At 71.1% G+C, this 56056-nt stretch carries 54 protein-coding genes and 1 riboswitch (1 of these 55 cut by a window edge); of the genes, 27 read left to right on the top strand and 27 right to left on the bottom strand.

Annotation, left to right across the window (positions count from 1 at the left end; genetic code table 11):
* Together AB0M88_RS31065 and AB0M88_RS31060 are read right to left on the bottom strand one after the other, a co-directional pair.
* Positions 1-334: the beginning of a hypothetical protein gene (locus tag AB0M88_RS31065; RefSeq protein ID WP_364108531.1), read on the bottom strand. 422 nt of this gene lie to the left of the window's left edge; the window shows 334 of its 756 coding nt (coding positions 1-334); the start codon lies at positions 332-334; the stop codon falls past the left edge of the window.
* A 550-nt stretch (positions 335-884) separates the two neighbouring features.
* Positions 885-1400, bottom strand: coding sequence for a hypothetical protein (locus AB0M88_RS31060; RefSeq protein ID WP_364108529.1), 516 nt, complete (start codon positions 1398-1400; stop codon positions 885-887).
* Between the two features lie 294 nt (positions 1401-1694).
* On the opposite strand from AB0M88_RS31060, the gene AB0M88_RS31055 reads away from it, so the two are divergent.
* Entirely contained in the window at positions 1695-2069 is a 375-nt protein-coding gene (locus AB0M88_RS31055) for a hypothetical protein (RefSeq protein ID WP_364108527.1), read from the top strand.
* A gap of 164 nt (positions 2070-2233) precedes the next feature.
* Here AB0M88_RS31055 and AB0M88_RS31050 read toward each other — a convergent pair whose 3' ends face one another.
* Entirely contained in the window at positions 2234-2890 is a 657-nt protein-coding gene (locus AB0M88_RS31050) for a response regulator transcription factor (protein WP_364108525.1), read from the bottom strand.
* Between the two features lie 219 nt (positions 2891-3109).
* On the opposite strand from AB0M88_RS31050, the gene AB0M88_RS31045 reads away from it, so the two are divergent.
* Genes AB0M88_RS31045 through AB0M88_RS31030 form a run of 4 tightly spaced genes read left to right on the top strand, consistent with a single transcriptional unit; the run spans position 3110 to position 6590 of the window.
* Entirely contained in the window at positions 3110-3595 is a 486-nt protein-coding gene (locus AB0M88_RS31045; RefSeq protein ID WP_364108523.1) for a hypothetical protein, read from the top strand.
* Between the two features lie 36 nt (positions 3596-3631).
* Complete coding sequence (locus AB0M88_RS31040) at positions 3632-4231, top strand: 50S ribosomal protein L11 methyltransferase (RefSeq protein ID WP_364108520.1); 600 nt, start codon at positions 3632-3634, stop codon at positions 4229-4231.
* Complete coding sequence (locus AB0M88_RS31035; protein WP_364108518.1) at positions 4228-4830, top strand: MarR family winged helix-turn-helix transcriptional regulator; 603 nt, start codon at positions 4228-4230, stop codon at positions 4828-4830. The genes AB0M88_RS31040 and AB0M88_RS31035 overlap by 4 nt, the downstream gene beginning before the upstream one ends.
* The gene (locus AB0M88_RS31030) at positions 4827-6590 is read left to right on the top strand and encodes an MDR family MFS transporter (RefSeq protein WP_364108516.1); all 1764 of its coding nucleotides are present in this window, start codon (positions 4827-4829) and stop codon (positions 6588-6590) included. The genes AB0M88_RS31035 and AB0M88_RS31030 overlap by 4 nt, the downstream gene beginning before the upstream one ends.
* 56 nt (positions 6591-6646) lie before the next feature.
* On the opposite strand, the gene AB0M88_RS31025 is transcribed toward AB0M88_RS31030, so the two are convergent.
* From AB0M88_RS31025 to AB0M88_RS31015, 3 genes are all read right to left on the bottom strand, one after another.
* Positions 6647-7429: a GAF and ANTAR domain-containing protein gene (locus AB0M88_RS31025; RefSeq protein ID WP_364108514.1), complete on the bottom strand. Its 783-nt coding sequence runs from the start codon at positions 7427-7429 to the stop codon at positions 6647-6649.
* A gap of 48 nt (positions 7430-7477) precedes the next feature.
* On the bottom strand, positions 7478-7648 hold the full coding sequence (locus AB0M88_RS31020) for a hypothetical protein (protein ID WP_364108512.1): 171 nt from the start codon (positions 7646-7648) through the stop codon (positions 7478-7480).
* A 328-nt stretch (positions 7649-7976) separates the two neighbouring features.
* A complete protein-coding gene (locus tag AB0M88_RS31015) occupies positions 7977-8216 on the bottom strand; it encodes a DUF6158 family protein (RefSeq protein WP_364108510.1) in 240 nt (79 codons plus the stop codon).
* 57 nt (positions 8217-8273) lie between these two features.
* Between AB0M88_RS31015 and AB0M88_RS31010 the strand changes: the two genes are divergently transcribed.
* The 3 genes from AB0M88_RS31010 to AB0M88_RS31000 all read left to right on the top strand — a co-directional run bounded on the left by AB0M88_RS31010 (position 8274) and on the right by AB0M88_RS31000 (position 10363).
* On the top strand, positions 8274-8699 hold the full coding sequence (locus AB0M88_RS31010; protein ID WP_364108508.1) for a hypothetical protein: 426 nt from the start codon (positions 8274-8276) through the stop codon (positions 8697-8699).
* 11 nt (positions 8700-8710) lie between these two features.
* The gene (locus tag AB0M88_RS31005) at positions 8711-9043 is read left to right on the top strand and encodes a DUF3817 domain-containing protein (protein WP_364108506.1); all 333 of its coding nucleotides are present in this window, start codon (positions 8711-8713) and stop codon (positions 9041-9043) included.
* Between the two features lie 219 nt (positions 9044-9262).
* Positions 9263-9382: riboswitch (cyclic di-AMP (ydaO/yuaA leader) on the top strand.
* Positions 9383-9439: 57 nt separating this feature from the next.
* Complete coding sequence (locus AB0M88_RS31000; protein ID WP_364108503.1) at positions 9440-10363, top strand: NlpC/P60 family protein; 924 nt, start codon at positions 9440-9442, stop codon at positions 10361-10363.
* A 73-nt stretch (positions 10364-10436) separates the two neighbouring features.
* Here AB0M88_RS31000 and AB0M88_RS30995 read toward each other — a convergent pair whose 3' ends face one another.
* A complete protein-coding gene (locus tag AB0M88_RS30995) occupies positions 10437-11438 on the bottom strand; it encodes a sigma-70 family RNA polymerase sigma factor (RefSeq protein ID WP_364108501.1) in 1002 nt (333 codons plus the stop codon).
* A gap of 561 nt (positions 11439-11999) precedes the next feature.
* On the opposite strand from AB0M88_RS30995, the gene AB0M88_RS30990 reads away from it, so the two are divergent.
* Entirely contained in the window at positions 12000-12689 is a 690-nt protein-coding gene (locus AB0M88_RS30990; RefSeq protein WP_364108499.1) for an SDR family NAD(P)-dependent oxidoreductase, read from the top strand.
* A 138-nt stretch (positions 12690-12827) separates the two neighbouring features.
* On the opposite strand, the gene AB0M88_RS30985 is transcribed toward AB0M88_RS30990, so the two are convergent.
* Positions 12828-13538: an AAA family ATPase gene (locus tag AB0M88_RS30985; RefSeq protein WP_364108497.1), complete on the bottom strand. Its 711-nt coding sequence runs from the start codon at positions 13536-13538 to the stop codon at positions 12828-12830.
* A 199-nt stretch (positions 13539-13737) separates the two neighbouring features.
* Here AB0M88_RS30985 and AB0M88_RS30980 point away from each other — a divergent pair, with 199 nt between their 5' ends.
* From AB0M88_RS30980 to AB0M88_RS30950, 7 genes are all read left to right on the top strand, one after another.
* The gene (locus tag AB0M88_RS30980) at positions 13738-14322 is read left to right on the top strand and encodes a nucleotidyltransferase (RefSeq protein WP_364108495.1); all 585 of its coding nucleotides are present in this window, start codon (positions 13738-13740) and stop codon (positions 14320-14322) included.
* A 1-nt stretch (position 14323) separates the two neighbouring features.
* Positions 14324-14572: a hypothetical protein gene (locus AB0M88_RS30975; protein WP_364108493.1), complete on the top strand. Its 249-nt coding sequence runs from the start codon at positions 14324-14326 to the stop codon at positions 14570-14572.
* A complete protein-coding gene (locus AB0M88_RS30970) occupies positions 14569-15321 on the top strand; it encodes a metallophosphoesterase (RefSeq protein WP_364108490.1) in 753 nt (250 codons plus the stop codon). Before AB0M88_RS30975 ends, AB0M88_RS30970 begins: the two co-directional genes overlap by 4 nt.
* A gap of 36 nt (positions 15322-15357) precedes the next feature.
* A complete protein-coding gene (locus AB0M88_RS30965; RefSeq protein WP_364108488.1) occupies positions 15358-15501 on the top strand; it encodes a GPGG-motif small membrane protein in 144 nt (47 codons plus the stop codon).
* Positions 15502-15659: 158 nt separating this feature from the next.
* Positions 15660-16568: an MHYT domain-containing protein gene (locus tag AB0M88_RS30960; RefSeq protein WP_364108486.1), complete on the top strand. Its 909-nt coding sequence runs from the start codon at positions 15660-15662 to the stop codon at positions 16566-16568.
* Between the two features lie 66 nt (positions 16569-16634).
* Complete coding sequence (locus AB0M88_RS30955) at positions 16635-17327, top strand: HD domain-containing protein (protein ID WP_364108484.1); 693 nt, start codon at positions 16635-16637, stop codon at positions 17325-17327.
* Between the two features lie 23 nt (positions 17328-17350).
* Positions 17351-18952 (top strand): alpha-amylase family glycosyl hydrolase, encoded by a 1602-nt coding sequence (locus AB0M88_RS30950; protein WP_364108482.1) that lies wholly within the window; start codon positions 17351-17353, stop codon positions 18950-18952.
* Here the strand turns inward: AB0M88_RS30950 and AB0M88_RS30945 are convergent.
* From AB0M88_RS30945 to xylA, 3 genes are read right to left on the bottom strand one after another with little or no spacing between them, the layout of a single operon-like run.
* Entirely contained in the window at positions 18863-20320 is a 1458-nt protein-coding gene (locus AB0M88_RS30945) for an MFS transporter (protein WP_364108480.1), read from the bottom strand. The genes AB0M88_RS30950 and AB0M88_RS30945 overlap by 90 nt on opposite strands.
* A 10-nt stretch (positions 20321-20330) precedes the next feature.
* The gene (xylB, locus tag AB0M88_RS30940; RefSeq protein WP_364108477.1) at positions 20331-21731 is read right to left on the bottom strand and encodes a xylulokinase; all 1401 of its coding nucleotides are present in this window, start codon (positions 21729-21731) and stop codon (positions 20331-20333) included.
* 10 nt (positions 21732-21741) lie between these two features.
* Positions 21742-22929 carry a xylose isomerase gene (gene xylA, locus AB0M88_RS30935; protein WP_364108475.1) on the bottom strand — a complete coding sequence of 396 codons (1188 nt, stop codon included), beginning with the start codon at positions 22927-22929 and terminating at the stop codon, positions 21742-21744.
* An 89-nt stretch (positions 22930-23018) separates the two neighbouring features.
* On the opposite strand from xylA, the gene AB0M88_RS30930 reads away from it, so the two are divergent.
* Positions 23019-24122 carry an ROK family protein gene (locus AB0M88_RS30930; RefSeq protein ID WP_364108554.1) on the top strand — a complete coding sequence of 368 codons (1104 nt, stop codon included), beginning with the start codon at positions 23019-23021 and terminating at the stop codon, positions 24120-24122.
* A gap of 2 nt (positions 24123-24124) precedes the next feature.
* Here AB0M88_RS30930 and AB0M88_RS30925 read toward each other — a convergent pair whose 3' ends face one another.
* The gene (locus AB0M88_RS30925) at positions 24125-24553 is read right to left on the bottom strand and encodes a MarR family transcriptional regulator (RefSeq protein ID WP_364108473.1); all 429 of its coding nucleotides are present in this window, start codon (positions 24551-24553) and stop codon (positions 24125-24127) included.
* Between the two features lie 99 nt (positions 24554-24652).
* Between AB0M88_RS30925 and AB0M88_RS30920 the strand changes: the two genes are divergently transcribed.
* Positions 24653-25783 (top strand): PP2C family protein-serine/threonine phosphatase, encoded by a 1131-nt coding sequence (locus tag AB0M88_RS30920; RefSeq protein WP_364108470.1) that lies wholly within the window; start codon positions 24653-24655, stop codon positions 25781-25783.
* 299 nt (positions 25784-26082) lie between these two features.
* Here AB0M88_RS30920 and AB0M88_RS30915 read toward each other — a convergent pair whose 3' ends face one another.
* From AB0M88_RS30915 to AB0M88_RS30900, 4 genes are all read right to left on the bottom strand, one after another.
* Positions 26083-27780 carry a VWA domain-containing protein gene (locus AB0M88_RS30915; RefSeq protein ID WP_364108468.1) on the bottom strand — a complete coding sequence of 566 codons (1698 nt, stop codon included), beginning with the start codon at positions 27778-27780 and terminating at the stop codon, positions 26083-26085.
* Positions 27781-28030: 250 nt separating this feature from the next.
* Entirely contained in the window at positions 28031-29083 is a 1053-nt protein-coding gene (locus AB0M88_RS30910) for a lactonase family protein (protein ID WP_364108465.1), read from the bottom strand.
* Positions 29084-29095: 12 nt separating this feature from the next.
* A complete protein-coding gene (locus AB0M88_RS30905) occupies positions 29096-29656 on the bottom strand; it encodes a hypothetical protein (RefSeq protein ID WP_364108463.1) in 561 nt (186 codons plus the stop codon).
* 101 nt (positions 29657-29757) lie between these two features.
* Positions 29758-30546 carry a hypothetical protein gene (locus tag AB0M88_RS30900; protein ID WP_364108461.1) on the bottom strand — a complete coding sequence of 263 codons (789 nt, stop codon included), beginning with the start codon at positions 30544-30546 and terminating at the stop codon, positions 29758-29760.
* Positions 30547-30687: 141 nt separating this feature from the next.
* Here AB0M88_RS30900 and AB0M88_RS30895 point away from each other — a divergent pair, with 141 nt between their 5' ends.
* The gene (locus AB0M88_RS30895) at positions 30688-32301 is read left to right on the top strand and encodes a BTAD domain-containing putative transcriptional regulator (RefSeq protein WP_364108459.1); all 1614 of its coding nucleotides are present in this window, start codon (positions 30688-30690) and stop codon (positions 32299-32301) included.
* 9 nt (positions 32302-32310) lie between these two features.
* On the opposite strand, the gene AB0M88_RS30890 is transcribed toward AB0M88_RS30895, so the two are convergent.
* The 4 genes from AB0M88_RS30890 to AB0M88_RS30875 are packed head-to-tail and all read right to left on the bottom strand — an operon-like array spanning position 32311 to position 37645.
* Positions 32311-32910, bottom strand: a complete 600-nt coding sequence (locus tag AB0M88_RS30890; RefSeq protein WP_364108457.1) for an ATP/GTP-binding protein — start codon at positions 32908-32910, stop codon at positions 32311-32313.
* The gene (locus AB0M88_RS30885) at positions 32891-33274 is read right to left on the bottom strand and encodes a DUF742 domain-containing protein (RefSeq protein WP_364108455.1); all 384 of its coding nucleotides are present in this window, start codon (positions 33272-33274) and stop codon (positions 32891-32893) included. The genes AB0M88_RS30890 and AB0M88_RS30885 overlap by 20 nt, the downstream gene beginning before the upstream one ends.
* Positions 33264-33686, bottom strand: a complete 423-nt coding sequence (locus AB0M88_RS30880) for a roadblock/LC7 domain-containing protein (protein ID WP_364108552.1) — start codon at positions 33684-33686, stop codon at positions 33264-33266. Before AB0M88_RS30880 ends, AB0M88_RS30885 begins: the two co-directional genes overlap by 11 nt.
* On the bottom strand, positions 33683-37645 hold the full coding sequence (locus AB0M88_RS30875; RefSeq protein ID WP_364108453.1) for a nitrate- and nitrite sensing domain-containing protein: 3963 nt from the start codon (positions 37643-37645) through the stop codon (positions 33683-33685). Before AB0M88_RS30875 ends, AB0M88_RS30880 begins: the two co-directional genes overlap by 4 nt.
* Before the next feature lie 316 nt (positions 37646-37961).
* Between AB0M88_RS30875 and AB0M88_RS30870 the strand changes: the two genes are divergently transcribed.
* The 3 genes from AB0M88_RS30870 (at position 37962) to AB0M88_RS30860 (ending at position 41377) form a co-directional block, all read left to right on the top strand.
* Positions 37962-38699 carry a hypothetical protein gene (locus tag AB0M88_RS30870; RefSeq protein ID WP_364108451.1) on the top strand — a complete coding sequence of 246 codons (738 nt, stop codon included), beginning with the start codon at positions 37962-37964 and terminating at the stop codon, positions 38697-38699.
* A gap of 11 nt (positions 38700-38710) precedes the next feature.
* Positions 38711-39826: a hypothetical protein gene (locus tag AB0M88_RS30865; RefSeq protein WP_364108448.1), complete on the top strand. Its 1116-nt coding sequence runs from the start codon at positions 38711-38713 to the stop codon at positions 39824-39826.
* A gap of 114 nt (positions 39827-39940) precedes the next feature.
* Positions 39941-41377: a nitroreductase/quinone reductase family protein gene (locus AB0M88_RS30860; RefSeq protein WP_364108446.1), complete on the top strand. Its 1437-nt coding sequence runs from the start codon at positions 39941-39943 to the stop codon at positions 41375-41377.
* Between the two features lie 250 nt (positions 41378-41627).
* Here AB0M88_RS30860 and AB0M88_RS30855 read toward each other — a convergent pair whose 3' ends face one another.
* Positions 41628-42146: a hypothetical protein gene (locus AB0M88_RS30855; RefSeq protein WP_364108444.1), complete on the bottom strand. Its 519-nt coding sequence runs from the start codon at positions 42144-42146 to the stop codon at positions 41628-41630.
* 491 nt (positions 42147-42637) lie between these two features.
* A complete protein-coding gene (locus AB0M88_RS30850) occupies positions 42638-45133 on the bottom strand; it encodes a peptidase (protein WP_364108442.1) in 2496 nt (831 codons plus the stop codon).
* A 154-nt stretch (positions 45134-45287) separates the two neighbouring features.
* On the opposite strand from AB0M88_RS30850, the gene AB0M88_RS30845 reads away from it, so the two are divergent.
* A complete protein-coding gene (locus tag AB0M88_RS30845) occupies positions 45288-46532 on the top strand; it encodes a cytochrome P450 (protein WP_364108440.1) in 1245 nt (414 codons plus the stop codon).
* Here the strand turns inward: AB0M88_RS30845 and AB0M88_RS30840 are convergent.
* Positions 46492-47976 carry a beta-N-acetylhexosaminidase gene (locus tag AB0M88_RS30840; RefSeq protein ID WP_364108438.1) on the bottom strand — a complete coding sequence of 495 codons (1485 nt, stop codon included), beginning with the start codon at positions 47974-47976 and terminating at the stop codon, positions 46492-46494. The genes AB0M88_RS30845 and AB0M88_RS30840 overlap by 41 nt on opposite strands.
* A gap of 25 nt (positions 47977-48001) precedes the next feature.
* Here AB0M88_RS30840 and AB0M88_RS30835 point away from each other — a divergent pair, with 25 nt between their 5' ends.
* Positions 48002-48553, top strand: coding sequence for a GNAT family N-acetyltransferase (locus AB0M88_RS30835; RefSeq protein ID WP_364108436.1), 552 nt, complete (start codon positions 48002-48004; stop codon positions 48551-48553).
* Here AB0M88_RS30835 and AB0M88_RS30830 read toward each other — a convergent pair.
* Entirely contained in the window at positions 48544-49020 is a 477-nt protein-coding gene (locus AB0M88_RS30830) for an NUDIX domain-containing protein (RefSeq protein WP_364108434.1), read from the bottom strand. The two genes, AB0M88_RS30835 and AB0M88_RS30830, sit on opposite strands and share 10 nt — an antisense overlap.
* Positions 49021-49054: 34 nt before the next feature.
* Positions 49055-49897, bottom strand: coding sequence for an LLM class flavin-dependent oxidoreductase (locus AB0M88_RS30825; protein WP_364108432.1), 843 nt, complete (start codon positions 49895-49897; stop codon positions 49055-49057).
* A 55-nt stretch (positions 49898-49952) separates the two neighbouring features.
* Between AB0M88_RS30825 and AB0M88_RS30820 the strand changes: the two genes are divergently transcribed.
* A complete protein-coding gene (locus tag AB0M88_RS30820; protein WP_364108430.1) occupies positions 49953-50513 on the top strand; it encodes a hypothetical protein in 561 nt (186 codons plus the stop codon).
* Here AB0M88_RS30820 and AB0M88_RS30815 read toward each other — a convergent pair.
* Positions 50500-51051, bottom strand: coding sequence for an NADAR family protein (locus AB0M88_RS30815; RefSeq protein WP_364108428.1), 552 nt, complete (start codon positions 51049-51051; stop codon positions 50500-50502). The two genes, AB0M88_RS30820 and AB0M88_RS30815, sit on opposite strands and share 14 nt — an antisense overlap.
* A gap of 129 nt (positions 51052-51180) precedes the next feature.
* The gene (locus AB0M88_RS30810) at positions 51181-52161 is read right to left on the bottom strand and encodes a YafY family protein (protein WP_364108426.1); all 981 of its coding nucleotides are present in this window, start codon (positions 52159-52161) and stop codon (positions 51181-51183) included.
* Positions 52162-52229: 68 nt separating this feature from the next.
* On the opposite strand from AB0M88_RS30810, the gene AB0M88_RS30805 reads away from it, so the two are divergent.
* Entirely contained in the window at positions 52230-53321 is a 1092-nt protein-coding gene (locus AB0M88_RS30805) for a magnesium and cobalt transport protein CorA (protein WP_364108424.1), read from the top strand.
* 136 nt (positions 53322-53457) lie between these two features.
* Entirely contained in the window at positions 53458-56019 is a 2562-nt protein-coding gene (locus AB0M88_RS30800) for a lipopolysaccharide biosynthesis protein (RefSeq protein WP_364108422.1), read from the top strand.
* Positions 56020-56056: the final 37 nt, after the last annotated feature.

The following is a 56056-nucleotide window of genomic DNA, read 5'->3' as shown; positions in this document are numbered from 1 at the left end:
GGTCCACCTGCAGTTGCACGTCGTCGCCCTTGATCGCCGGGCTGGGCTTGATGCCCGCGTCGGCCGGCGTGCTGATCCGGTAGAGGTCGCCGCCCAGGTCCTTCATGCTGACCTGCACGGTGCTGACCCCGGCCAGCAGCTCGAAGCTGGCGGCCTTCCGGTTGCCGATCGGCGCGCTGACCGTGCGCTGCGCGCTGTCGTCCGCGCCCGGGGCTCCGCCACCGCTGTCGAGGGCGCTGTCATCGTTGCGGTCGCCGCCCGAAAAATAGACGACACCGGCCACCGTGCCCGCCAGCAGCACGACAACCCCCATCAGGACCAGCCCCAAGGTCACCAGCTTCGCCTGCCGCGGCGCCGCGGCGCCGCCTTCGCCCTTTCCCGTACGCGCGAAGCCCGCACTGTGCTGCCCCGAGTCAACAGTCCGATGCCCGCCGGTCCGTCCACTGTCACCACGCCCGTCCGCCCGCCGCCCCGTTTCCCCGGCCGACGTCAGCGCAGCCCCGGAATCCCACGAATACGCCCCAGACCCCGACGACCTCGCCCCACTGCTTGGCAAAGCCTCCGACCCATCCCACCCAGTCGAAGCACCCCCAACCGCCCCCACCCGCCCCGAAGCCGCCACCCCAGCCCCGACCGACCCCAAACCGTCCGAACCACCCGAGCCGAATCCCCCCGACCCCGACTCTGTCCCAGCCAAGCCCGACCCAGCCGAACCCGCCCGAGCCGAACCCGCCCGAGCCGAACCCGACCCAGCCAAGCCCGACCCAGCCGAACCCGCCCGAGCCGAACCCGACCCAGCCGAACCCGACCCAACCGAACCCGCCCGAGTCGAACCCGACTCGGTCAAGCCCGACCCGGTCAAGGCCGAAGCCGCAGACCCGGTGTCAGCCCGGCCCGAGCCAGTCCAGCTCGAACTGTCCGAGCCCGAACCGCCCGGCGCGGAAGCCGCCGATCCCGTGCCAACCCAGCCCGAACCATCCGAATCCGCTGACACCCCACCCGAACCAGCCCAGCCCGAGCCGGTCGAGGAGGCCGCAACAGGCCCCGGCGGGGTCCAGCCCGAACTGTTCGAGGCCGAACCCGGCGATCCCGACGGTGCCGGGCCCGAGCCCGTCGAGGACGCGGAGGCTGCAGGCCCCAATCCGCTCCAACCCGAACCGTCCGGGCCTGAGCCGGACGACCCCCGCGGTGCCCAGCCCGAGCCCGTCGAGGACGAGGAAGCCGCAGGCCCCGGTCCGCTCCAACCCGAACCGTCCCGGACCGAACCCGGCGACCCCGACGAGGCCCAGCCCGAGCCCGTCGAAGTGGAGGGCGCCGTCCCCGAGGCGACCCAGCCCGAGCCGGTCGAGGTCGGCGAGGTTGGGGCGGCCGAGATGGAGGGCCCGGCGGGAAGCGCCCACCTCCCGTTGACCTGCTGGGCGTTTCGTGCGTTCTCGGTCGCGGACTGCCGGCTTACCGGAAGCTCATCGGCCGAAGCGGCCGTGCCCGCCGCACCGGACCGGACCGCGTCACCGCCTACCGAGCCGGGCCGCGGAGCGTCACGACCCGTCGCACCAGACCGCGAAGCGTTACCACCCGTCGCACCAGACCGCGAAGCGTTACCACCCGTCGCACCAGACCGCGGAGCGTCACCGCCGACCGCGCCGGAGCGTGACGGCCTGCCACCGACCGCGACCGACCGCGAGGAGCCCGGTGTGCCGCCGCGTGAAGTGCCGTCGCCGGGCGCCGAGCCCGGCGCGCCGCTCCATGGGCCGCCGCGGGACGCTCCACCCTCGACGGCCGGCGGGTTCGGCGCCGAGCGGCCCGGTGAGATCGGCCCGGCGGTGACGCCGAAGGAGGTCCGGCCGCCGCCCACCGGCGTCGCGGGTCCGAACTGGGGCGGGCTCTGCGCCCGGGCGCCGTCGTCGTGGCCGGCCGGGGTCGCCGGCCGGGATTCCTCGGCCGGGGTCTCGGGCCGGGCGGCGCCGTCCTGGGCCGCCGCCACCCGCGGGCCGAACCAGGTCGACGCGGTCGTGCCGGGTGTCGGGCTGGCCTCGGGGACCGGCAGCTGCACCGGCGGGCGGCGGTAGGGCGGTTTCGCGCCCCGCCCGGACGCGGACACATCGGACATTGCGCCGTCGGCGGTTGTGCGGTCCACGGCAGGCCTCCCCTGATCACGCCGCCTTAGCGGCGCCCGTGATCAGGTACGGATTCCGTGGCGTTCCGGATGAGTGCAGGCAATAACTACTTGGAGTCACGGCCGATTGGGACGGATCAGCCCACGACGGCTCGCAATCGCCACCGCTTCCAACTGACTGTGCGCGCCGAGCTTGGCGAGGACCGCTTTCACGTATCCCCGGCACGTGTGGAGGCTGATGCCGAGCCGCCGGGCGATGGCGCGGGCGTCGAGCCCGGCCGCCATCAGCTGGAGCACCTCGTCCTCACGCACCGTGAGGCCACCGCCGCGCGGGCCGACCACGGGCGTCGTGCTGCGCAGCAGCCGGGCGAGGATGTCGGTGGACACCGTCATGCCGCCGCCGTGGGCCGTACGCAACGCGTTCAGCACGTCGCCGAGCGCACCGTTCTTGGACAGGAACCCGGCCGCGCCGGCCGCCGTCGCGCGTCCGACCAGGGCGGATTCGTCGCTCGCGGTGAGGATCACCACACGGGTGTCCGGTTGGCGGACACGGAGCAGCTCCGCGATGGCAATGCCGTCCGCATCGGACAGTTCGGGATCAAGCAGGATCACATTGGGTTTCAGTTCCGCGGCGAGCCGCAGTGCCTCCGCACCCGTGAGCGCATGTCCCACGTACCTCAGGTCGGGCTGGCCTGCCAGCGCGTGTCCGAGCAGCTCGGCAAACGTCTGGTGGCCGTCGACGACGAGGACGCTGATCGCTTCGCCGTTGTTCATGCGCCACCTTTCCTCTGACCGACCCCGGGAAGTCTAAGGAGTACCGGTATTGATTCCCGACCTACCAACAGCCTGGTGGTCCGACGGGCCGTCTCCGTTCCGTCGGTACGCCCGATGACGGGTTGAAGCCAAGCGGCCGCCATTACCTATCTTTCGGGTGAGGGCCCCCCTCGCATTGGGGCTTGCCGCTCAACTCTCTCAGACGCAGAGTTCCGTTTCATGTTCGACATCCAGCTCTTCGGTCGGCTCGAGGTCCGGACCCGCGGCGAGTGCCTCGCGGGCGACGACTTCGGCGGCGATCGACCGCGCCACCTGTTCGCCCTGCTCGCGTTGCGCGGCGAGGCGTCCATCTCGGAGCTGGCCGAGTTGTTCCGTACGAACAAGAAGGCCATTGAGTCCGATTTGGCCGTCTTGCGGCAGCACCTCGAGCCCGGCGTGACCGCGCGCGAATCCGTTGTCGTCACTCACCGCAACCACGTGGCTCTCGATCAGGATCGGGTGCGGGTCGACGCGGCCCGGTTCGACGAGTTGGTCGCGGCCGCTGCCGGCCGCCCGGCCAACCGCGCGATCAAGCCGCTGACCGCGGCCGCGTTCCTGGCCACCCGCCCGCTGCTGGAGGACGTCGACGAGCCGTGGGCCGCCGAGGCCCGGGCCGAATACCGGGCGAAGCTGGTGCTGGCCAGCGATGTGACGCAGCTTAAATAGGGCGCGATCACCGGGGGCCGGGCGGAGAATCGCCCGATGCCCGAGCCGACCCTGATCCTGCTGCCGGTCCCGCTGGCGCCCGAGATCTCGCTGCATCTGATCGGCGAGCCGGTCGGCCTGTTCGATCTGGCCGGCGGCGAGTTCCGCAGTGACGAGCCGCCGCCGTTCTGGGCGTTCGTCTGGGCGGGCGGACAGGCCCTCGCCCGTTACGTGCTCGATCATCCCGAGGTGGTGGCCGGGAAGCGGGTTCACGACCTGGCGACCGGTTCCGGTGTCGTGGCGATCGCGGCCGCCAAGGCCGGCGCCGCCGAGGTCAGTGTCAGCGACATCGATCCGGCCGCGGTCGCCGCCGCGATGCGCAACGCCGCGGCGAACGGCGTCGAGATCGTCGCGGGTGAGCCGGCGGCCGATGTGGTTCTGGCCGGCGACGTCTTCTACAGCCCCGCCGTCGCCCCTCGGATGACCGAGCGCCTGCGTAAAGCCCGGCGGGATTCTGCCGATGTGCTGGTTGGGGACCCCGGCCGGGGGTACTTCCCGGAACGCCTCTTCCAGCAGCTCACGGCGTACGTCGTGCCGGTGCCCGCGGCGCTGGAGGAGACCGGGTCGCTGGCGACCGGCGTGTGGCGGATGCGATGAGCGTCACGCTGCGGACAGCGGTCGCGAATTGGTTTCATCAAGCAAATACTTGTACGCTACAACCAACAATCCGCCGCCGACCGCGGCAGGCAAGAACGGCATTCAAAGTGCGCGAACCGGACGTCACCTACGGCACCGAGCGCCTGGCCGACGAAGTCATTCGATTCATCCGGCTGAGCCAGCGTGCCAAGAGCATGCTCAACACCGGAGACCTCGGTGCGGAGTTCTCCGCGCTGATGTTGCTGTTCCCGCTGCACGTGATGGGGCCCATGCGGGTCACCGACCTGGCCGATCTCAAGCAGGCCGACCCCTCCACGATCAGCCGGCAGGTCGCCCAGCTGGTCAAGGCGGGCCTGGCCCGCCGGGAGGCCGACCCCGTCGACGGACGGGCGTCCCGGCTGGCGGTGACCGAAACCGGCCTCGCCGCCTGCGAGAAGCTCCAGCACCTGCGCCTCGGCATGCTCAACGAGGCCCTCAGCCACTGGCCGGACGAGCGGATCGCCGCGTTCGCCGACCTCTTCGAACAATTCAACAGCTCGGTCGAGGCGCTGATACGCCATGAACCGGCCGCAACACCACCAGCACGGGAGATCGCGTGAGTAACCCCAAGACCACCGCACCGGCCACGGCCGGACCGCCCGCCGCCGGCCGGCCTTCCGCGGAGTTCACCCACCGCCAGATCCTCACCATCCTCGCCGGCCTGATGATGGGCATGTTCCTCGCCGCCCTCGACCAGACGATCATGGCGACGGCGACCCGGACGATCGCCGACGACCTGCACGGCTTCAACCTGCAGGCGTGGGCGACGACCGCCTTCCTCATCACCTCGACGATCTCCACGCCGCTCTACGGCAAGCTTTCCGACATCTACGGCCGCCGCGGCTTCTTCCTCTTCGCGATCACCATCTTCGTGGTCGGCTCGATGCTCTGCGGTCTCTCGCAGAACATGTACGAGCTGGCCGCCTTCCGCGCGATCCAGGGCATCGGCGCCGGCGGACTGATGTCGATGGCGCTGGCCATCATCGGCGACATCGTCCCGCCTCGTGAGCGGGCCAAATACCAGGGCCTCTTCCTCGCCGTGTTCGGCACCGCGAGCGTCATCGGCCCGCTGCTCGGCGGCTTCTTCGCCGGCCAGGACTCGATCATCGGCATCACCGGCTGGCGCTGGATCTTCTACCTGAACGTGCCGATCGGCGTCGCCGCCCTGGCGGTCGTGGCCAAGGTGCTGCACCTCCCGCACACCCGCACCGACCACCGCATCGACTGGCCGGGCGCGCTCGCCCTGATCGTCGGCCTGGTGCCGCTGCTGACCGTCGCCGAGCAGGGCCGCGAATGGGGCTGGGACTCGCCTCGCGCGTTCGCCTGCTACATCATCGGCGCGCTCGGCATCGTCGCGTTCGTCCTCGCCGAGCGGGCGTACGGCGACGAGGCGCTGCTGCCGCTGCGGCTCTTCAAGAACAAGACCGTCGCGGTCGGCTCGATCTCCAGCACGATCATCGGTATGGCCATGTTCGGCGGCCTGTTGACCGTCCCGCTGTACCTGCAGATCGTCAAGGGCTCGTCGGCCACCCAGGCCGGCCTGCAGATGATCCCGTTCGTGATCGGCATCATGGCCGGCTCGATCACCGCCGGCCAGCTGATCGCCCGCACCGGCCGCTACCGGATCTTCCCGATCATCGGCAGCGTGCTCATGGTCGCGGCGCTCGTGCTGTTCGCGACGATCGGCGCCGACACCCCGCTCTGGAAGACCATGCTGATCATGGTCGTGATGGGTCTCGGCCTGGGCGGCAACATGCAGCCGATGATCACGGCGGTGCAGAACGCGGTCTCCCCGCGGGAGATCGGCGTGGCCACCAGCTCGGTGACGTTCTTCCGCTCGATGGGCGGCACGCTCGGCACGGCGATCTTCCTGTCCGTGCTGTTCAACGTCGTCGGCGGCAAGGTCCTCTCGGCCTACACGAAGGCGGGGAGCGACCCGGCCTTCGTCAAGGCGTTCACCCCGGACCAGCAGCAGATCCTCGCGCAGGGGCAGAGCAGCGGCGGGCTGAACGACACCTCGTTCCTCGGCAAGCTCTCCGCGGTGGTCGCCCACCCGTTCAAGGTCGGCTTCTCCGACGGCATCCAGGTGGTCTTCATCCTGGCCGCCGCCGTCATGGTCGTCGGCCTGATCGTCGTGCTCTTCCTGCCCGAGATCCCGCTCTCGCAGCGCTCGGCCCAGCAGCAGCGGGCCGACGACGTGCTGGCCGCCGAAAACAGCATGGGCGTGCCGGGTGAGGTCGGCGCCGGCCCGCTCCCGGCCGGCGACCTCGACGAGGACGCCCCGGGCGATCCGGTTCCGGCCGGCAAGGACAACGGCTGAAAATCAAAAGTCAAAACCCGTGAGGGGTACGCGCGTCCGCCGGGCGCACGTGCCCCTCACGGCTTGCGCGCGACCGCGGCGATCAGCCGGTCGGCGACCGTGCGGCGGTCGAGGCCCAGCCGCTGGGCGGTGTCCTGCAGAAACGCGTACGCCTCCTGGACCCCGCAGTTGCGCTGGGCGATGATCACGCCGGCCGCGCGATCGACGGCGGCGCCCTCGACCAGCGCGTCCCGGCGGCGGATCTCGCCCAGCAGCACCTCGGCCTGGGTGGCCATCGCCATCGCGGTCAGCAGCATCGACGGCGAGATGGCGTCCGGCGCCTCGGCGTAGAGGCTCAGCGCGCCGACCGAGACCCGCTGCACGTCGATCGGGACCGCCACCACCGAGCGCACGCCGCTCTGCACGGCGGCCGGCACGAGGTCGGGCCAGCGCTCGTCGCCGGTCAGGTCGGGCGACGTGACGAGGGCCCGGGTGCGGGCGGCGTCGAACCCGGGGCCGCTGCCCACCGCGTACGCGATCTCGTCGACCTGTCGCCCCGCCGGGCCGTGCCCGGTGATCGTGGCCGGGCCACCCTCGCCGATCAGCGTGACCGAGCATCGGACCGCGCCCGGCACCGCGCCCACGCCGAAGGCCGCGAGCCGCTCGACCGCCTGAGCGAAGCTGTCCGAGCCGAGCAGGCGCGCCGTGAGTTCGTGCAGCAGTCCCGCGATCTCGACCGTGTGCGGGCCGCTCAGCTCGTCGGAACGCCCTCGCCCGTGACCGGGTGCGGGCGCGCGACGGAGCAGGCGCCGGGCGAGGCCGCGCTTGGGTGCCGAAATGCGGCGATTCTGGGCAGGCACGGGCTGGATCCTGCCATGCGGATCGACCGGCACGGAAGCCGCGTGCCCCTACTGGGCGGTCTGGTCCGAGGAGCGCTCCTCGTCGGGTTCCGGATGCTCCTCCCGCCGGTCGGAGTCGGCGAGGATCGCTTCCGCCTGCGCGTGCGGGTCGTCGCTGCCGACCACCTGCTCCTCGGGCAGCATCTCGGCGGCGCGCTGGTCGGTCCGGTCGTCAGTCATGGTGATCGACTACCCGGCGCGGGCCCCAGCCGAAACTCACCGAGCCCGAAACGGAGCCGGGCCCCGAAACGGAGCCGGGCCCCGAAAACCGAACCGGGCCCGGAAACCAGAGCAGGGCCCCCGGATTGCTCCGGAGGCCCTGCCTCACGAGGTGTCGGTGTGCATGTCGCCTCGCGGCGAAAGGCTCAACACGGCTCCAGCCGAACGGTAGTCCGTGAAGGCAAAATGGTGAGGCCCGGGGACACTGAACACACCGACATCTGCTCTCAACGGTCGGCCCTCGCCCACGATTCCGTTAGAGGTTGTGACGCCGGTCACTCACCCGGGGTCAGAAATCCTGGGTGAGGCGGTCCTGGTCGACCTCGCGGCCGGGGTGCCGGGCCATGTACTCGGTCTCCAGCTCGGCCGTGCGTTTGAAGTGGTTGGCCAGCGCGGCGTCGGGACCGTGCCGCAAAGTGCTCAGCCGGGTCCGATAGAGGCTGGACAGCTCGCGGAAGAGGTCCTCCTCGGCGAGCTCGGCCGGATCGATGCCGATCTCGAAGACATCGGCCTGCGTCGGATCAGTCATGGTCCTGCGGGTGCCCGCTCAGACGATCAGCAAACCCCCGCTTGTACGCTCAGAGGCATGAAAGGGCTGTGGACCCCCGCGTGGCTCGCGCGCCACCTCCTGGCCCTCGCCCTGGTCGCCGGTTTCCTCGCGCTGGGCTGGTGGCAGTTCGACCGCGCGGCCGGTGGCAACACCTTGAGCTGGGGCTACACGTTCGAGTGGCCGGTGTTCGCGGGTTTCGTGGTCTTCCTCTGGTTCCGCGAGGTTCAGGTGGCCCGCAAGCGACCTGAGGAGACGCCGGTCAAACCGGAAGCACCAGCCGAGAAGCTCCCAGGCGCGCCTGTTACGGTCGGCCGGCCGGTGCGGGTCCCGGTCCGGGCCGCCGCAGCCGAGGACGACCCCGAGCTCGACGCCTACAACGACTACCTGGCCTGGCTGGCGGCGCATCCCGGCGCCCGGCCGGGCGACTATCCCGGCCCGCGACGGGCCGAGCAAGCACAGTGAGGACCGGAAAAGTGCACGGAGCCCTCGTTCGTTACCGGATCATCGCCTGGATCGTCGGCACCGGCCTGCTCGTGCTGGTGCTCGTCGGCATGCCCTTGAAGTACGCCGGAGGCAACGAGACGGTCGTCGCGATCGTCGGCCCGGCCCACGGCTTCCTTTTCATGGTCTACCTGGCCCTCACCTTCGATCTCGCGCGCCGGCTTCACTGGCCGTTCCTGCGGATGATTCTGGTGATGGCGGCCGGCACCATTCCGTTCCTCTCGTTCTGGACCGAGCGGAAGGTGACGCGTGATTGGGCGCGTACTGAGAATGACGACGCCGGTCTGGCAAAAAGTCCGGTTTGAGCCTACAGTTCTACGGGTTGCTCATGTCGAATGACAATGTGTTATCGGGATCATCGACACATACCGGTCTATTGACATAATTCACTCGGATAGCACTTGATTTTGAATTTCCCATCGATAGGTTGGTGCGGTTGGTTCGGTCCGCAGCCACACCCTCCGGTGGCGCCGGCCAACGCTGCCGAATCATCACGGCGTGTTTGGCGCTCTCCCCCGGGCGTTGCAGTGAACGCGTCGTGGCGAGCCGGGGAACCGTGTTCGTTGGGGTGAATCCGCGTCAGCGGTAGGGCCTTCTTCCCGCCCGAATCCGTCAGCTAACCCGGTAGGCGGCCGAGCGGAAGAAAGGCCACTACACCAGTGCCACACCCCCGCACGAGGCTGAGAGCGCTCGTGGTCGCGGTGACGGCATTCGCGGTCACCCTGACCGGTGCCCAAGCCGCACACGCGAGCCCCTCGACAAGCGATCTGACCAAGCAGATCGACGCGCAGTCCAAGCAGCTCGAGGTTGTCGTCGAGTCGTACAACGCGATGAACATCAGCCTCCAGAAGACGCAGTCCGATCTGAAGAAGCTCGAAGCCTCGCTGGCCCCGGCGAAGGCGACCCTGCAGACCGCGAGCGCGCAGGTCGGCACGATCGCCACCACTGCATACGTGCAGGGCCGCGTCGGACCGATGAGCGCGCTGATCGACGGCAACAGCGGCGATCTCATGGCGAAGATGGGCTTCCTCGATCAGATCCAGCAGTCCAACCAGCGCGACATCGACAACTTCACCCTGACGACCCAGACCTTCGCCCAGCGTCAGTCCGAGTTGAAGTCGACTCAGGCCAAGCAGGCGGCGCAGCTGTCCGAGATCAAGGCCCGCAAGGCCAAGATCGAAAAGGACATCAAGTCGCTCAAGGCGAAGCGCACCCAGGCGTACGGCAGCCCGACGCAGGCGGGCCACGCGTACACCGGCAAGATCCCGAGCATCTCGGGTGACGCCGGCGTCGCGGTCCGGTACGCGTTCAACGCCATCGGTTCCTCGTACGTGTTCGGTGCCGACGGCCCCGGGTCGTACGACTGTTCCGGTCTGACCATGGCCTCGTGGAAGGCGGCGGGGCACTCGCTGCCGCACAACGCGGCCGCCCAGTGGGGTCAGGTGGCGCACATCAGCCGCAGCGACCTCAAGGCCGGCGACCTGGTCTTCTACAACAGCCTCGCGCACGTCGGCATCTACGTCGGCAACAACCAGATCATCGACGCGCCACGCGAGGGTGAACCGGTCGACGAACGCTCGATCAACCGTGGCATGCCGATCTACGGCTACGGTCGCGTGACCTGATCAGATCCGCACAGCACGAAGGCCGGTACCCCTCGGGGTACCGGCCTTTTACGTCGGGGGATGAGCGAATTTCTTAAGCGGCCTGCAGGCCCTCGGCCCGGGCGAGCTCACGCAGCCGGCCCAGCGCCTGGATCTCCAGCTGGCGGATGCGCTCGCGGCTGAGCGAGAAGCGCGAGGCCACCTCGGTCAGCGAGTGCTCCCGGCCGTCCTCGAGGCCGTAGCGGGCCCGCATGATGCCGGCCGAACGGTCGTCGAGGTGGTTGAGCAGGCCCTCGATGCGCTGCCGCTCCAGTGCGGTCAGCACGATCTCTTCCGGCGACGGCGCGTCGCTGTCGGCCACCAGGTCGCCCAGGTTGGTGTCGCCGTCGTCGCCGACCGGCGTGTCCAGGGAAACGGTGTCCTGCGCCCAGCGGGTGAGCTCGTTGACCCGCTCGACGGTCACGCCGAGCGCCGTCGCGATCTGCTCCGGCTCCGGGTCGCCGCCCAGCTCGCGGACGAGCTGACGGGTCACGTTGCGCATCCGGTTGACGTCCTCGACCAGGTGCACGGGCAGCCGGACGGTGCGCTCCTGCTGGGCGATCGCGCGGCTGATGGCCTGGCGAACCCACCAGGTCGCGTACGTCGAGAACTTGTAGCCGCGCTCGTAGTCGAACTTCTCGACCGCGCGGACCAGACCGGTGTTGCCCTCCTGGATCAGGTCGAGCATCGGCATGCCCGAGCGCACGTAGCGCCGGGCGATGGAGACGACCAGCCGCAGGTTGGCCCGGATGAACAGGTCCTTGGCCTTGGAGCCCTCGGTGACCAGGCGCTCCAGCTCTTCCCGGCTCACACCACGCCGGACCTCACCAGAGTCGAGAAGAAACTCGGCATAGAGGCCCGCCTCGATTGCCTTGGAGAGCTCGACCTCCCTGGCAGCGTCCAACAGTGGCGTCCGGGAGATCTCGTGCAGGTAGACTCCGACGAGGTCGCGCTCCTCGGCGACCTGGTCGGTCCGCATCACGGTGTTCTTCTCCACGTTGCCCACGGTCCCCTCATTGCCTTCACGAATCCCGTTACGGGTGATACCTGCGTCCATCAGCCCTCCCCGTAACGTCCGCGGTTCGTGCATTGCGGTTGCTGACATCTACAGAACAATTAGTGACGTGCACTTGATTCCGGCTGGTGGGTCGAAAGTGTCACGAATGTCTGGGCGATAGCTGAGAGCCGAGTGCAGACTTGCTGTGGAGGCTCCCAGGTATGACGCGTCTCGGCTCAGTTGTGCGCGCATAGACGCATACCCGTCGTGCGCTCCATGACACCATCGGCCTCTCATCCGTCGCAGCGACGGGCATCACCGGGGGCTTGGGATGCTCGTCACTACCCTGTACGGCCAGTCGGCTCTCCAGGTTCACGTGCTGCATCGACCGGTTGCTGACCGGCCTGAACAAAAGGCCCCAGCAAAACGTCCCGCCACCCAGGCGAACGGGACCACCTGCCACAATGCGGCACGCGGCGCCGCAGTTCACTCGCCCGTCCGGGTGACTCCCGATCAGGTGACCACCCTTTCGTCAACGATTCGGAGCCGTTCCGCCATCCGGACGGGCCAGTGACGAAAACCACAGGCGTATGGGCCGGGCCGCGTGCTCGGATGATCGGCATGAGCAACGCGCGAACCGTACTGGTCACCGGCGGGACGGGCGGCCTCGGCGCCGCCACGGTCTCCGCCTTTCTCGCCGACGGGTGGCGCGTGGTCGCGCCGGTGCGGCCGGGCTCGGCGGGCCGCCTTCCCGAGGGCGCGACCGCCGTCGAGGGCGATCTGGGTGATGCGGCGGACGTCAATGCCGCGGTCGGCGTCGCGGCCGGGCAGGGTGACGCGCCCTTGCGGGCCGTGGTCAACGTCGCCGGAGGGTACGCGGGGGGCGCGCTGGTCGGCGAGACCCCGGTCGAGGAGTTCGAGGCCATGCTGACCCGGAACCTGCGGCCGACCTATCTGGTGACCTCGGCCGCGCTGCCGCACCTGGTGGAGGCGGGCGGCGGGTCGATCGTGTGCGTGTCGTCGCGGGCCGCGGTGGCGCCGTTCGCCGGGGCGGCCGGCTATGTGACGTCCAAGGCGGCGGTGCTGGCGTTCGCGGCGGCGGTCGCGGTCGAATACCGCAAGCACGGCGTGCGCTGCAACACCGTGCTGCCGAGCGTGATCGACACTCCGGCCAACCGGCGCGACCAGCCGGAGGCCGACCACAGCCGCTGGGTCTCCCCCGACGAGATCGCGCGGGTCATCCTGTTCCTGGCCTCGGACGCCTCCGGCCCGACCAGCGGTGCTCAGATCCCGGTCTACGGCCGCGCCTGAATCGGCGCGGCCTGGTGGCGGCGCCGAAAAAATCGCGGCGTCACGGTCGGCTATCGGGCCGGGCGCCGACCGTGACGCCGCGGTCGAACGCCTGGTCGACAACGTCATCGCGGTCCGCGACCACCGCCAGGGCCAGGGCTAGAAGGCCTCGGCCAGCTGGTGGCCCAGGGCGGCGGCGCCGGCCAGGATCGGGCCGCCGGTCAGGATCGTGGTGCGGATCCGGGCGCGGCCGGGGGTCTCCGGCATGACCGACGGCAGCGAGGCCCGGATCGCGGCCGCGACCTCGTCCGGGGTGCCGTTGCCGTCGACGACCCGGAAGCCGGCGAACTCGGGCAGCGAGCGGTAGGCGGCGGACGAGGCGACCAGGTAGTCGAGGGTCTCGTGGTCGTAGCCCCGGGCGTCGATGCGGTGCTGGGCGGTGTGCGGGTCGACGGTCAGCAGAACGGTCACGTCGGGGGCCGGGAACAGGCGGTAGGCCCGGCGGGCGCGGCGCTCGGCGGCCGGGGTGGCGGAGCGGGCGCGCAGGCTCGCGTACTGGCAGGCGGCGTATCGGTCCATGACCGCGACCTCGCCGGTCAGGGCGCGGCGCAGCAGCGTGCGCAGGATCGCCAGCCAGCGCAGCAGCGCCTCGACGAACAGCATCCGGCGCGGGCCCAGCAGGGCGTCGGCGTCGGGGCGGCCCAGGCGGGCGGCGAGGCGGCCGAACCAGCGGCGGCCCCCGGCGTGGCGGAAGTAGGTGGCGGGCAGTCCGACGGCGGCGAGCTCGGCAGCCAGGCGGCGGGCCTGCGTGGTCTTGCCGGAACCGTCGGGACCGATCAGGGCGATCGTGCGTACCGGGCGGGGCTGCATGCTGACCAACGGTATCCGGGCACGTCGGTCGCGCGGCCGCAGCCCGCGTGACCGGCGGGACCCGCCCTCGTCACGCTGGGTTCTCCGGCGACGGTGCTTCGGGGCGTACAGAATGGGGTTGGAGCAGTTGATTTTGACCTTGGCCCCGGGTGGGTAGTCCTCATCGGCACAGACCGCGCATCACCACAGGGGGAAATTCATGCCGCACCGGGTTGACGAGGGACTGGCCGGAACGCTGAAGTGGGTCGCCGCGACGCTGAAGGCGGCCGACATCCCGTTCGCGCTCGGCGGCAGCTTCGCCGTGTACGCGCACGGCGGCCATTCCAGTGACCACGACGTCGATTTCCTGATCCGCGAACAGGACAAGGAGCAGGCGCTCGCCGAGCTGGCCAAGGTCGGCTTCCGGGTCGAGCAGCCGCCCGAGGACTGGCTGGTCAAGGTCTACGACGAGGACCGGATGGTCGACCTGATCTACCGGCCGGTGGAATCGCCGGTGACCGACGAGACGCTGGCCGACAGTTCGCGGATCTCGGTCGAGGCGATCTATATGCCGGTGATCTCGGCGAGTCGGCTGATGGTGCACAAGCTGCTCAGCTACAGCCAGCACTACTGCGACTTCGCGACCGGGCTGCCGATCGCCCGCTCGCTGCGCGAGCAGATCGACTGGGCGCGGGTGCGCCGGGAAACGGCCAAGTCACCGTACGCCGAGGCGTTCCTGATCCTGCTCGATCGGCTGGATGTCGTGCCTCTTCCCGACGGAGAGGAAATCAAGGTAGGGGGTTGAGATGACCAACCAGATCGATCTGGAGGCCGAGATCCAGCGGCTGCTCACCGAGGACGACCGCATCGCCGAACAGGGCATCACGGTCCAGCGCCGGGATCACCTGGTGGTGCTCGGCGGCGAGGTGGAGAGCACTCACCGGCGCGACGAGATCTGCCGGCAGATCACCGAACACTTCCCCGACGTCGAGATCGCGTGCGACATCGGCATCACCCGGGCCCACGCGCCCAGCGAGGTGGAGGAGATTTCATGATCCGGATCGCCGCCGTCGGCGACGTCCACGTGGACAAGGACGTGGTGGGCCGCTACCGGCCCGCCCTGGAGGAGCTGCCCGACCGGGCCGACGCGCTGCTGATCGCGGGCGATCTGACCCGGCACGGCACGGTCCAGGAGGCGAAGTGCTTCGCGACCGAGTTCGGCGGGCTCGGGGTGCCGGTCGTGGTCGTGCTCGGCAACCACGACCACCAGAGCGACCAGCCGGACGCGGTCACCAAGGCGATCGAGGACGCCGGGATCACGGTGCTGGAAAGCGCGGCGACTGTGCTCGAGCTGCGCGGGCACCGGCTCGGCATCGCCGGCACCAAGGGCTTCGGCGGCGGGTTCGCCGGGGCGTGCGCGAGCAACTTCGGTGAGCGCGAGATGAAGGACTTCGTCGGCACCACCGAGAGATACGCCGCCGGCCTCGGTGAGGCCCTGCGTTCGGTACGGTGCGACGCACTGGTCGCGCTCACCCACTACGCCCCGGTGCCCGAGACGCTGGTCGGCGAGCCACTGGAGATCTACCCGTTCCTCGGGTGCTATCAGCTCGGCCAGGCGATCGACTCGGCGCCGACCGCGCTCGCCCTGCACGGGCACGCGCACCACGGTTCGGAGCGGGGGCGTACCCCGGGCGGGGTACCCGTGCGCAACGTCGCCCACCCGGTCATCAAGCAGGCGTACAACGTCTACCAGCTGCTCTCCGACTCGGACGATGTCGACAGTGAACTGGCCGCGGTTTCCTAGGTTTTCGATTTCGGGCCTTCGGGTACCTGCGATGCCATGGACACACTCCTCTGGATCCTCGCAGTCATCCTGGTGGTCGCCGGAATCTTCGCGCTGTTCCGTCGGCAGCTCCTCTGGGGCATCGTGCTGATCATCGTCGGTCTCCTCGTCGGCCCGGGCGGCGTCAGCATCTTCACCTGACCGGCCCGTGCATCTCGTCTCCCCGGCCGGGGTCACCTGATCAGGTGGCCCCGGTTTCCTGTGTCTGGCCACATGCGCACTTCGCGTCCGATGTCTGGACGGAAAAACCTGACTAAATCGCTCGCGAACGATTCTTCGATCTTCGCGAGGTGCGGTCTGTGGCCCATGTCCATCACTTCACGTACGGAGCATTCAACCCGGTCGCCGCGTTCCTGCTGGCGTTCCTGGGATCCTTCTTCGGGTTGCTGTGCACGAGACGGGCGCGGGACGCGCGTACACGGAGCCGGCGCAACCGCTGGCTGACGATCGCGGCCTTCGCGATCGGCGGCGGCGCGATCTGGCTGATGCACTTCGCGGCCATGCTCGGCTTCGACGTGCCGGACAGCCCGGTCCGCTACTCGATACCGATGACCGTCGTGAGCTTCGCGTTCGCGGTGGTCACGGTCGGCATCGGCCTGCTGGTCGTCGGCAACGGGCGGCGCAGCCTCCCCAAGGTCGCGGCGGCCGGGCTGCTGACCGGGATCGGCGTGCTGGCCATGCACTACAGCGGCATGGAGGGCCTGCACGTCGCCGGCGTCGTCCACTACAACGTGATGCTGGTCGCCGCGTCCGCGGTGATCGCGGTGGTGGCGTCCACGGTCGCCCTCTGGTTCGCCGTCTCGGTGCGCGGCTACGGCCCGACCGCCGCGGCCGCCGGGATCATGGCGGTGGCGGTGTGCGGCATGCACTACACCGGAATGGCCGCGATGTCGGTGCAGCTGCGCCCGATCACCGAGGGCGACGTCAAGGGCCTCGCCCCGCTCGCGATGATCATCCCGATCACGCTGATCACGGCGGCCTGCGTCATCGGGGTGGCGCTCGCCGCGCTCCAGGCCATGACCGAAGAGGAGTTCACCGACGGCGCGGCACTCCCCCGCGGTGGCGTGCACGCCGAGTCGGTCAACGCCTGGTCGCTCAAACAGGCGTCGATCAACGCCAACCGGCGACCGGCAACCGGGGCCCGGCCCTCGCCCCGGCCGGTGCCGCTGCGGTCCACCCCAGGTGGCAACGGCCCAGTTGGTAGCTGATCGCGACCTAATCGGGCGGACGGTCCGGTATATCTGTTCGGCATGGCGCCCAGGATGCTTCTGTCGATGCCCCTGCACGCGATCACCGAGGTCTACGGCGAGGACGGACTGCGCGAGCGTTTTCTGATGGAGGTCGAGCCGTTCCCCGCCGCCGAGCGCGCGACCCTGGTCGAGGCGCTCGACCTGGCGGCCCGGCTGCACGCCGGCGACCGCCGGGTCCGCGAGCCCTACCTCAACCACCTGCTGCGGGTCGCCATCCGCATCATCCGCTACTACGGGGTGCACGACGTCGACGTGCTGACCGCGGCCCTGCTGCACGACGCGGTCGAGGACCACCCGGCCGAACTGGGCGGGCTGCCCCACGGCACCCACACCGAGCTGACCGAGGCGGCGCTGGCCGAGCTGGCCCGTCGCTTCAACCCCCGGGTGGCCGAGCTGGTCCGCTCGGTCACCAACCCGGAGTACGACCCGGACCGCGACCGCCACGAGCAATATCGCAGCCACGTGGCCGAGAGCCTGGAGCGCGACCCGTGGGCCCGGGTCATCAAGGTGTCCGACTTCACCGACAACGGGGTGGGTGTCGTGCACACCACCTTCGACAAGGCCACGTCGGCCGCCACGAAATACCGCCCGCTCGTGCCGAAGCTGCGTGAGCTGGTCGGACGCCCCGACACCCCGCTGTCGGTCGAGGCCAAAGATCACATCCTCGACCAGCTCGACCTGGCCGAGGAGAGGTTCGCGGCGATCCTGGATGACTGAGCCTGGACGACTAACGTCGGGGTATGCCTCCCACTGATCACTGGTGGCGCGATGCCGTCATCTACCAGGTCTATCCACGATCGTTCGCGGACAGCGACGGCGACGGGATGGGCGACCTGCCCGGCATCACCGCGCGTCTCCCCCAGCTGCGCGACCTCGGCGTCGACGCGGTCTGGCTCTCACCCTTCTATCCCTCGCCGCAGCACGACGCCGGTTACGACGTGGCCGACTACCGGTCGGTCGACCCGCGCTTCGGCGACCTCGGCGCGGCCGACAAACTCCTCGCCGAGGCGCACGACCTCGGACTGAAGGTGATCATCGACCTGGTGCCCAACCACACGTCGACCGAGCACGAGTGGTTCCGGGCGGCGCTGGCGGCCGGGCCGGGCAGTCCGGAGCGGGCCCGCTACATCTTCCGCGAGGAGCCGGCCAACACGTGGCAGAGCGTCTTCGGCGGCAGCGCGTGGGAGCAGGTCGCGGACGGCCAGTGGTACCTGCACCTGTTCGACGTGTCCCAGCCCGACCTCGACTGGGGCAACCCGGCGGTGCGCGCGGAGTTCGTCTCCATCCTGCGGTTCTGGCTCGACCGCGGCGTCGACGGCTTCCGCGTCGACGTGGCGCACGGCCTGGTCAAGGAGGAGAGCCTGGCCGAGTGGACCGGGCCGGCCCAGATGCAGGAGGATCCCGACCCGGACGCTCCCCGGCCGCCGATGTGGGACCAGGAGGGCGTGCACGACATCTACCGGGAGTGGCGGGCGGTGCTCGACGAGTACCCCGGCCCGCGGATCCTGGTCGCCGAGGCGTGGGTGACCCCGGAGGAGCGGCTGGCGCGGTACGTACGCCCGGACGAGATGCACCAGGCGTTCAACTTCCCGTTCCTGGTCGAGTCGTGGCAGGCGGCGCCCCGGCGGGCGGTGATCGACTCCTCGCTGGCCGCCACCTCGGCGGTCGGCGCGCCCACCACCTGGGTGCTGTCCAACCACGATGTGGTGCGGCACGCGACCCGCTTCGGCTACCCGCCGGTCGAGGGCCGGATGCTCGGAATCGGCGCCGACGACCCGCAGCCCGACGTCGGCCTGGGCCTGCGGCGGGCCCGCGCGGCCAGCCTCCAGATGCTGGCGCTGCCCGGCTCGGCCTACCTCTACCAGGGCGAGGAGCTGGGGCTGCCGGAGCACACCACGTTGCCCGACGAGAGCCGGGAGGACCCGACCTGGGAGCGCTCGGGGCACACCGAACGCGGGCGGGACGGGTGCCGGGTGCCGATCCCGTGGGAGGCCGACGCGCCCTCGTACGGCTTCGGGCCGTCCGACTCCAGCTGGCTTCCGCAGCCGGCGTCGTGGGCCGAGTACGCACTGGACCGGCAGCGCGACGTGCCCGGGTCGACGTGGGAGCTCTACCGGGCGGCGCTTTCGCTGCGGCGGGACCACCAGCTCGGCACTTCCACGCTGGCCTGGCAGGAGTCGTCGGCGGACGTGCTCGCGTTCCGGGTCGGCGACGTGCTGGTGGTGACCAACTTCGGGACCGCGGCGGTCGATCTACCGGCCGGGGCTCGGGTCCTGCTCAGCAGCGAGCCGCTCGTCGACGGGCAGGTCCCCACGGACGTCACCGTCTGGGCCCAGGTCTGAGGCGGCGGCCAGCAGCGCCGTGTGGGTGTCGGCCATGTCCTTGGCCACGGTCTTGCTGGCCAGCCAGTACATGACGCCGGTCGGCACGAAGAAGAACTGGAAGCCGGCCAGCCCGACCGCGTAGTTGAGGGGCGGCGGGAACGCACCGGACAGGCCGCGGAACACCACCGCGACCACCGCGTTCCCGCCCGCCCGGCCGAAACCGTTGACCAGGTTGCCGAGGCTGTAGACGGTGCCGCGGTGCTCGGGCGGGTTGACGTCGGCCAGCAGCGCGAACCAGTTCGGCGAGTTGGCCGAGGTCAGCATCAGCGCGAAGACCGCGGTGGCGAGACAGAACCCGACCGTCGGCTCGGTGAAGACGTCGTGCAGAACGGCCTTGATCACCTGCCCGGAACTGCCGCCGTCGGGCACCTCGATCCTCATCGGGACGAAGAACAGAATCACGTAGAAGGGCACGGCGGCGAGGACACCGACGGCCGCGACCAGGGCGCGGCCTCGTGCCGTACGCCGTTGCAGCCGGTCACCCGCGAGCCCGCCGAGGATGCTGAGTGCCCCGCCGAGCTGGAAGAGCGTGGCGAAGACGCTGCCGACGATCACCGCGGTGCCGGACGAGTAGCCCTGGTGCTCGGCCCGCGACCGGAACAGCACCGGCAGCCAGACCAGCGAGCCGAACGCGATCTGCGCGGTGCCGCCCTGCAGGATCAGCCAGATGTTGGTGCGCCGGTTGAAGATCACCGGCAGGTCGCTGGGGTGGATGCGCTCGTCGTAGTCGACGCCGGCCAACTCGGGCTGGCTGTCGCCGCGGGGCACGTTGTAGGTGAAGACGTAGGCCAGCGTGGCCACGACCCCGGCCACCGCGGTGACCAGGAACGGCTCGCGCCAGTCGGCGTGCCCGAGCAGGCCGCCGACCAGGGTGCCGGCCAGCGTGCCGACGCCCTGCGAGAGGCCCCAGAAGCTCATCACCAGGCCCCGGCGCCGAGGCGAGATGAGGTCGCTGACCACGGCGAAGCTGACCGACGCGACCGCGCCGAGCCCGAACGCGGCCACCACCTGCGAGGCCAGGAACGACGGGTAGCCGCCGGACAGGCCCGACCAGGCGGTGCCGGCCACCCAGATCACGGTGCCGGCGATCAGGACCGGCTTGCGGTCGGTGCGGTCGCCCGCGTACGCCCAGGCGATCGCGGCCACGGCGCTGATCAGGAACATCACCGTGGTCGCCAGCGCGATGTGGCCCTCGCCGACCCCGAACGTGTCGCCGATGCTGCCGTAGAGGGGCGGCACCAGCCCGATCGCGACGTTGTCGAGCGACGCGAGGATCACGAAGACCACGATGCTGTAGACGCGATGGGCGGTGCCGCCTCTGTTCACGCAGGAGAGGTTAGCGGGGACGATCGAGAACGGCCTGCTGGGCGGCGGCGTACTGCTCGCGGATCAGCGGGACGGGCTTGTCCTCGTACGTCTCGGGGGCCTCGGCCGACCAGGTCGGCGCGGCGTCGCCGCCCAGGGTGACCCACGCGGCCTGCCGCGCGGCGCCGTCGGCGACGTATTCGCCCGGCGGCGGCACCAGGACCGGCTTGCCGAACAGGGCCGGCGCGATCCGCCGGACCGCCTCGCTGCGGGCGCCGCCGCCGACCAGCACGATGCGGTTGGCCTGGGCACCGCGCGCGACCAGCGCGTCGAGGCCGTCGGCCAGCGCGCACAGCATGCCCTCGACCGCGGCCCGGGCCAGGTGCGCCGGGTCGGAGGTCTTGAGCGTGAGACCGTGGATCGCACCGGTCGCGTCGGGCCGGTTGGGGGTGCGCTCGCCCTGAAGATAGGGCACCAGGACCAGGCCGTCGGCGCCGGCCGGGGCGGAGAGCGCGAGCCGGGACAACTCGTCGTGGTCGACGCTGAGCAGCTTGGCCGCGGCGTCGAGCACCCGGGCCGCGTTGAGCGTGACCACGATCGGCAAGAACCGGCCGGTCGTGTCGGCGAACCCGGCCACCGCGCCGCTCGGGTCGTTGGGCGCCACGTCGGAGCTGACGAAGACGGTGCCCGAGGTGCCGATCGAGACGATCACGTCGCCGGGCAGCGCGCCGGTGCCGAGCGCGGCCGCCGCGTTGTCGCCCGCGCCCGGGCCGAGCGGAATTTTCTCCTTGATATGCCCGGCGATGCCCGTGGGACCGAGCACCTCCGGCGTCCCGATCGCCCGGCCGAACCCGAGTTCGAGCAGGTCGGGCCGGTATTGGTTGGTCGCCGCCGACCAGTACATCGTGCCGCTGGCGTCGGAGCGGTCGGTCTTGATGTCGTCGAGGCTGGTCGACCCGGAAAGCTTCCAGGTCAGCCAGTCGTGCGGCAGGCAGACCGCGGCGACCCGGGCCGCGTTTTCCGGCTCGTTGCGGGCGAGCCAGCGCAGCTTGGTCAGGGTGAAGCTGGCGACCGGCACGATGCCGACCGCCTCGACCCACTTCTCCGGACCGCCCAGCTCGGCGGTCAGGTCGGCGGCCGCGCCGGCGCTGCGGGTGTCGTTCCACAGCAGCGCCGGGCGGACCACCTCGCCGTTCTCGTCCAGCACCACCATGCCGTGCTGCTGCCCGGCGACCGAGACGGCGGCGACGTCGTCGAGCCCGCCGGCCTCGGCGATCGCCGACTGCAGGGCCGTCCACCAGGCGTCCGGATGCACCTCGGTGCCGTCCGGATGGCTCGCCCGGCCCTGGCGGACCAGCTTGCCGGTCTCCGCGTCGCGGATGACCACCTTGCAGGACTGGGTGGAGCTGTCGATCCCGGCTACGAGCGTCATCTCTTGATCCTCAGCTGGCCTTCATGACGTGGTCAATGGCGAGCTGGTGCAGCTTGACGAAACCGTAGCCGGGCTGCCCGGCCGCGTCGGCGTCGAAGTCCTCGAACGCGCTGCGGTCGTTGAGCAGGTCCTGGTAGGTCTCGCCCTCGTTGAGGGTCGGCTTGCGCAGCTCGGCGACCTTGCTGGCGGCCAGCGCCTCCTGCACCGCCGGGTCGGCGCGGAACGCCTGCGCCCGCTCCTTGAGCAACAGGTACATCCGGATGTTGGCCTTGGCCGACTCCCAGACGCCGTCGAAGTCTTCCGTGCGGGACGGCTTGTAGTCGAAGTGGCGGGGGCCGTCGTAGGCCTGGCCGCCCTCGGGGTTGCCGTGCTCGAGCAGGTCGACCAGGGCGAACGCGTTGAGCAGGTCGCCGTGGCCGAAGACCAGGTCCTGGTCGAACTTGGGGCCGTGCTGCCCGTTGAGGTCGATGTGGAACAGCTTGCCGTGCCACAGCGCCTGGGCGATGCCCTGGGCGAAGTTGAGGTTGGACATCTGCTCGTGGCCGACCTCGGGGTTGATGCCGAACAGCTCCGGCCGCTCGAGGTCGTTGACGAACGCGATGGCGTGGCCGGCGGTCGGCAGCAGGATGTCGCCGCGGGGCTCGTTGGGCTTGGGCTCGATGGCGAAGCGCAGGCCGTAGTTCTTGTCCTCGGAGTACTGCGCGAGCAGGTTGAGGGCCTCGGCGTAGCGGTCGAGGGCGGCCTGGATGTCCTTGGCGACGTCGTATTCGGCACCCTCGCGGCCACCCCAGAGCACCAGGGTCTTGGCGCCCAGTTCGGCGCCGAGGTCCATCTGGCGCATGACCTTGCGGATCGCGTAGCGCCGGACGTTGCGGTCGTTGCTGGTGAAGCCGCCGTCCTTGAACACCGGGTGGGTGAACAGGTTGGTGGTCACCATCGGCACGATCATGCCGGTCTCGTCGAGCGCCTTCTTGAAGTTGGCGATGATGCCGTCGCGGGTGTGCGCGTCGGCGCCGAACGGGACCAGGTCGTCGTCGTGGAACGTGATGCCGTAGGCACCGATCTCGGAGAGCTTGTGCACCGCTTCGATCGGGTCGAGGGCGGGACGGGTCGCGTCGCCGAACGGGTCACGCGCCTGCCATCCGACGGTCCACATGCCGAAGGAGAACTTGTCATCGCGTGTGGGTTGGACCGGCACGGTTACCTCCACGTAACAGATGGGATTTGTTTATTGGTTGAATTATTTGAGGACGGTGTGGCATTGTCAAGGGCGTGACGGGCCGAATGATGACTGCATCCAGTGCCCCCGTCCGGCAGTCGAGCGTGCGCGCTCATAATCTCGCGCTGGTGCTGCAGACTGTGGCAAACCGGGCAGATCAGCCATCACGTGCGGCCATCGCCACGTTCACCGGGCTCACCCGGGCCACAGTCTCCGCGCTGGTCGACGACCTGATCGCCGGGGGGCTGCTGGTGGAGCTCGACCCGCCGCCGCGTACGGGAGCAGGCCGGCCCGCGGCCGGCCTGGCCCTCTCCCCCGATGGCCCGGCGGGGTTGGGTTTGGAGATCAACGTCGACTATCTGGCGGCGTGCGTCGTCGACCTGGCCGGCACCGTGCGGCATCGGGCCGTGCGTCCGACATCACCGGCGGCCGCGCTTCACGATCTCGGCCTGCTGGCCGGCGAGGTCGCGGCGGCCGCGTCCCGGGACGGATTGACACTGGCCGGGGCCGCGCTCGCCGTGCCCGGCCTGGTGACGCCGTCGGGCATCGTGCGGGTGGCGCCCAACCTGGGCTGGCAGGACCTCGACGCACCGGCCGTGCTCGGGGCCATGCCCGGCCTGACCGGCCTGCCGATCTCGGTCGACAACGAGGCGAATCTGGCGGCGCTGGGCGAGTTGCTTTCACGTTCGGACACGCCGACGTTCCTGTACGTCTCGGGTGAGGTCGGCATCGGGGCCGGGATCGTGCTCGACGGGGCGCTGTACCGCGGCGGGCGCGGGTGGAGCGGCGAGATCGGGCACGTCACGGTCTATCCGGACGGGAGGCCGTGCCGGTGCGGGGCCAACGGATGCCTCGAGCAGTACGCGGGGCAGTCGCAGGTGGCTTCGGATCCGGCGCTGGCGGCGTCGGCGCTGGGGATCGCCCTGTCGGCGGTGGTGAACCTGCTCGACATCGGGGTGATCGTGCTCGGCGGGGCCTACGCGCCGGTCTTCGACCAGCTGCGGGACGGAATCGAGGCCGAGTTGCGGCTCCGGGTGCTGACGGCCGGGCTATCACCGGTCGTGCTGCGGCCGGCGGTGCTGGGCGCGGACGCGGCCATGCGGGGTGCCGCCGACACGGTGGTGCGCGAGGTTCGCGAAAACCCGGCCGCCTGGCTGGCCCCGGCAAGCTGACATCAAGCAGATTTGGCCGAGGACTCGCCCGTGTCGGCGGCCGCGGCGGCGAACTCGGTCAGGCCCCGCAGCAAGGCGGCCCGGCCGGAGGCCGACATGCGCTCCAAGACGCCGCCGAGCGCGTCCCGGCGGATCGAGCGGAGCTCGCCCAGCAGGATTCGCGACGACGGGGTCAGGTAGAGAGCGATCTCGCGCCGGTCGGCCTGCCCCGGCACCCGTTCGACCAGGCCGGAGGCGACCAGGCGGTCGCAGAGGCGGCTGGCCGAGGAGAGCAGCATCTTGAGCTCGGCGGCAAGTCCACCGAGATTTATGCCTTCTGCCCGCTCGACGGCGAGCAATGCGTTGAGCTGGGGCCAGGAGAGTCGGGGCGTGACCTGCTCGCGAGCGATGTCGAACGCGACCAGCAGCGTTTGCGCGGCGTCATCGATCACCGCGGCATGCATCGGGTCCGGCCCATCCGGCCCATGGTGAACGGCCATGGTGCAGCAGACACTACCGGTACGGCGGGGCGTGTTCGAGGAGGTTGGCCAGTGATCGAGCGGCTTCTGGCGGTTCGGCGGACGCTGACCGGCTCAGCGGCCGACACGCTGCCCGAACGGCTGGCCGAGGCACTGCACAAGGAGTACGCGCTCACCCGGGCCGAGTTGCTGCTGGTGGACTACCGTCTGGCCACCCTGCTGCCGGTGACCGGAGGCGAGCCGGTGACCGGGGCCGGGGAGCCGCCGTGGCACTGCTTCGACCATCAGTCCGAGGTGATCGAGGGAACCGACCTCTTTCTTCCAGTGACCTCCCGGGGCGAGCGCATCGGCGTGCTGTGCTGCTCACCCGCGCCCGACGACATCGACGTACGGGGAGAACTGGCCGAAGTCGCGACGCTGGTGGCCCACGAACTCCAGGCGGCCGCCGCCGGAACCGACCGCTACCGGGTCGCCGCCCGCACCCGGCGGCTCACACTGGCGGCTGAGATGCAGTGGGAACTGCTGCCCGGGCGCAGCCGCAGCGGACCGGCGTACAGCCTGGCCGGGCAACTCGAGCCGAGCTATTCGGTCAACGGTGACAGCTTCGACTGGGCCGAACACGACGGCCGGCTGTACCTGTCCGTGCTCAACGGCATGGGCGAAGGCGTCTCGGCGTCCCTGCTGACGGCGCTGGCCACACAGGCGCTGCGCAACGCCCGCCGGGCCGGGATCCCGCTCGCCGACCAGGTCGCCCTCGCCGACCAGGCGTTGTTCGCCGAACACCGGGGCGAGCAGCACGTCTCGGCGCTGCTGCTCGAACTCGACCTGGCCTCGGGTTCCCTGACGGTGATCGACGCGGGGTCGCCCCGGATGCTGCTGCTGCGGGACGGCTCGGTCGAGGACCTGCCGCTCGAGGCCCAGTTTCCGCTCGGCATGTTCGAGGGGTCCGACTATGTGGCCCAGAAGTTTCCGCTCCGCACGGCCGACCGGCTGTTCATCGTCAGCGACGGGGTGGCCGAGGCGGCGGCGGCCGCTGGACGCTACGGGAATGCGGCGCTGACCCGCTTCGTGCGGCGGACGCGGGTGATGGCGCCGCTGCAGGCGGTCCGGTCACTGCTGGGCGACCTGCGAAGCTTCCTCGGCAGCGGCGAACTCGAAGATGACGCCGTCGCCGTCTGCCTCGACTGGACCGGGATCGTCTGAACGAGTGGCACTGTCAGCCCCACGGTCGATCAAAGCTGTAGCGCCAAAAGCTCTCGATATCCCACAACAACATTGCGGATTACCGCTCCGCCGTTTTACGGGCGAGGTGCGTACGTATCAAAATTCGTATAGCTCCCAGGGAAAGAAGCCGGGAACAAACCGGCCCACGCGGCGCCGTCCCCCGCTCTGTCCCGCGGGAGTCCGAGGGCAGCGCCGTAGCGATGCACCTGAACTGGACCGGGGCCGTCTGAAATGCAGACGACCCCGGTGATGCCCGTTCTGAAATCAGCGCCGGATGATCAGCCCTGGGCGCCGGTGCGGTTGGCGATCGCCTCGAGGAAGATCTCACCGATCTTGGCCGGGTCTTCCGCGATGAACACGCCGCCGGCCGGCGTCGCGCTCGTGATCGTCTGGAGCTCGTTGCGGTCGACCTCGTTGCCGATGCCGATGATCACCAGGCGGACGGGCCGCTTGGGGTTGTTCAACTTCTTCAGCTGGGCGATCAGCGTGGCCTGCTTGATGCCCTCGGGGTTGTCGTTCTTGCCGTCGGTGAACAGGAGCACCGTATTGATCTTGCCCGGCTGCCAGGTGTCTTCCACGTTCTTGTAGGCCGCGAGCACCGTGTCGTAGAGGCCGGTGTTGCCGTCCTTCTTCGGCACGATCTTGGCGATCGCGTTCTGCAGGTCGGTGCGCCGGCTGGCCAGCGGGCTGATCGGCACGATCTCCTTGTACGGCTTGGTGCCGTCCATGTCGGTCGAGAACAGCCAGGTGCCGACCGCCCACTTGTCATCGAACAGGGCGAGGCCCTGTGTCGCGGCCCCCTGGGTCACCTTGGCCCGGGTCGCGCCGCCCGCGGTCGGCACCGGCTCGGCCATCGAACCGGAGACGTCGAAGACGGCGAGCACCCGGCCCGGCAGCGTGATCGCGGCCCAGCTGCCGAGAGCCTGGCTGAGCGTACTGGCGTCGAGACCCGCCGCGGCCGAACCGGCCGAGTTGGCCGCCGCGGTGACCGCCGGCGAGGCCGCCGGAGCGCCGACCGGCTTGGCGAAGCCCGTGCCGACCGAACCGTCGGCCGCCCGCAGGCCGGCCGTGGCCAGCGCGTCCTTGAACGAGCTGGACTGCAGCTGGGACCGTAGGGCCTCGGCCGCGCTCGACTTGGTGATCTCGATCTCGGGCATGACCGCGTAGGGGTAGTCCAGCGGCGGCGGGCTGGGCTCCATGTACAGCGCGACGAGCGGCACCGGCGGCTTCTGCGCGTTGTACGAGACCACGTCGGCCTCCGACAGCGGCGCCGCACTCAGGCTGGTCGCGATGTCGTTGGGATCGGCCGACTGCGGGAACTTCTGCAGCAGGTCGGGCTTGAGGTTGGAGGCACCCTGGGCGAGCGCCCGCAGGGCACCGACCTTGAGCGCCTGGGCCTTGTCGCCGGCCCCGGCCGCCTGGCCGAGCGCGAGCAGGCCGGACAGGCCGGTGGCGTCGCGGATCGGGTCGGTGGTGCCGGTGCGGATCTGGGTGTTGGTGGTCAGCAGACCGAGAAGGTCCTTCCACCCGAGCTTCTTGTCCGGCCAGCCGATGGTCTGCGCGACCGGCTCGGGCATGCCGACGACGATCGGGCTCTGCGCGAGCGGCTTGAGGTCGGTCGGGGTGAAGCCGGGCGCCTCCGACTTGAGGCGGAGCAGCCACGTCGACGAGTCGGCGATCCAGACGTCGGGCACCGCCGCGTCGGCGGGCGCGGCGGGAAGGCCGGTCAACGTGACCTTGTGCTCGCGGGCCACGGCGGACGCGACCGTCGCCGGAAGCATCGCCTGGACGTTGACCGCCACACACGTTCCGTTAACGTTCGCGCCGTCCTGGACCCAGCGCTGTGCGGCCGAGCTGACGGCCGGAGCGATCTCGGTGGCGGCGGCGACGTTCAGTTGGATGGAGCCGGTGCATTTGTGGTCGGACAGCTGCTGATAGCCGTAGTAAGAACCGGCGAGAACGACGACGATCGCCATTGCTGCTCCGACGACGCCCGCTCCTCTTACGTTGAAGTTTCGACGATGGCGACCTGACACGCGCTCCATACTGCGCATGACCGAACCTGAATGCCATATACGTTCGGCGGAAAGTTACTCGGATTGGCACGTCTTGCCGCCATGAATCACAAACAGTGATGAGGCCATTTCGATCAGTGCGGGAATCTGTCCGCTTTCGTGGATCCGGTCGTTTTTGTATAAATTTGTCAGGTCTCGCGCATGATCTGGTTCACTCGGCAACCAATGGAGTCCAGCGCAGCAGACATGTCGGGCTCGGCTCAGCACTCGGCTCACCCCGGAGCGCGGGCACCCCGGTCTGCGGATCGACCCGAAAGGTGCTCACGCTCTGTGACATCTGATTGGCTACGTAGAGGTAATCCCCGAGCAGGGTCATGTGCCGCGGCCACTCCCCGCCCGTCGGCACCTCGGCCACCAGCGTGGCCTGGTCACCGTCCCAACTGAAGGCGGAGACCGTGTTGGGCCCCCGGTTGGCCACGTAGACGAACCGGCCATCGCGGCCGGTGACGATCTCGGACGGGTAGTTGACGCCGGCCGCGCCCGAGGCGGTCACCTCGCCCTCCAGCACCAGCGAGCCGTCCGGGCCCGGCCGATACCACCCGAGAGTCCCGGACAGCTCTCCGACCAGCAGCAACGCGCCGTCGGCCGAGTGCCGCAGGTGGCGCGGGCCGGTGCCCGGCTTGGCCACCACGGCCGGCGGCAGCATCGTCAGCCGGCCCGAGAACGGGTCGAGACGGCACCGCCACACCCGGTCGGACCCGAGATCGGCGACCAGCCACTCACCCCGGTCGGGACGGACCATGTGCGCGTGCGGCCCGGCCTGCCGATCCGGATCCGGACCGCCTCCGACCAGGTCGAGCAGGTCGGTGCGCTCCCCCGGGGTGCCATCCTCGGCCAGCGGGTGTACGGCCACCGACCCGCTCGTGTAGTTGGCGACCAGCAGATGCCGGCCGTCCGGGGAGACCGCCAGGTGAGCCGGGTCGTCGCCGCCGGTCGGCCGCACCGCCAGCGGGGTCAGCGCGTGATCGTCGCCGACCGCGAACGCGCTGACCGTGCCGCCGTCGGCGAGCTCGTTCACCGCGTAGAGCACCGGACGGCGCGGGTGCTGAGCCAGGAAGGACGGCGACGGTGTGGGCGCGGCCAGGCCGAGCCGGGTCAGGACACCGGTCGCCGGATCGCGGCGGAGCAGCGAAATGCCCTCGCCGGCACCACCCTTGTCGCCGGTATAGCTGCCGACGAAGACGTACTCAGCGTTCGCGCCCATGCCCTGATCCCATCACACCGCGCCGAGGATCAAGGCGCGGGCCGCGTCCCGGCACGGCGCGTCGAGGGCCACCCGGTAGCGGGCGACGATGACGTCCCGTACGTCCGGCCGGCGGCCGCTGAGCCGGCGGGCCACCACGCCCTCGGCGGCCGGATAGCGGTCGGTCAGGCCCAGGGCGGCGACGACCTCGGGCAACGGCACCGGTACGCCGCTCTCGGTGGTGCCCATCGCGTCGAGCAACACGTCGGCGTAGCCGGTGCCGACCTCGGCGATCTCGGTGGTGAGCTCCGGACTGCCCGCTCCGGCGGTCAGGGCGGCGTACGGAAAAGAGCTCAGCCGCCCATCGGCCCGCCAGAGATAAAAGCGCCGGGCCTGGCGGCTGCCGTGCAGCCGCCAGCGCACGCCGGCGCTGCGCCCGGTTCGCCATCGCGGCCAGCGGAGGCAGTAGTACTCCTCGACCGCCTCGGCCCAGAGCCGGGCCACCCCGAGATCGCGCAGGCAGCGGACGTGACAGGCGCCGGGCCGGATCTCGTCGTCGGTCACCTCGGCGGCGAGCATCCAGGGCAGCACCACCCAGTCCTGCCCCTCCAGGCCGAGAACCAGCCGGGCGCAGAGCGAGCAGCGGCCGTGCGGACCCCCGTCCGACCCGCACGACCGCCGCTCCCCCGGCTCGCTCAGCTGTTCAACATGTCGTAGACGGCGGAGACCGCCTTCTGCTGCTCACCGGCGGCCGGCGCGGCCGGTGTCGTGGTGCTGTCGTAGCCGTCGTAGACCGCCGAGTAGGTGTGCGCCTTGACCTTGCCGGCCGCCGGGACCTTGAGGTCGAGCCGGGTGAGGCGGCCCCTGGCGTCGGTCGTCGCGGTGAACGGAACCGACTTCGCCTTGGCGCCCATCGCCTTGAGCGTGGCGTTGTCGACGATGTCCTCGACCCCGGTCTGGCCCAGGTCGGTGACTCCGCTGAAGTGACCGGCCGACGTCCGCTCGATCCGGCCGGCGCTGGCGAACACCTCGTGGGCGTAGCCCGGGTCGCTCTCCTGGCCGTACGCCAGCGGGCTGTTGTCCTTGTCCTTGATCTTGCTGGGGTCGATCAGCTGCCACTTGGCCGGGATGCGGGGCAGGCCGGGAGTGTTGGCCGGAGTGAACTTGATCTTCACCCAGGACCTGGTGTCGAGGATCAGGAACTTCATGTCGAGCGTGACCGGGACGCCGTCTTCCTTCTGGGTGATGCCGATCGAGATGGCCTTGTCGGGGGCGTCGACGATCCCGGCCAGCTTCCCGTCCGAGTTGGTGACGGCGAAGTGGTAGGGGCTGGACTTCTCGTCCGGCACCGCGGCCAGCAGGACCTCCGAGGGGGTCTTGGCCTTCGGGCTGTCGGTCTTGGCCGGCGCGTCGGTGCCGGCCGCGCTGCAGCCCGCGATGGAGACGAGTACGAGGGCACCGAGGCCGGCGATGCGAGCAGTCATGGCAATGGGTCCTTCTGCGAGGTGTCCGAAGTGACGGCCATCAGGCTGCTGGGCACGGCTGCTGGACCGCTGCCGCTATGCTGCTGCCGGCTGCCGTACTGCTGCCGTTCGATGTCTGCGCTGGTCAAGAGGGGGTCGGCAGTGCGCTTCGAGATCTTGGGCGAGGTGCGCGCGCTCCGCGAAGCCGACGTGATCGATCTTGGCCCGGCCAAGCAGCGGGCCGTGCTGGCCGTCCTGTTGCTGCAGCCCGGCCGCCCGGTCCCCACCCACCAGATCGTCGACGCGGTCTGGGGCGACGACCCGCCGGAAAACGGGGCCAACGTCGTCCAGAAATACGTGGCCGGCCTCCGGCGGGTGCTCGACCCCGACCGGGCGCCGCGCACCCCGGGCGAACTCCTCGCGCTGACCGGCAGCGGCTACGTGCTGCGCACCGACGAGGCGAGCGTCGATGCCGAGGAGTTCCAGGCCGCCTTGGCCCTAGCCGACACCCATCGGCGGGCCGGGCGCCCGGCCGAAGCCGCGCACGCGCTGCGAGGCGCTCTCGCGCTGTGGCACGGCGACGCGCTGGCCGGGCTCACCGGGCCGGTCTTCGACGCCGCCCGCACCCGGCTCACCGAGGCCCGGGCGAACGCGTGGGAAAAATGGTTCGAGATCGAGGTGTCGCTCGGCCACCACACCGCGGTCATCCCCGACCTCGCCCGGCTGGTCGAGGAGTTCCCGCTGCGCGAAGGGCTGCGGTCCCAGCTGATGATCGCGCTGCATCAGGCCGGGCGGCAGGCCGAGGCGCTGGCCGCGTTCCGCGACGCGCGGGCCTACTTCCTGGAGGAGTTCGGCGCCGAGCCGGGCGAGCGCATGCAGGAGGCCCACCGCAAGATCCTGCGCGGCGAGCCCTTCTACACCGAGCCCGTCGACCCCTGGGCCGGCTCCGCCGAACCCATCCCTACCGTCACCCCGAGCTCATCGGGCCCGACCGGGCCGCCGGTGCAGGCGGCCCAGATGTACGCGCCCCCGCAGCCCTACATGCCCTTCGCCGCGCCGACCTCGCCGCCCGCGCCGGTCCCGTCGGCCGACCCCTTCCTGTCGATGCTGGCCTCGGCTCAGAAAGCGGGCGGCCGGTTCCCGCTCGGCGAACTGTTCTTCGCGATCCTCGCGCCGCTCGTCTCGTTCGGCTTCGGCACCTGGTTCTACTTCGTCTATGCCGGCACCAAGCACCACGACCGGCGGCAATACTTCGTCGCCGGGTTCTATGCGGTGCTCCTGCTGGTCGGGTTCACGCTCGCGTTCGTGGTCGACCCCAGCCCGGTCGACAGCGACGTCTACACCACAGCCGAAAACGTCGGCTTCCCGCTGTTCCTGATCCCGCCGCTGATCTCGGCCGCGCACGGGGCGCTGGTCGCGGTGCACCTGGGCGCCGGCCGGGGCGACTGGGCGCGGCGCGAATCGGCCCGGCAACTGGCCGCGTTCGACCCGGCGCGGGCCCAGCAGATCGGCATCGGGCGGCCCGGCCAACTGCGCAGCTTCTCCGACGGCGGGCTGGTCGACGTCAACCACGCGTCGGCGGACGATCTGACGACGCTGCCCGGAATCGGGCCCGAACTGGCGTACCGGATCGTGCAGGACCGGCACCAGCGAGGCCCGTTCCGCACGGTCGACGACCTGGTCGCGCGGGGCGTGGTCAACGCGCGCCAGATGGGGCGGATCGCGCCGCGGCTGCTTTGCATCGCGCCGGAGGGCGTGCCGCACCGCTTCCTCTAGCGTCGGTCCCTAGCGGGAGCCGGCGGCCGTCAGCTGGCGGCGGGCCACGTATTCGACCAGCTCGATGAGCACGTTGCGGGCGCCCTTCGGTTCGCGGGCGTCGAACAGGACCACCGGCACGCCCGGATCGAGGTCGAGCGCACGGGCCACCGCGTCGGTCGCGAACCGCTGATCGGGATCGAAACAGTTGACGGCCACCACGAACGGGGTGCCGCGCTGCTCGAAATAGTCGATCGACGGGAAACAGTCGGCGAGCCGGCGGGTGTCGGCCAGAACCACGGCGCCCAGCGCACCCTCCGACAACTCGTCCCAGAGGAACCAGAAACGGTCCTGCCCCGGCGTGCCGAAGAGGTAGAGCTGCAGATCGTCGGTGATCGTGATGCGACCGAAGTCCATCGTCACCGTCGTGGTGGTCTTCCCCTCCACGCCCGAGAGATCGTCGGCACCGTCGACACCGGTGAGGATCTCCTCGGTCTGCAACGGGCGGATCTCGCTCACCGACCCGACCATCGTGGTCTTGCCGGCACCGAAGCCACCAGCGATCAGGATCTTGAGCGCCGTGGGAATGCGCGACGACCCGCCGTTGCGGTCAGAGCGCACGGAGTCCATTGACAACCGCCTTGAGTACGTCGACGTCGTGCGGCTGCGCGGCCGCTGGGGGTTCGTACAACGAGATGAGGCCTGCCGAGCGTAGATCACCGAGCAGAACCCGGACGACACCGATCGACAGATCGAGGGTGGAGGCCAGCTCGACGACCGAAATCGGCTCCCAGGCGGCCGACACGATCGCATGATGCTCGGGCTGCAGCCCGGGCGTCGACACGCCGTCCGGCACGACCGCGACCACGAACGCGACCAGGTCGAACTCGCCTCCGGACGGGGCGACCCGGCCCTGGGTCATCGCGTACGGCCGGACGACCGGCCCCGCGTCCTGGTCGAGCCAGTGCAGGTCGCCCGGAGAATCAGCCGGCATCGGAGGGCGCCGCCCCGGGCCGCTCGGGTGCGGTCATGTTCTGCCCGACCCGGGTGACGAGCATCGCCATCTCGTAGGCGATCAGGCCGAGATCGGCCTCGCTGGACGCGAGCACCGCCAGGCAGGCGCCCTGGCCGGCGGCGGTCACGAACAGGAACGCCGACTCCATCTCGACCACGGTCTGCCGCACCGGGCCGGCCTTGAAATGCCGGCTCGCGCCCTTGGCCAGGCTCTGGAACCCGGCCGCCATCGCCGACAGGTGCTCGGCGTCCTCCCGGTCGATCCCCGACGAGGCGCCCATCATGAGCCCGTCCGCCGAGAGCACCACAGCCTGCTGGGCCGTCGGCACCCGCTCCACCAGATCGTCGAGGAGCCAGGTGAGGTTCGCGGTCTGCTTTGTCGTTGTCACTATGCGTCCTTCTCCGGCCTGGTCACATCGGTCTGCTCGGAACCGGCCCCGCGGTCGCCAACCGCGGCGTCACCACCGGTTCCGTCTCCTGCGTCGTTATTGGTGTCGTCTTTTGCGTCGTCTTTTGCGTCGTGTTTTGCGTCGTGTTTTGCGTCCTCAACGGCGGCCGCGACGTTCACGATCGCCGGAAAGCTGACGGTAGCCGCATCGGCGAACGAGGCGCCCTCGCGCGATGCCCCGTTGCCCGTTTTCTCCAGGTCGGACGACTCCGGCGTGGAACCGGCCTCCCGGGATGTGGGATCGGCGGGCGGCTCCGCGCCGATCCGCGCCGCGTCGCGACGGCCGCGCTGGGTGCCCTGCTGCAGGGCGCTCATGATGGCCCGGATCTGCTCCGGCGGTCGCAGCGGGACGGTCTCCTCGTCGGGCAGCGCGGTCGGCGGGCGATGACGTAGCTGAGGCGCCAGGTTGGCCTGCCGCACCCGCCGGGGCAGCCCGTCCTCGGTGGACGGCCCCAGCTCTCCGGCCGCTTCCGGGCCGTCCGCACTCCCGGCGCCGCCGCGGTTGGCCCAGCCGCTGCCGGTTGGGCCGCCGCTGCCGGTTGGGCTGCCGCTGCCGGTTGGGCTGCCGCTGCCGAAGCCGCCGCCGCTGCCGGTTGGGCCGCCGCCGCTGCCGGTTGGGCCGCCGCCGCTTCCGGTGCCGAGGCTGCCGTCGGTGCCGGTGCCGCCGCCCCTGCCGAGGCCGCCGCCGCTGCCGAGGCCGCCGCCGCTGCCGAGGCCGCCGCCGCTGCCGAGGCCGCCGCCGCTGCCGAGGCCGCCGCCGCTGCCGTTTCGGCCGCCCGTGGAGGCAGGGCCGTCGGCCGGGTTCGGGGTCGGCCGGCCCAGCGCGGGCAGGCTGATGGTCGGGGCGTCCAGCGCGGGCAGGTCGAGACCGGCGGGCGAGCCCAGGCCGCCGGGCCAGCCGAGACCGCTCGGCAGGCCGCTTGCGGATGCCGAGCCCTCGCCGGGCTTGCGGTCGCCGGGCTCGGCCGATCCGTTCGCCAAGTTGTCGTCAGGCGTGCCGGTGCCGGTCGGGCGGTGAGTGCTCGGTCCGCCGATGCCCGGCCTGCCGTTGCTCGGCTCTTTGACGCTCGGCTCTTTGACGCCGGGGTCGCCGGCGCTCGGCTCATCGGTGCTCGGCTCATCGATGCCCGGCCTGTCGATGCCTGGCCCGTCGATGCCCGGCCTGTTGGCGGGCGGCGACGGTGGTGCCGAGGTCGGCGGGGCGAACATCGGCGCGGCCGAGGTCGGGGCCGGCGGGCCGGACGCGGCCGGGCCGGGCTGTCCGGCGTGGGGGAACAGCGGCGAGGACGAGGTCGGCGTCACCGGAGACTCCGGCGACCGCGGGGCCGGGATTCGGGGGCCGGCCAGGCCGGACGGCCCGGCCAGGTTGGAGAAGTCGGTGCCCGCGGGTCCGGTTCCGGGCGGGCTGTCGGGAGCGGTGGGCCCGGAGGGTGGGGCCGAGGCCGGCTTCGGGGCCGTCGGGCGGCGGTTGCGGCGGCGTTGGACCAGGCCGTCGGCGTTGAGTTCGCCGGCGGTGCTGCTCGGGGCCAGGCCGGGGCTCGAACCCGGTGCGCGGCTCGACGCCGGGCCGGTCAGGCCGAGCGCGCGGCTCGAGGCCGGGCCGGTCGGGTCGAACGCGCGCCCCGACGCCGGGCCGGTCGGGTCGAACGCGGGCCCCCGGGCCGAGTCGAGCCCGTCCAACGCACGACTCAAGGCCGCGCCGAGCCCGTCCGGCGCGGAGCTCGGAGCCGCGCCGAGCCCATCTCGCGCCGGGCCTCCAGGCGCGGCGAGCCCATCCGGCCCGAGGTTTGCAGCCGCTCCGAGCTGGCCCAGCGCGGGGCGCGGGGCGGGGGCCGGCCGGGCTGACGGCTGGGGTTCCCAGCCGGTTTCGGCCGGGTGCGGGGCGGTGCCGTTGATGGTGACCGGGCGGCCGGCCACCGAGACCTGGCCGGGGCCCTGCCGGGCGGCGAGCGACGGGTGGTCCTCGGTGCCCGAGCCGACCAGGGGGCGGTCCCACGCCTTGGAGGCGGGATCCGGGCCGACCACGACCAGGTCGCCGGGGATGAGAACTATCGCGGTCACACCGGCGTACGCGGACGGGCGCAAGGAAACCCGGATGCCGTGCCGGCCGGCGAGTTGCGCCACCACGAAGAGGCCGAGCCGGGCGCTGTCCGAGGGGTCGAAGTCGGGCGGTTCGAGCAGGCGGCGATTGGCCTCCTCGATCGCCTCCGGGCTCATGCCGAGGCCGCGGTCCTCGATCTCGATCGCGTAGCCGTTGGGCAGCACCTGGCCGCCGACCTGGACCCGGGTGTGGGGCGGGGAGAACGACGCCGCGTTCTCCAGCAGCTCGGCCAGCAGGTGGATGACGTCACCGACCGCGCGGCCGAGGACCGCCGACTGCTCGATCGTGCGGATGTCGACGCGCTTGTAGTCCTCGACCTCGCTGATCGCGCCGCGGACGACGTCGATCACCGGGACCGGGTTGCGCCAGCCCCGGCCGGGTGCCGCGCCGGCCAGGATGACCAGGTCTTCGGCGTGGCGCCGCATGCGGGTGGCGAGGTGGTCGACTCGGTAGAGGTCTTCCAGCTCCTGCGGCTCGGACTCGCGGCGTTCCATCTTGTCGAGAAGCGCGAGCTGGCGGTGCAGCAGGGTCTGGCTGCGCCGGGCGATGTTGAGGAACACCTCGTTGATGCCGCGGCGGACCGTGGACTCGTCGACCGCCGACCGCACGGCCGTCCGCTGCACGTCGTTGAACGCGTTGCCGAGCTGGCCGATCTCGTCCAGGCCGTACGCCAAGGGGGGCGTCTCCGCGTCGACGTCGACCTGCTCGCCGCGCTGCAGCCGCCGCACGACCGAGGGCAGGCGCTCGTCGGCCATCTCCTGGGCCTCGGCGCGCAGGCGGCCCAGCCGGCCGACGATCGAGCGGCCGATCTTGACCGAGACGATCAGCGAGATCACCAGGGCGAGCAGGCCGAGCACGGCGGCCAGGGCGAGACGCACCAGCACGCTCACCGCCAGCGGTGTCGCGCGCTTGGCCAGCGAGTCGGTGGCGTGGTCCTCGAACTCGCGCACCTGCTGGCCGACCGCGACGTAGGTCGGGCGGTAGACCGAGCTGGCGACCGGCGGCGGAGCGTCCACCTTGCTGTCCTGCACCAGCTGGTCGAGCATCTTGTCGAGCCGGATGTAGCCGTCGCCCGCGCTGAGCTCGACCCACTGGGCGCGCTCGTCGGCCGTCATGTCGTCGATGCCCTGGTCGAGCAGGTAACGCGCGGTGCCGACGTCCTGCAGCAGCTCGTTGCGCATGTCGGCGTTGAGCGACCCGGCGGCGGTCGCGCCGGCGACCAGCGAGTCGACCCGGCCGAGGTATTCCTCGCCGTTGCCGACCGTGGTCAGGGCCTTGAGCTCGCGGTCGATCGACTGGTCGTTGAAGGTGGCGCAGGCGGCGAACATCTTGAACGCGCCGTCGATGACCTTGTTGTAGAAGTTCTGCGCGCCGATCGCGTCGATCTCGCGGCGGTCGATGTGGCCGCGGTTGCCGTTCAGGCTGTCGAGTTCGGTGAAGATGCCGGCGATCCGGTTGCGGAGCGCGTCGTTGGCCGCGTTCTGCACCGCGTCGCCACCGGCCGTCTTGCGGAACTGGGCGGCGACCCGGTCGGTGGCCGCGCGCTGGTCGGCGAGCGCCTGGGGCAGCGTGCCGGTGCCCGAGAGGTATTCGACCGAGAACAGCCGCTCGCGCTGGAGCTGCCCGACCAGCTCGATGCCCGGGCTGCCGACCTGGTCGACCAGCGTGCGGGCGTGCAGCAGGTTGAACGCCGGTCCGGCGGTCAGGGTGGTCGCGAAGATCCAGAGCGCGAGGAACGCCACCAGCGGCACGGTGATCAACGCGATGATCTTCGAACGGATCGACCAGTTGCGGGTTCTCATCAGGCTCCGCCCGAGGGTTGGCTGCTTCTCATCGCATCGGCGATCTCATGAGGTCCCGCCTTGTACGCCTCCGCGAGGATACGTAAAACCTTCAATCACAGCCACCTCGACGATGAGGCAATTTGCGGACAGTGTCCTAATTGTTCAGGGACTTTGCGGTTGCGTGATCACTATCTGCACCGTCGTTGTTGCGACACAACAATGGACCCTTCCCATCGAACCGGCCCTTTTCTTCCGCCCGCGCTCTTTTCTGGCCGTGCGTGATTGGCGACCCACCGCTAGTGGGAATAACGGGCGGGGAAGAAGGAGGAGGCCGATGTCCCCCATACTCATCATCGTCCTGATCATCGTCGTCCTGGTGGTCATCGCCGCGATCGTCTACGGCGTGCAAGCGGGTCGGCGCAAGAAACTGCAGAGCACCTTCGGACCCGAGTACGACCGGGCGGTGGCCGACTCCGGCAACCGGACCGAGGCCGAGAAGGAGCTGCGCGAACGCGAGCGGCGGCACTCCGAGCTGGAGCTCAAGCCGCTGTCGCCGGAGTCGCAGGCGAAATACTCGGCCGACTGGGAAGAGGTGCAGCTCAAGTTCGTCGACGACCCGGGCGAGGCGGTCGGCACGGCCGACGACCTGGTCACCCGTCTGATCACCGAGCGCGGCTACCCCACCCACGACTACGAGGACCGGCTGGCCGACCTTTCGGTCGAGCACGCCCGTACGCTCGGGCACTACCGCGACGCGCACGAGATCAGCGAGCGCAACCGGGGCGGCACAGCGAGCACCGAGGACCTGCGCCAGGCGCTGGTGCACTACCGGGCCCTCTTCGCCGATCTCCTGGGCACCGATCCGGTGCAGTCCCCCGACTCGGCACCGGTTGCCGACCGGTCGAAACCGGTCGAGGTTTCCGATTCGTCCGACCTACCGGAGAGCGGCGCGGATACTGCCGCCGAGCGGTCCGCTGCTGCTACTACTGAGGACACTCCGGAGCCGCCGGCGCCGGCTCCCCGTAAGGCCGCCGACGACACCACCACGACCGCCTCGGACACCAGCCGCTAGGAGCCCCGACCATGCGTTTCTTCTCCAACGAAGCCAAAGAGAACGAAGACGACCGGGAGACCGTCGACAGCGAGAACGATCGCGACCGCGCCGACACCGACGGGGTGGCGGTGCCGCAGCAGCGGATCGGGTCGCCGTGGAGCGACGCGCCCGGTTCCGACACCGCGGAGGCCGAACCGGTCGAGCCGCAGGCGCACGATGACCGCGAGGAAGGCCGCGACGCGGATTCGGACCTGCGCGACGAGTCGCTGCGCCGGGACGACAGCGAGGTGCGCCATGACGGCGACGATCTCGTACGCGACGCCGACTCCAACCGCGGCGACGACCCGCTCGACCTGCCACTCGACGACCGCGATCGGGACGGCGACCACCCGGGCTCGCATCGCGCCGACTCGGAAGCGGCTTCGAACGACTCGGAGGTCTCGAGCGCTTCGGATATTTCGGAGGCCGCCGACACCACCAATGCCGCCGACACCACCAATGCCGCCGACACCACCAATGCCGCTGACGCCGCTGACGCCGCCGACGCCGACGACACGAAGCGGCTCGACGAGGAGCCGGGGGCCGAGCAGCGCGGCGGCACCACGACCACCTACGGCCCGGACGGCTCGATGACCACGGTCGACGACGCCGACGCGGCCACCCGTTCCGAGACGGCCGACGAGCAGCGCGACCTCGACGAGACGGCACCGGTCGGGGCGACGGCGCCGGACGAGACCACGGCCGCGACCGACGGCGAGCGGGCGGCCGAGACCACCGACGACGAGCGGGCGTCGGAGACCGAAAACGCGACCGAGGCCGCGGTGACCCCCGCGGTGCCGGTCGGTGCGGCCGACGCGGCGACCGGGGCCAAGCCCGACCCGAGCGCGTCCCCGGTCGGGGACCGGCTGTTCACCGACGGCGACTCGTTCACCGAGCGGCTGCGCGACATCGCGCTCAACTTCGTCGACAACCCCAAGGAGGCCACCGAGCAGGCGGGCGCCCTGGTCGACGAGGCGATCGACAAGGTCACGAGCGCGCTCAAGTCACAGAAGGACGGCCTGGCCGGTGACGGCGACGACACCGAGCGGTACCGCGTCGAGCTGCGGGGCTACCGGGACATCCTGAAGCGGATCACCTCACTCTGAGCGCACGGACCGGCGCGGAGGCGAACTGTCTCCGCGCCTTTCTGCACGGCTCAATCCGCGTACGCCCGGAAAGCTGACGCCCGTTGTCAGCTTTCGCCGGATAGCTTGGCCGGTGTGCGTGCCGGCCGTTTGGTTTCTCTCCTGCTGTTGCTGCAGACGCGTGGGCGGATGACAGCGCAGGCGATCGCCGATGAGCTCGAGGTTTCGGTGCGCACGGTCTACCGCGACGTCGAGTCGCTCGGGGCGGCCGGCGTTCCGATCTATGCCGATCGGGGCCCGACGGGCGGCTATCAACTGCTCGACGGCTATCGCACCCGGCTCACCGGCATGACGTCGGACGAGGCGGGATCGCTCTATCTGGCCGCCATGCCGGGCCCGGCGGCCGAGCTGGGGCTCGGCTCGGTCCTGGCCGCCGCGCAACTCAAGCTGCGCGCGTCGCTGCCGGGTGAGCTGGCGGAACGGGCCGATCGCGTACGCGAACGCTTCTACCTCGACGCACCCGGATGGTTCCGGGCCGACGAGCCGACGCCCTACCTGTCGATCGTCGCCGACGCGGTGTGGAGCGGGCGGCAGTTGGAAATCCGCTATCGGCGGTGGAAAGCGCCGCGCGAGGTGACCCGCACGCTCGATCCGCTCGGGGTCGTGTTGAAGGCCGGCCGGTGGTACCTGGTGGCCGGGTCGGCGACGCGGACCGCGACCTACCGGGTGACGAACATTCTGTCGGCCTCGCTGCTGCCGACGCCCGTGGAGCGGCCGGCCGATTTCGACCTGCCCTCGTTCTGGCGGGAATGGACCTCCCGCTACGAACAGAGCGTGTACCGGATGTCGGCGACCGTCCGGATGACCTCGGCGGCGCTCGACCGGATGGCGTTCGTGTTTCCGCCCGAGATGTCCCGGCAGGCGCGGGCGGCGGCCTCGGGGCCGGACGCGTCCGGCTGGCTGGTGACCACGGTGCCGATCGAATCGGTGCGGCACGGGCACATCGAACTGCTGAAGCTCGGCGATTCGGCGGAAGTGTTGTCGCCGCCGGAGCTTCGGGCGCTGTTCGCACGGACGGCTCGCGGGCTGGCCGCGCTCTACTCGAACGTTCCCGACTCGAACATTCCCGACGAGAGAGGATATTTCATGACGATGCCGGATGACCAGTTGGCGTACAACCGGCAGCTGATCTCGGAGTTCCGGGCCGATGGTGGCAAGTCGATGGCAAATCGGCCGTTGTTGCTGCTCACGACCCGCGGGCGGCGGACCGGCGAGGAGCGGACGAGCCCGATGATGTACGTGCGGGCCGCATCCGACGACCGGCTGCTGGTGATCGCGTCCAACGCGGGCGCGACCAAGCATCCGTCGTGGTACCTGAACCTGATCGCCGAGCCGGCGGTCACGGTGGAGCTGCCGGAGTCCCGGTTCCCGGCCGTCGCGGCGCCGCTGACGGGCACCGACTACGACCGCGAGTGGTCGATCATCAAGGAGAAGTTCCCGTTCTTCGCCGAGCACCAGGAGAAGGCGGGCGGGCGCCAGATCCCGGTCGTCGCGCTGACCCCGGAGAGTTGACCGTCCCGAGCCCCCCGCGCCGGGCCTGGGGCCTTGGGCCTTGGGCCTCGGGCCTCGGGCCTCGGCTCTTGGATGGCTGACCTTTGCGTGCCCCGCCTCTGACGCCGACGCCTGCCTTTGGCCGGCGGTCAGTTCTGGATCTAGCTGCCGGTCTCAGCGTTGAGGCCCACGCCGGTCCTCAGCCGGCGGTCAGTTCTGGATCTGGCCGCCGGTCTCAGCGTTGAGGCCCACGCCGGCCCTTGGCCGGCGGTCAGTTCTGGATCTGGCTGCCGGTCTCAGCGTGGAGCGAGCCGTCGCCGATGCCATCACCCGTGCCGCCGCTGTCACCGGAACCGTTGTCGCCGTCGTTGGCCGGCGGCGAGGGCGGAGTGGAATCGTCGCCGCCGTTGCCACCGCCGTCGCCGCTGGTGGGCGGGTCGGTCGAGTCGCTTGGGCTTGCGGACGGGCTGGAGGAGCCGCTGACGGACGGGGACGCCGAAGGGGTGATGTCGGTAGGGCTGCTCGACGGCGTGGCGGACGGGGTGGCCTTAGCCGGGCGGACGTGGGTGCGCGGAGTGACGCCGACCGGAGTGCTGTCGTCGCCGGTCTCATTTCCGCCGCCGGCGGTGCCGCCCATCAGCTGGGTGGTGTCGTCGTGGGTGCGGTCGACCGGCACGGGCGGGCTCGGCGGCGCCACGTCGAACCGGCCGAACTGTGCACCCAGCCACAACGCGGGGCCGAGGCCGACGGCCACGATTGCCCCGAAGAGCGCCATCGGTCCCCGATCCATCAGCGCGCCTCCCCTGTTCCAAGGCGATGATCGCGCCCCGTCCCGGCCGTGAGGTACCCAAACCGGGAAACGGTAAGCGAATTGCCCCTGAGATTATTGTGACCGAAGGTGACGGATTGGTCGCTGGAACGTCGCGGATGCGACGGTGTTGCCGCCATCGCTTTCAGGTACGGCTCAGCAACCGGCCGAAGTTCACGCCGCTTTCCGCATGATCTGAAGCGGATCACGTCGTTTACCAGCCAAAGCGGTCATGTGGTCTGGTACGCGTGCTTAGTGGTCGCTGTTTCTGCGGCCGCTCCCTATGCCCACCCCACCCCAGAACTGGGTGGGTCCAGTCAAGCCGATGGGTACGACACTTTCGGCCGGTTATCCACAGACGGTACGGCCCAGACCTGCCCGGAGGGTTCAGAGCTGCCCGGGGACTCAGAGCTGCCCGGGGACTCAGAGCTCGCCGGAGACAGAGCTCCCCGAGACTCAGAGCTCGCCGAGACTCAGAGCTCGCCGGAAATCGGTGCGGGGGCCGGAACCGGGCCGCCTGAGGTCGGGGTGGCGGCCAGATCGGAAAGGCGTGCGGGCTGCGTCGCCATCTGGGTCGGCACGGTGGCGGGCAGAAGCGGCGCGTCCGTGCGGGACGGCGGCGCGAACGGGGCCGATGCCGGAGCGGGTCCAGGGACGGCTGTGGAGCCGGGCGTGGCTGCGGGTCGGGACGCTGCAGACCCCGGCAAAGCAGACCCGGGGGCGGCTGCGGGGCCGGGAGCGGCTGCGGGGTCCGGAGCGGAGTCCGCCGCGGCGCTGTCGCGTGGGGTGGCCGGGGTGCGGGTGCGGGCCAGGAAGGTGACGGCCTCGTCGAGTGCTGCCCAGCCGCCCTGGAGTTCGTCGGAGTCGAGGGTGGTGCGGAGGTTGAGGACTGTGCCGTCGGCCAGGGTCAGCTCCCACTGGCGGCGGCGGCCCTGCATGACCGCGGCCCGGGTCACGTCGGAATAGGGGAGCAGGCGGGCCGCGGCCGGGTCGGTCTGGGGGCCTCCGGTCGCCCGCAGCACGACGGTCGGGAAGCTGGCCGTGGCCTCGGTCAGCGCGGTTTCGGCCGGTGTCGGCGGGTGGGTGTCGGAGGCCCTCGGCTTGGCGGCCAGGGTGCCGTCGGGGTTGATGCCGGCGGCGGCCAGGCGGGCCAGGCGGCGGCGGGCGTCGCCGTTGCGGGAGCGTGGGAGGGCCGGGAGCAGGAGCAGGCCGGTTTCGAGGACGAGCAGGTCGGTGCGTACGCCGTCGGCCAGCACGTTGACCACGCCGCCGTGGACCGGGACGCGGGCCGGCGGGCGGGCCGGGTCGGGGGCGGCCACCGCCAGGTCGATGCCCAGGGCGGTGAGGCGGGCTCGGGCCAGGTCGACGGTGGCCGGGTCGGCGGCCAGGCGGGCCGGTTCGGCCAGGTCGAGGTAGGCGCCGTCGATGGCGACCAGTTCGGCGGTGCCGCTCCAGCTGTGGCGCCAGCGGGCGGCGCCGCTGCGGAGGGCGGCCAGGGCCAGCAGCAGGGTGATCAGGTCGGTGATGCGGTCGGTGGCCTCGGCCGGGGGCAGACCGGCGAAGACCACTTCGGCCGCCTTGGGCAGGCGGCCGTCGGCGACCAGGTCGAGGACTTCGGCCAGGCCGGGCACCGGGGTGCCGATGGCGTGGCCGATCGCGTGGAGGGCGGCGTCGGCCTCGCGTTCCATCTCGGCCGCGCGGGTGACGCTGAAGAACTCGTCCCAGTCGACGATCGTGCGGCCGGTCGCCGGGAACGCCACCGCCTGCAGCGCGCGGCCGAGGCCGGGCAGATCGGGGATCAGCACGGCGGCCGGCTCGTCGGGAGCCGCGACGGCCGCGAGAGCCGGTGCCTCGACCGGCGACGGCTGGGCCTCGGGAGAGCGCTGAGCCTCCGGAGAAAGGTGGGCTTCCCGAGAAAGCTGGGCCTCAGGAGAAAGCTGGGCTTCCCGAGAAAGCTGGGCCTCAGGAGAAAGCTGGGCCTCAGGAGATGGCTGGGCTTCCCGAGACGGCTGGGTCTCTGGAGACGGCTGGGCGTCGGAAGGGATCAGGGCGGACAGGGCGGTCGCGCGGTCGGCGAGGGGCGGGTGGGTGTCGCCCTCGGGGGCGGGGTCGGGGGTGAGGGTGCGGAGGCGGGCCATCTCGTCGGGGCGGGCGGCCAGCACGCGCAGGAGGCCGCCGAAGACGTCGTGCGGGACGAAGCCCGCCTGCCAGCCGGGGCTCAGGTATTCGGCGTGGAACAGGTGCTGCATCTCTTCGAGGGCGGGTGCGTCGCGGAGCACGGCCAGGGCCGGGCGGGGGCCGGCGAACGCGGCCGCGGCCCGGTCGGCGGCGAGTTCCTGCGCCCAGGCGAACGAGGAGTCGAGGCGGCGATAGAACGAGGCGTAGGCCCTCAGGAGCGGGCCGGCCGGGCTGCGCCGGGGAATGCGCCGGACGATGCGGGTCACGGCCAGGCGGCCCCGGTAGGCCACCGGGGCGAACCGGCCCAGGACCGTGGAGCTGTGGGCCAACTCGTGGGTGATCACGGCGCCGAGGCGGGCGGTGTCCCACGCCTGGAGCAGGGGCAGGCCCAGGTAGAGCTGGCGGGGGCCGCCGCGCAGGCCGATCAGCCGGGAGCGCTCGCCGATCCAGGCCCGCGCGTCGGCGGTCACGGTCACGCCGTCGGGCGGGGCGGCCTGGGCGGTGGCCGCGGCCGCGTCGATCAGCGACCACAGCGCGGGCGCGTCGGAGCGGGTCACCGGCACGCCGGCCGGGGTCGCGTGGCGCACGCGGAGAGCGCGCGCCGTCGCGAACCAGAGCAGCCCGGCGGTGGCGATGCACAGCGGCGCGCCGATCCGCACCGCGGCCGCGGGCGGCAGGAGGGCCAGGACCAGCAGGACTATCGCCAGCGCCGCCACGACCTGGAGCCAGGCGGTCAGCCAGAAGCCGGCGACCAGGGCGGCCGACCTCGTCGCCCGATTGCCCTCGCGCACCCCACGCTCCCCACAAGACGAAGTTGGACCGGATCGGAGGCAACTCTAGGGCGACGGTCCGACGAAACCGGAGACGGGAGGTCCGCCGGAGGGGAGATTTAAGGAAGTTTTCGAAGCCGGTCTCAGGCCGTCACCGAAGGGGATACGGACCGCCATGGTGCCTATCGACCAGAGTCTCCTGTTCACCCTGAAGGGGTACGCCTGGTTACCCGATCTGCGTCGCCGGGCAAATGGGCGGCCGGTTCCCCTCCGGGTGCTGGGTCAGCGGGCGGTCGCGATCGGCGGTCCCGAGGCGGCGCGGTTCTTCTACGCCGAGGGCAACCTTCAGCGGCACACCGCGCTGCCGCATCCGGTGGTGGCGACGCTGTTCGGCCGGGGCGCCGTGCACACCCTCGACGGGCCGGCTCACCGGCACCGCAAGGCGATGTTCGTCGACCTGCTGACCGGCGACGGGGTCGACCGGCTGGCCGCGCTGGCCGAGGAGGAGTTCGAGGCGGCCGCGCGGCGGTGGCGGGGCGGGCCGGAGGTCTCGCTGTTCGACGAGACGGCCCGGATCATCGCGGCCGCGGTGACCCGCTGGGCCGGCGTACCGGAAACCCAGCGCGACCCGGCCGCGCTGCCGGCCGATCTCCTGGCCATGGTTGATGGTTTCGCTTCGCTCGGTCCGCGCCATGCGCGGGCCCTCGCGGCCCGTCGGCGCCGGGAGAGCTGGCTTGCCGCCATCATCGAGGACGTACGCCGTGAGCACGGTCCCCGCAGTCCGCTGACGTCGATCGCGCACCACCGCGAGGACGGGCGCCTGCTGGATCCGCGCACCGCCGCCGTCGAGGTGCTCAACGTCATCCGGCCCGCGACGGCGGTGACGTGGCTCGTCACCTTCGCGGCCCACGCCCTGGATCAGTGGCCGCACCTGCGAAACCACCTGGAACGGGGCGACTACGCCCGGGCCTTCGCCCACGAGGTGCGCCGGTTCTATCCGTTCACCCCGTTCCTCGGCGGGCGGGCGACCCGTGACCTGCGCTTACCGGGTGCTCGTGTGGACGCCGGCACGCTCGTGCTGCTCGACGTCTACGGCCAGCACCACGACGAGCGGGTCTGGCCGGAGCCCTACGCGTTCTGCCCGGAGCGCTTCCTCGGCCGCCCGATCGGCGAATTCGAGCTGATCCCGCAGGGCGGCGGCGATCCGCGCACCGGCCACCGCTGCCCGGGCGAGCAGATCACCATCGCCCTGTTGTCGGCGCTGGCCCGGAAGCTGGCCGCGCTCGACTACTACCTGCCGCCGCAGCGGACCGGGATCGACCTGGGTCGCGTCCCGGCCCGCCCGCGTGACGGCATCCGGATCGTGGTGCCGGTGCCGGTCAGGACTCCCAGTCGATCTCCGGGTCCTGGTGGAAGGTGATGCCCTGGGCCGACCAGCGCGGCCCGAAGGCACCGAGCCGGCGGCTGAACGGCCGCCAGTCGCGGGCCGCCCGCGGCGTCCACGCCACCTCGGCGATCGCCGCGAGCCGCGGGAACGTCATGTAGCAGACGTCGTCGAGGCTGCGCAGCGTCTCCGACCAGAGCGCCGACTCGACGCCGAGCACCGACTCCTCGCCCACGCCGGGCAGGCGTTCGGCCGGGTCCCAGTCGTAGGAGCGCTCGATGCCGACGAGACCGGCCCAGTCGAGGCCGAGCGGGCTCGACTCGTCGTACTTCTCGTATTTCATGTCGAGGTAGGTGCGGTCGGCCGGCGACATGATCACCTGGTGGCCGGCGGCGGCCGCGCGGGCCACGCCGTCGTCGGTCGGCTCGACCCGCCAGTACTGCGGGATCGCGGTCGGCGGCAGGTCGACGGTGGCTATCTCGTGCCAGCCGATGGCCCGCTTGCCGTGCTTGCCGACCAGCGGCAGCACCCGGGTCATGAAGGTGCGGTAGTCCTCGGGCGGGGTGGCGAACGCCTCGTCGCCGCCGACGTGGATGTAGGGGCCGGGGGTCAGCGCGGCGACCTCCCGCAGGACGTCGTCGACGAACTCGTAGGTCTTCTCGCTGCTCGCGACCAGCGAGCTGTAACCGACCTCGGTGTCGGTGCGTGGTTGCGGTGAGCGCCCCTCGGGCGCCAGTTCGGGGTACGCCACCTGGGCCGCGTTGACGTGCCCGGGCATGTCGATCTCGGGGACGATCGTGACGAAGCGTTCCGCCGCGTACGCCACCAGGTCGGTGTAGTCGCCCGCGGTGAGGAACCCCGGTCCCGCGCCGTCGACGCCCGTGCCCGCGCCGCCGCCGACCTCGGTGAGCCGGGGCCGCGAGGCGATCTCGAGCCGCCAGCCCTGGTCGTCGGTGAGGTGCAGGTGCAGGTGATTGATCTTGAACTGGACGATCGCGTCGATATAGGCCCGGAGTTGCTCCGGCGCGAAGAAATGGCGGGCCAGGTCGAGCATCGTCCCGCGGTAGGCGAAGCGCGGCTCGTCCTCGATGCGGCCGCCGGGCAGCGGGATGTCGCCGCCGGTGCCGAGCGGGATCAGCTGCCGGATCGTCTGCACCCCGTTGAACAGGCCCTGAGCGGCCGGGGCGCGCAGCGTGACGCCGTCCGCCTCGATCGTCAGCGAGTAGCCCTCGGGGTTCTTCCCGTCGTCGGCGCCGGTCTCGCCGTCGAGCAGCAGCCTGATCGAGCCGTTCCCGCTCAGTGGGATCGGATGGCCCGAGGCCTCGCGGAGCAGCCCGGCCAGCCGCTCGGCGACGCCGAGGACAGCCGGGTCGGCGGTCACCGCCGTGCCGGCGGTGACAGTGAAGGTCGCGGCCTCGTCGGGCCGCACGGACGCCGGAAGGGGAATGACGTCACCGAGTCGTCTCATGGGAGCGCGCACGCTGGAAACCTTAAACTGTCTTTCCATGTCGATCACGACTCGTCGCGCCGGATCACACGACGCACATCTCCTGCATGACCTGGCCGCGCGTACGTTCGCCCTGGCCTGCCCGCCCGGAACCCGCCCGGCCGACGTCGACGCGTTCATCGCGCTGCACCTGTCGCGGGAGCGTTTCGCCGACTATCTGGCCGACCCGGCCCGGATCCTGCTGATCGTGGCCCACGACGACGAGCCGATCGGCTATTCGATGCTGGTCGGCGGCCCGATCGCCGACCCGGGCGTGGCCGCGGTGGTGGACGCGGCGGCGGACGCCGCGACCAGCATCGAGCTCAGCAAGTTCTATCTGACCGAGGACCGGCACGGCTCGGGGGCGGCGGCCGCGCTGATGGCGGCGACCCTCGACGAGGCCGCCCGCACCGGCGCGAAGTCGTGCTGGCTCGGGGTCAACCAGCAGAACGTGCGGGCGGGAAAGTTCTACGCGAAGCAGGGCTTCGAGGTGGTCGGCGAGAAGAGATTCCTGGTCGGGTCGGAGCTGCACCACGACTTCGTGCGGCTGCGCCCGCTCGATCAGGGCTGACCGGCGAACCAGGCCGCCTCGCCCGGGGTCAGGGCCGTCTCGATGCGGCGGCGGGACAGCTCGGTGACCGGCGGCAGGGCGTCCAGCGCGTACCAGCCGACCTGCAGCGACTCGTCGTCGTTGACCCGCGCCTCGCCCCCGACCGGGCGGCAGCGGAACGTGATGTCGACGTACTCGCACCGGTCGCCGTTCGGATAGGTGTACGGCGGATGGGTGAAGACGCTGGTGATCCGCTCGGTCACCACGTGCACGGCCGTCTCCTCGTAGACCTCGCGGACGACGGTCTCGGCCGGCTGCTCGCCCGGGTCCATCGAACCGGCGATCAGTTCCCAGGAGCCGTCGTCGGACCGCTGGCCGAGCAGCACCCGGCCGGCGGCGTCGAGGACCACCGCGCTGACCCCGGGCAGGAGCAGGAGGCGTGACCCGAGGTCGGCGCGCAGGCTCTTGACATACGGCGAAATCGGCATATCGGGCACGCTAGCCCGGCGGCACAAGGCGGAGTCAGTCGATCAGGGGACGGACCCGGTCGGCGGCGAAGCGGACGAAGCCGGCCGCCGAGGGCTCGTCGGGCAGTGGGTTGAGGATGACCCGGGTGGCGCCGGCCGCGGCGAACTCGCGGACGCCGTCGGCGATGGTGGCCGGCTCGCCGCCCACGCCGATGTACGACTGGCCCCAGTGCTCGGCGGCGGCCCGCAGCCGGGCGGCGGCGTTGGGGCCGCTCGCCACGGGAACGAAGACGATGACGTCGTGGCCGCCGGCCGGGGCGATCAGCTTGCACGCCGCGGCCACGTCGGCCGGGGAAGTGCCGCCGGACAGGACCGTGCCGTCGCCCGTCTCGCCGGCCAGGGCCAGCGTCTTCGGGCCGGTCGCGGCGACCAGCAGGCCGGGCGCGGGAGTCGGCGGGTGGTCGAGTCTGACGGCGTCGAGGTGGACGTAACGGCCGTCGATCGTGACGGTCCGGCCGTGCAGCAGGGAACGCAGCGACGACGCGTACTCCCGCAGGAGCGTGAGCGGCGATGCCGCCCGGACCCCCACCTGGCCCATCCATTCCTGAACGCCGTGGCCGATGCCGGGCATCGCCCGGCCGCCGAACATCCGGGCCATCGTGGCGATCTCCATCGCACAGAGCGCGACGTTGCGGAACGGCACCGGCATGATGCCGATGCCCACCCGCACGTTCGTCGTCCAGGCGAGAGCGGCCGTGGCCGCGGCGACGCCGCCGTTGAGGAAGCAGTCCTCCCAGAGCCAGAGTTCGTCGAGACCGGCCTGGTCGGCGGTGGTCGCGACTTCGCGCAGGGTCTCCGGCGGGTTCTGCGGAAGGGTGATGGCGCCCAGAATCGTCATGCCACCATTCTGCCCATTTCGTCGATCATCGAGGGGGCGCGGTAGTCTCTCGCGAGTGCTCCGACGCGCGCTTCTCCTCCTGCTGCTCCCGCTGATCCTCGGTGCCTGCGGGGTGGCGGGCCGGCCTGGGGCGTCGCCGTCGGCCGCGCCCGTGCCGCCGATCGTCGATGCTCCCCTGCTGCAGCAGTGGTCGGCCTGGAGCACCACCCCGCGCGGCGGTGCGCACTGCTCGTTCGACAAGCAGTCCGACCTCTGGTTTGTCGCCGCCCCCTCCGGGCAGGCCTCGGCCAACTGGGGATGCAACGTGCCGGCCGGCGCGTCGCTGCTGGTGGTGGCCGCCTCGATGTCGGGCGTGACGCTGCCGATGTGCTCCCGCGACTACACCGAGCAGGTCGGCGTCGACGGGTCGGCCAGTCTGGACGGTCAGCCGGTCGCGCTGCGCTGGCTGGGCCCGGTCGACGCGGACGCCAGCCCGGGCCCGCGCACGCTGCCCGAGCGCACGTGCGCGCTGACCGGCATCACGGTGCCGCTGACCGAGGGCTATCACACGCTGATCACGCAATACATCCTCCGGGGCACGATGGGCACCGTGACGATGGACGTCAACGCGACCTGAGCTGCTCCCGGGCCCGCATCAGCGCGAAGCCGAGCAGGTTGAGCCCGCGCCAGCGGACCGGATCGGACGCCCGCTCGTCGGAGGCGGCCAGGCCGATGCCCCAGACCCGGTCGGTCGGGCTGGCCTCGACCAGCACCCGGTCGCCGGTGCCGACCAGCCACGCCCGCAGGTCGTCGCTCTGCCCGAACTTGGCCACGCTGCCGGTGACCACGATCTCGAAGCGCTCGGCCACCCACTTGCGGTCGTCGAAGCCGGCCACACCGCGGCCCAGCATCTTGGCGTCGCGGGGATGCTCCGCCTCGAGAATGCGCTCGGCCATCGCGGTGTCGCCGAACAGGGTCGCCTTGCGCCACATCATGTAGTGCTCGGCGGTGCGGAAGCGCACGGCGTCGATCGTGAACTCGGCCGGCCACCACTGACTCAGGCAGCCGCGGCCCAGGCGGCCGTCGGGCTGCGGCCGGTGGCCCCAGAAGAAGAGGTATTTCACCGGGCCGGTCAGCGCGATCAGCTCGTCGACACTGCGCGGGACATCGGTCACGGCGCCCAGTATCCGGGACTCACCGACGGCACGGCATCCGGTTTCCGGGATCCGAAGTAGACCAGTTGATTCTTATATAAGCCTTCGCTGAAACAAGCGGAAAGTTGTCGCACCCGTTGACTAGTTTCATCACTGCGGATCGGCGCCACGGGGGCGCCGATCCGTGGCACCAAGCAACAGTTCGCCGGTGGCCCGCACCCGATCGTCCAGGGCGGGCGGCGACTCGACGGTGAAGGGCGCGCCGACCACGCCGAGCACCATGACCGGCCAGCTCAGATCGTCGACGCTCATCCGCAGCCGGCACCTCCGATCGTCCAGAGGCTCGACGTTCCCCCAATAGCCGACCACGGCCCGCACCCGCTCGGCCGGAGCCTCCAGCAGGAGCGACACCTCGTGCCGGGTCGGGATCGCCGCGATCCGCGACCGCAGCCAGGCGACCGGGTCGCCGCCCGGCAGCTCGCGCGGACGAAAGCGGGCACCGGTCATCGCCGGTTCACTGAGCCGGTCGACGCGAAAACTGCGCCAGTCGCCGCGGTCGAGATCCCACGCCACGAGATACCAGCGGCGGCCGAGCGAGACCAGCCGGTGCGGCTCGACGTGGCGGGCGGTCGTCTCGGCCTCGCGTGCCGTGTAGTCGAAGCGCAGCCGCTCCTCGCCCCGGCAGGCCAGCGCGATCGTGGTGAGCACGTCCGCGTCGAGGGTCGGGCCGCCACCGAAGCCGCCGGGCGCGGTTGCCACCCGCAGCGCGTCGACGCGGCGGCGGAGGCGCGGCGGGAGCAGCTGGATGACCTTGGCCAGGGCGCGTACGGAAGTCTCCTCGAAGCCCGCCACCGCGCCGGCCGCCGCCGTCCGCAACCCGACCGCGATCGCCACCGCCTCGTCGTCGTCGAGCAGCAGCGGGGGCACCGCCGCCCCGGCCTGCAGCTGATAGCCACCGGCGACTCCCCGGCTGGCGTCCACCGGATAGCCCAGCTCGCGCAGCCGGTCGACGTCGCGCCGCAGGGTGCGCTCGCTCACCTCGAGCCGCCCGGCCAGCTCCGGGCCGGCCCAGTAGCGATGGGTCTGGAGCAGCGACAACAGGCGCAGCATGCGGGCACTGGTGTTGGCCATGACACCAGGGTGCCGGAGATTGCGGTCAGATTGTGTCCTGTGTCGCGCCCGACCGCTACGGTCATGCCATGCTCGGGTCCGAACTCATCCCGCGGGCGCTCGGCCGCCTGATCGAGGGCATCGCCCCCCGCGACCGGCCGGCCCCGGCCGCCCGGCGCCGCCCCAACCCCGACGCGATCGTCGACTGCGGCGTCTACGCCTCCGGCACCCGCCGGCCCGAGCGGCCGCACTTCACCGAGGCGGCCCGGCAGGCCCGCCGGCAGCGGGGCGCCTTCGTGTGGCTCGGCCTGCACGAGCCCGACCGGGCGACCATGCGGACGGTCGGCGAGATCTTCGGCCTGCACGAGCTGGTCGTCGAGCAGACGATCGACCCCGGGCACCGGCCCCTGGTCGACACCATCGGCGACACCACCCGGCTGGTGCTGCGCACGGCCCGCTACGTCGAGCACGACGAGCTGACCGCGACGTCCGAGGTGGTCGACACCGGCGACGTCACGGTGCTGGTCGGCCCCTGGTTCGTCATCACGGTGCGGCACGGCGCGGCCGGCGCGCTCTGGCCCGTACGCCGTGACCTCGAGAAGCGCCCGGCCGCGCTCCGGCAGGGCCCGTGGGCGGTGGCGCACGCCGTGGCCAACCAGATGGTCGACGAATATCTCGCGGTGGCCGACCTGGTCGAACGCGACCTGGAACGGCTCGAGGAGGAGACCTTCGCCGCCCAGCGCAGCGCCGGCATCGCCCACTTCTATCAGCTCAAGCGGGAGATGGTGGAGTTCAAGCGGGCGGTGCTGCCGCTGCAGGAGCCGCTGGCCCGGCTGGTCGAGGTGGCCGAGCCGCCGGCTGCCCTGCGCCCCTACTTCGCCGACGTGCGGGGGCGCCTGGCCCGGGCGGTCGACCGGGTGGCCGGCTTCGACGACCTGCTCAACTCGATCCTGCAGGCCCGGCTGGCCCAGGTGTCGGTCGACCAGAACAACGACATGCGGATGATCGCCGCGTGGGCCGCCATCGCCGCCGTGCCGACGGTGATCGCGGGCCTGTACGGCATGAACTTCGAACACATCCCCGGGCTCGGGTCGCCGTACGGCTTCTCGGCGGCGGTCGTGGCGATGGCCGTGATCTGCGGAGGCCTCTACTGGCGTTTCCGTCGGTCCGGCTGGCTGTAACTTAAAGTAACTGTTAGCACCAACCCCAATTGCCCCATTCCTCAGCCATTCGGCCAGGTAACCACGCTGACAGGTAACCGATCTTCCGGCCGCTTCGCCCTACCCGAGATATACGGCGAGTAATTACGGTTGTCGAGTGACCGCCACCGAGGCTCGATCCCACCGCGCCCCCGCCCTCCCCCGGACGGGACTGCCCGGCCGCCTGCGCGGGCACGTGGACCTCTTCCTCAACGCCGGCTCGCTGATGGCGACCACGTTGATCACTTCACTGTTCGGCTTCGCGTACTGGTGGGTGGCGGCGCGGATCGCGCCCGCCGCGGCCGTCGGCCAGGCCTCGGCCGCCGTCTCCGCGATGACGCTGATCGGCACGATCGGCATGTTCGGCATGGGCACCATGCTGATCAGCGACCTGCCGTCGCTCAAGGACCGCAAGTGGGACCTGATCTCGACCTGCCTGATGGTCGCCGGCACCGCCGCGACCATCGGCGGCGTCCTCTACGTGATCGTGGCCCACCTCTACCTTCCCGGGCTGCGAAACAGCACTCCGGCGACCATCCTGCTGGTCGCCGGAATCGCGCTCAACGCGATCACCCTGGTGCTCGACGAGGCCCTGGTCGGGCTGCTGCAGGGCCCGTTGCAGCTGATGCGCAACGCCTGGTTCTCGGTGATCAAGCTGGTGCTGCTCGGCGCGGCCGCGCTGCTGCCGTTCACCCTCAACGGCGGCGAACTGCTGCTGACCTGGGTCGCCGGCATCGTGCTGTCGACCGCGATCCTCGCCCGGGCGCTCCGCCGGCGCGGCCTGATCGACTCGCTGCGGCCGCGGCTGTCGCTGCTGCACGGGCGTGGCCGGGCCGCCTTCGACCACAACCTGCTCAACCTGGCGACCTATCTGCCCCGGGCCGCGCTGCCGCTGGTCGTCACCGCGGTGCTGTCGGCCGAGGCCAACGCTTCCTTCTACACCGCGTTCATGGTGCTGTCGTTCCTGGCCATGGTGCCGGGCAACATCGCGCTCACCCTGTTCGCCGTGACCAGCGGCGACCGGGCCGCGCTGCGCTCCAAGGTACGGGTCGGCCTGGCCCTCTGCCTGGGCGGCGGCCTGCCGGTCTCGCTGCTGGTGGTCGCTCTGGCCGGCCCGATCATGTCGGTCTTCGGCCACGCCTACGCGGCTTCCGCGACGACGGCGCTGCGCATCCTGGCCCTCACGTACGTGCCGTTCGTCTTCCACCACTTCTTCCTGGCCGTGTCGCGAGTGCAGAACCGGGTCCGCGGCGCCGGAATCTTCTCGGTCTTCGCCGGCGCCGCCGAACTGCTGGCCGCCTGGTACGGCGGCAGCCGGGGCAGCCTCACCGACCTGGTCGCCGCAGTCGCCATCGTGATGGGAATCGAGACGCTGCTCGTAGCCCCGACCGTCCTGCGGGTCGTTTTCACCACCACCGACGAGCCCGGAGTCAAGGTCATGTCGACGACCCGTCTCACCGTCCACGAGCGGGCCTGGCTGCCGCTCGAATACATCCGCACGATCGGCCCGCTGACCGGGGTCAACGCGCCCCGCCTCCGGCTGGCCCTGCTCGGCCTCTACCAGGAGGACCCGAAGCACCGCGCGGTGTCCCGGCTCGACCGGTCGAGCGGCCGCTGGCAGCACCTCTACGCGTCGGAGATCGGCCCGTACATCGAGGAAGCGGTCACCGACCTGGGCGACGGGCCGGTCGACTTCGACGCGATGACACGGCAGCTGCAGGCCGAGCCGCGCGGGCACCACCCGGTGCGGATCCTGGTCGGTGGCGGCTACGTAGCGATGAAGGTCTCGCACGCGTACGGCGACGCCGGCCCGGTCAACGTTCTGCTCCACGAGCTGGTCGACGCGGCGTCCGAATACCGCCCGGCCCGCGTCCCGCCGCTCGCCCGGCCCCGGTTGGCGCTGTTCAAGGCGTGGTGGAAGCAGTTCGGCACCAAGCCCGGACGCTGGAAGACCGGCCTCAGCTTCACCCGGCCGCCGGCCCACGAGGAGACCGCGATGCGGCCCTGGCGGCCCGACCTGACGGTCCGCACGGCCCGGTCGGCCAAGGTGCTCAAGCAGATGCGGGCCTGGCGCGACGAGTACGCCCCGGGAGTCACCACCTCGGCGATCACGTTCGCGGCGTTCACGGCCGCTCTCGGCGAACTCGGCTTCGACCCCGACCTCTCCGGCGGCACCTTCCTGGCCGACGCCCGGCGCTACCTGGCCGACGGCACGATCATCGACAGCAACTTCTGCTTCGGGCCCTACCTGTCGCCGGACAACCTGACCGACCCGATGGCGATCCACACGACGATCAAGTCGGAACTCGGCACCGGCCGCATCCTGACGATGATGATGCTGCGTACCGGCAAGATCGGGCTGCTCGGCGCCCCCGGAATGCCCGACGCGTTCCCGTCGCAGATCACGGTCCGGCCCCGCCCCCGGCTGACCTTCAGCAACCAGGGCCGGCACGACACGCTCGGCGACCTGGCCTGGGCGACCGAACCGGCCTGGCGGGTCAACCAGAGCGTGCCGACACTCAACGGCCCGGAGGGCATCACGCTGACAACCAGCGAGATGAACGGGGTCCTGCACATCGAGGCGACGTTCCACGCCTCGACCTTCGACGCCGGCCTGGTGGCCCGGGCGCTCGAACTGGTCTGCACCGATCCGGCGGCCCTGATCATGGCCCGCCGGTAAACGAGCCGCGCCCGGCCGGCTGGGGGCAGTACCGGCC

The organism is Actinoplanes sp. NPDC051411 (assembly GCF_040682075.1).
GTDB lineage: Bacteria > Actinomycetota > Actinomycetes > Mycobacteriales > Micromonosporaceae > Actinoplanes.
The sequence above is the reverse complement of the archived record's forward strand: the minus strand, read 5'-3'. Positions and strand labels throughout refer to the sequence as shown.

What these genes read in the sequence shown, in the direction of transcription:
- AB0M88_RS31050 (WP_364108525.1), bottom strand. Translation starts at nt 2,890, where the DNA reads ATGAACAACGGCGAAGCGATCAGCGTCCTCGTCGTCGACGGCCACCAG.
- AB0M88_RS31045 (WP_364108523.1), top strand. Translation starts at nt 3,110, where the DNA reads ATGTTCGACATCCAGCTCTTCGGTCGGCTCGAGGTCCGGACCCGCGGC.
- AB0M88_RS31040 (WP_364108520.1), top strand. Translation starts at nt 3,632, where the DNA reads ATGCCCGAGCCGACCCTGATCCTGCTGCCGGTCCCGCTGGCGCCCGAG.
- AB0M88_RS31035 (WP_364108518.1), top strand. Translation starts at nt 4,228, where the DNA reads ATGAGCGTCACGCTGCGGACAGCGGTCGCGAATTGGTTTCATCAAGCA.
- AB0M88_RS31020 (WP_364108512.1), bottom strand. Translation starts at nt 7,648, where the DNA reads ATGACTGACGACCGGACCGACCAGCGCGCCGCCGAGATGCTGCCCGAG.
- AB0M88_RS31015 (WP_364108510.1), bottom strand. Translation starts at nt 8,216, where the DNA reads ATGACTGATCCGACGCAGGCCGATGTCTTCGAGATCGGCATCGATCCG.
- AB0M88_RS31010 (WP_364108508.1), top strand. Translation starts at nt 8,274, where the DNA reads ATGAAAGGGCTGTGGACCCCCGCGTGGCTCGCGCGCCACCTCCTGGCC.
- AB0M88_RS30995 (WP_364108501.1), bottom strand. Translation starts at nt 11,438, where the DNA reads ATGGACGCAGGTATCACCCGTAACGGGATTCGTGAAGGCAATGAGGGG.
- AB0M88_RS30990 (WP_364108499.1), top strand. Translation starts at nt 12,000, where the DNA reads ATGAGCAACGCGCGAACCGTACTGGTCACCGGCGGGACGGGCGGCCTC.
- AB0M88_RS30985 (WP_364108497.1), bottom strand. Translation starts at nt 13,538, where the DNA reads ATGCAGCCCCGCCCGGTACGCACGATCGCCCTGATCGGTCCCGACGGT.
- AB0M88_RS30980 (WP_364108495.1), top strand. Translation starts at nt 13,738, where the DNA reads ATGCCGCACCGGGTTGACGAGGGACTGGCCGGAACGCTGAAGTGGGTC.
- AB0M88_RS30975 (WP_364108493.1), top strand. Translation starts at nt 14,324, where the DNA reads ATGACCAACCAGATCGATCTGGAGGCCGAGATCCAGCGGCTGCTCACC.
- AB0M88_RS30970 (WP_364108490.1), top strand. Translation starts at nt 14,569, where the DNA reads ATGATCCGGATCGCCGCCGTCGGCGACGTCCACGTGGACAAGGACGTG.
- AB0M88_RS30965 (WP_364108488.1), top strand. Translation starts at nt 15,358, where the DNA reads ATGGACACACTCCTCTGGATCCTCGCAGTCATCCTGGTGGTCGCCGGA.
- AB0M88_RS30955 (WP_364108484.1), top strand. Translation starts at nt 16,635, where the DNA reads ATGCCCCTGCACGCGATCACCGAGGTCTACGGCGAGGACGGACTGCGC.
- AB0M88_RS30950 (WP_364108482.1), top strand. Translation starts at nt 17,351, where the DNA reads ATGCCTCCCACTGATCACTGGTGGCGCGATGCCGTCATCTACCAGGTC.
- xylB (WP_364108477.1), bottom strand. Translation starts at nt 21,731, where the DNA reads ATGACGCTCGTAGCCGGGATCGACAGCTCCACCCAGTCCTGCAAGGTG.
- AB0M88_RS30930 (WP_364108554.1), top strand. Translation starts at nt 23,019, where the DNA reads ATGACTGCATCCAGTGCCCCCGTCCGGCAGTCGAGCGTGCGCGCTCAT.
- AB0M88_RS30915 (WP_364108468.1), bottom strand. Translation starts at nt 27,780, where the DNA reads ATGGCGATCGTCGTCGTTCTCGCCGGTTCTTACTACGGCTATCAGCAG.
- AB0M88_RS30910 (WP_364108465.1), bottom strand. Translation starts at nt 29,083, where the DNA reads ATGGGCGCGAACGCTGAGTACGTCTTCGTCGGCAGCTATACCGGCGAC.
- AB0M88_RS30900 (WP_364108461.1), bottom strand. Translation starts at nt 30,546, where the DNA reads ATGACTGCTCGCATCGCCGGCCTCGGTGCCCTCGTACTCGTCTCCATC.
- AB0M88_RS30890 (WP_364108457.1), bottom strand. Translation starts at nt 32,910, where the DNA reads ATGGACTCCGTGCGCTCTGACCGCAACGGCGGGTCGTCGCGCATTCCC.
- AB0M88_RS30885 (WP_364108455.1), bottom strand. Translation starts at nt 33,274, where the DNA reads ATGCCGGCTGATTCTCCGGGCGACCTGCACTGGCTCGACCAGGACGCG.
- AB0M88_RS30875 (WP_364108453.1), bottom strand. Translation starts at nt 37,645, where the DNA reads ATGAGAACCCGCAACTGGTCGATCCGTTCGAAGATCATCGCGTTGATC.
- AB0M88_RS30870 (WP_364108451.1), top strand. Translation starts at nt 37,962, where the DNA reads ATGTCCCCCATACTCATCATCGTCCTGATCATCGTCGTCCTGGTGGTC.
- AB0M88_RS30865 (WP_364108448.1), top strand. Translation starts at nt 38,711, where the DNA reads ATGCGTTTCTTCTCCAACGAAGCCAAAGAGAACGAAGACGACCGGGAG.
- AB0M88_RS30855 (WP_364108444.1), bottom strand. Translation starts at nt 42,146, where the DNA reads ATGGATCGGGGACCGATGGCGCTCTTCGGGGCAATCGTGGCCGTCGGC.
- AB0M88_RS30845 (WP_364108440.1), top strand. Translation starts at nt 45,288, where the DNA reads ATGGTGCCTATCGACCAGAGTCTCCTGTTCACCCTGAAGGGGTACGCC.
- AB0M88_RS30835 (WP_364108436.1), top strand. Translation starts at nt 48,002, where the DNA reads ATGTCGATCACGACTCGTCGCGCCGGATCACACGACGCACATCTCCTG.
- AB0M88_RS30830 (WP_364108434.1), bottom strand. Translation starts at nt 49,020, where the DNA reads ATGCCGATTTCGCCGTATGTCAAGAGCCTGCGCGCCGACCTCGGGTCA.
- AB0M88_RS30825 (WP_364108432.1), bottom strand. Translation starts at nt 49,897, where the DNA reads ATGACGATTCTGGGCGCCATCACCCTTCCGCAGAACCCGCCGGAGACC.
- AB0M88_RS30810 (WP_364108426.1), bottom strand. Translation starts at nt 52,161, where the DNA reads ATGGCCAACACCAGTGCCCGCATGCTGCGCCTGTTGTCGCTGCTCCAG.
- AB0M88_RS30805 (WP_364108424.1), top strand. Translation starts at nt 52,230, where the DNA reads ATGCTCGGGTCCGAACTCATCCCGCGGGCGCTCGGCCGCCTGATCGAG.